Below are 57671 nucleotides of genomic sequence, written 5' to 3' on the forward strand. Positions count from 1 at the left end.
TCGACGGAAACCAACCTCAGTCGGCACCTCAAACCCAAGTCCGTTCCTGTTCCCCTCATCGCTGAAGGGACATATTCAGAGCATGTTCTTAAGATACGTGGACGAGGCTGATTGCCTTTTTTGCGATCCAGATCGCAATGTCGGCACCGCCGCCCGCGTATCCCTTCTCGAATTCCGTTCACTTGTTCAAGAGCCTGGCGCCGCTCGCGGCGCCGGACGACCAGACCGGCATCTGCCGGCGCTTCGTCGTCGTTTCATCGTGCGGCGTTCACCGCGTCGATGGCCAAACATCTAATCGCTCATCGCATCGTCGTCAAGTATCTTTTTTCGTCTTCGTTCATTTTTTCAAATCAACGTCGGCGCCACAGATACCAACCAAGCCATCATGGGACTATTCGAAACAATTCAATAAACTAAAGGCGGCCCATTTTGGCCACCTTCAGATCATTGCATTCGCAACGAAGCCCATCTTACTGGCCGATGCAGCGTTAGATGTTTTCACTTTTCAGAGAACCATGTCGCCTTTACTGGCGACGCCCAACCCGCCGTTCGATTGCTGGGCAACCGTCCCTGGGGTCAGGGCGGCGGGTTATAGGGGAAGGTCCGGGGGCTGTAAAGCGCTTTCTTCACCCTTTTCGCTCCCCCGCCGCTGAAGGCTGCCTTGAGCGAATTCGGCATGTCGCCGGCTTGAATTATCTGCGCGACCGCCAGGGGCGGAGACTGGTGGCGCGTCTCACGCGCTCTGCTTCTTGGCGCCGAAGGTCGGGTTTTCCGACAGGTCACCCTCATGCGGCACCACGTCCAGGATTTCATAGCCCTGGGCGGCGGGGAAACGCAGCTGCGCCTTGCGCCGAGCCCGCGTGAGGTCGCTGGCGAAGAAGAAGAAGTAGCGCCCCTCCTCCCACAGCTTCACCACCCGGGTGGGCTCCATGGGCAGGCCCTCGTTGCGGCGGATCAGGACGATCCAGCCGGTTTCCTGCAGGCCGCGCCGCTCATCCGTCACCAGGATGCGGCGGTCCACCGACTCCAGGCTGTTGACTTGGTCGGTCAGCCCTTTCACATGGCTGGTCAATTCGGCCGATTCCACGTCATCGGCGGCACTGGTCAGGCGCTGGGACAGGCTCTCCCGCGCCAGGGTCCGCACCTGCTGGCTCAGCACGAAGCGCCGGCGCTGCAGATCCTTGATGTTGCGACGCGTGCGCTTGATCTGGCGCTGCGCCTTCTGGAAGGCGGGCTTCACGCCGATCAGCACGATCATCACGCCCAGGACGATGCCGAACCAATTCACGGCGCCGCCTCCAGCGTCATGGTGGCCGGGTCGGTCAGCGCCACGTCGGTGGGCAGGGACTGGGCATGGGTGATCTTGAAGCCCAAGGTCCGGGGAAAGGCGCGCTCAAACTCCGCCCGCGCCTCTTCCATATTGGTGGCCCAGACATGGACCGGCACCGGCCGCGCCCAGCTGCTGTCGAAAAAGGCGTGCCGTTCCCCCCGTTTGACCTGGTGGGAGACGGAACTGTTCATGACCAGGAATTCGAAGGGGCGGTTGGGCAGCAGCTCATGCCCCAGGATGCGCACGAAACGGTGAGGCGACGCCTCCAGCTCCCGCACCTTTTTCTTGAGCTGGGCCTCCTGGCGCTGGGTGGAAAACAGGACGGTGGCGGCTCCGGCCGCCGTGGACTTGCGCGCCTCCACCCGGTCCGACAGCCCGCTGGCGATACGGGCGTAGCGGGCCAGGCGTTGGCGCAGGCCGCTGACGTCGGCCGTATGCTCCAGCACCATGCTATAGACATGGGCGACCAGGGACACGACCACGCTTATTCCGGCGGTGGCCAGAAAAACGAAAAGCCCGAACTCCAATATGGCGATAACGCCCTCGCCCACCCCAACGCCCCCTGGCGATGTTCTCAATCCCCAATACTGTAAATTATCCGGCAGCGGCGGCAAGCGATTATTTAAACCGGCCACTATAGTTAATGGCCGGTTCACGCGACTACATGAACAACGCTTCCTTTTCCAATCCCTTGTATAGTCCGGCCACCTGGGCACCATAGCCGTTGAATATCTGCGTAGGCACCGACTCGTTGCTGCCCAGCAAACGCTCATGCGCCTGGGACCAGCGGGGGTGGGGCACGGCCGGATTGACGTTGGCCCAGAAGCCGTATTCGTCAGCATTCAGCAGGGCCCAAAAGGTCTTGGGCTTCTTGTCGGTGAAGCTGATCCGCACGATGGACTTCACCGACTTGAAGCCATACTTCCACGGCAGGGTGAGGCGCAGCGGCGCGCCGTTCTGGCCCTGCAAGGGCTTCCCATAGAGGCCGGTGGAGATAAAGGCCAGGTCGTTGGTCGCCTCCGCCATCGTCAGGCCCTCGACATAGGGCCAGGGATAGAAGGGCTGGCGCAGGCCCGGTGCGGCGTAGGTGTCGCGGCCGAAGGTCTGCAGCTCCACATAGGTCGCCGAGGACAGCGGCTTGGCGAAAGCCACCAGCTTGGCCAGCGGGAAGCCCATCCACGGCACCGCCATGGCCCAGGCCTCGACGCAACGGTGCCGGTAAAGGCGCTCCTCCACCGGCATGGCCTTCAGCAAATCGTCGACGCCCAGGGTCAGGGGCTTTTCCACCATGCCGTCGATGCGCAGGGTCCAGGGACGCAGCGGCATCTTCTGCGCCGCCGTCACCACGTCCTTCGACGTGCCGAACTCATAGAAGTTGTTATAGCTGGTGGCGGCGGCCTCCGGCGTCACCGGCCGGTCCAGCGTATAGGCGGGGTTGCGCGCCGGGGCATCCGCCGCCCGGGCGGCGCCCCCCAGGACCAGGCCGCCGGCAATGGCGCCGGCGCCGGCCATGAGCGCGCGGCGGTTGATGTAGACCGATTCCGGCGTCGCCGCCGACTCCGGCAATTCCCAGTCACGCTTGGTCCTGATCAGCATGATGCCGTTCCCTTGTCTCCGTCGCGCTGGGCGAGGTCGCCCAATCCCCACACCCCTTATAAAGAGGGGACGGCCGCGTCCATATCAAGGATCCAGCCGACTATGGTTTCGATAGCCGGTGCAGCATCGGCCCCGGCCCGCGGCCGAATGAGCCCTGGACACGCTTTTCACTCGACAGCCGGGCGGGGCGGGTGTGTCATCATGCCTCGGGAGGAAGCGGGTGCCCGGACTGGTTCCGGCCGCCGTTCCCCGGGCGCCAACAACGTTCCTGTCAGCTGCGTTTCCACCGCCAGCATCTCGTCAGCGTCCCTGCGTACCACGGCGCCCCCGGCCCGGCATGACCGCCCAGCACCAGGCCCCGGACAACGAGATCCGGAGGCTAAGGATGAGCAACGGCACAAGAACGGCGCCGCGGTGCGCGGCCCTGGTGGGCCCCTACCTCAGCGGCAAGACCACCCTGTTGGAAAGCCTGTTGATGGCCACGGGCCAGATCGCCCGCAAGGGCAGCGTGCAGGACGGCACCAGCGCCGGCGACGCCAGTGCCGAGGCCCGGGCGCGCCGCATGAGCACGGAAGTGAGCGTCCACACCTGTGCGTACCTGGGCGACCCCTGGCACATCCTGGACTGTCCGGGTTCCATCGAGCTGGCGGGCGACGCCGCCCGCGCCTTGATGGTGGCCGACGTGGCCGTGGTGGTGTGCGAGCCGGTGCCGGACAAGGCCGCCATGCTGGCCCCCCTGCTGCGCTTCCTGGATGAGAACGCCATCCCCCACCTGCTGTTCGTGAACAAGGTGGACCAGCTGGGCGGCGGCGACGTGCGCGTGGCCGATTTGATGACGGCGCTGGAGGGCGTGTCGCAGCGGCCCCTGGTGCTGCGCCAGGTGCCCATCCGCCAGGGACGGGCCGTCACCGGCTATGTCGACCTGGTGAGCGAGCGCGCCTACCGCTATTGCGCCGGCGCCAAGTCCGAGACGGTGCCCATGCCCGACGCGGTGCTGTCGCGCGAGCGGGCCGCCCGCCAGGATTTGCTGGAGGCCCTGGCCGATTTCGACGACGCCCTGCTGGAGCAGCTGCTGGACGATGTGTCGCCGCCGCCGGCCGACGTCTACCGCCAGCTGAGCCGCGACCTGGCCGACGATCTGATCGTCCCTGTTTTCCTGGGCTCCGCCCAGAACGACCATGGCGTGCGCCGCCTGCTGAAGGCCCTGCGGCATGAGGCGCCGCCGGTGGGCATGACCGCGCGGCGGCTGGGGCTGGAGGGCAACGGGGTGCTGGTGCAGCCTTTCCGCATCCATCATGCCCCGCACAGCGGCCGCCTGGCCTATTGCCGCGTCTGGCAGGGTGAGGTGGCGGACGGCCAAGCCCTGGGCCCCGATCGGGTGGGCGGCATCTTCGCCCTGGGCGGCGGCACCCCCACCAAGATCACCGGCGCCGGACCGGGGGCGGTGGTGGCGCTGGCCAAGCTGGAGCATGCCCAGCCCGGCGCTCTGCTGTCCGCCAAGGGTGAGGCGGGCACGCCCCCGTCCTGGCCGGCGACGACGGAACCGGTGCACGCCCTGGCCGTGCGGACCGAACAGCGGGCCGATGAGGTCAAGCTGACCGGTGCCCTGGCCAAGCTGCTGGACGAGGATCCGGATTTGCGCCTGGCGATGCAGGATGGGGAGATGGTGCTGTCCGGCCAGGGCACGGTGCATCTGGGCATCGCGCTGGACCGCCTGCGCGGCCGCTTCGGCCTGGGCGTCACCGGCCGGCCGCCGGCCGTGCCCTATCGCGAAAGCATCCGGCGCATGGTGGCGGAGCATGCCCGCTTCAAACGCCAGTCCGGCGGCCATGGCCAGTTCGCCGACGTGCACCTGACGGTGACGCCGCTGAGCCGCGGCGAAGGTTTCCGCTTCGAGGACAAGGTGGTGGGCGGCGCCATCCCCCGGTCCTTCATCCCGGCGGTGGAGGATGGCGCGCGCGAGGCCCTGGCCTGCGGCCCCCTGGGCTTCCCCGTGGTGGACGTGTCGGTCACCCTGACCGGCGGCCAGTTCCATGCCGTGGACAGCAGCGAGCAGGCCTTCCGCACCGCCGGCCGCATGGCCGTGCAGGAGGCTCTGACCAAGGCCGAACCGGTGTTGCTGGAACCCGTGCTGCTGGTCACGGTGGTCACGCCCACCGAATTCACGGCCAAGGCGCAGCGGCTGCTGAGCGGCCGGCGCGGGCAGATCCTGGGTTTCGACGTGCGGCCGGGCTGGTCCGGCTGGGACCAGGTGACGGCTTATGTTCCCCAGGCGGACATGGGCGACTTTATCGTCGACCTGCGGTCCCTGACCCTGGGCCTGGGCGGCTATACCGCCCGCTTCGACCACCTGACGGAACTGATGGGACGCCTGGCGGACCGCGTGGTGGAAGGGCACCAGGCCGGATATGCCGCGCAATGAAGAAAGAAAGGCGCTATGGTTAGCGATCGATAACTTGAAACGACAGGGAGGGGCCGGTGGCGGACACATTGTTCGAGCGCCAGATGGCCATGTACACGACCTACCATCGCGACAGCCGCAACAAGGCCACCCACGCGGTGGGCATCCCGGTGATCGTCTTCTCCGTGGTTCTGGCTTGTAGCCTGGTGCGCCTGGGGGAGGTGGCGGGCGTTGGGACGGTGACCTTAGGCCTCGCCCTGTCGGTTGTGGTCTGGGCCCTATGGATTGCCTTGAACCGCCCCGTGGGCCTGGCGCTGGGCCTGCTGGTGGTGCCGTCGGTGCTGCTGTCGGCCTGGCTGGTGGAACGGCTGTCCGTCGGCGCGGTGCAAGGTCTGGCCGGCGGCCTGTTCGTCGGCGGCTGGGCGCTGCAGCTGCTGGGCCATGTCTATGAGGGCCGAAAGCCGGCCTTGGTGGACAATCTGTTCCAAGCCCTCATCGGCCCCATGTTCGTGGCGACGGAGGCCCTGGTCGCCCTGGGCCTGGCCCCCGCCGGCCTGCATGAGCGCATCGAGCAGCAGGCGGCGCTTCGTTGAAGGTGCCCGCAAGCGCCGGGCGTGGTCGCGTCCCATGAAAAAGAACGAAAGGCGGCCCCGCGAGGACCGCCTTTCTCATAAGTACCTTTGATCGGCCGCTCAGCCTTCCAGCATGGCGCGCAGCATCCAGGCGGTCTTCTCATGCACCTGCAGGCGCTGGGTCAGCAGGTCGCAGGTCGGTTCGTCACTGGCGCCCTCCGCCACCGGGAAGATGGAGCGGGCGGTGCGGGCCACCGCCTCCTGGCCCTCGACCAGCTGCTGGATCATCTCTTCCGCCTTGGGCACGCCCCGCTCTTCCCGGATGACGGTCAGCTCGGCGAACTGGGCATAGGAACCCGGGGCCGGAAAGCCCAGGGCGCGGATGCGTTCCGCGATGTCATCCACCGCCACCGACAGCTCGGTGTACTGGGTCATGAACATGGTGTGCAGGGTGTTGAACATCGGCCCGGTAACGTTCCAATGGAAGTTATGGGTCTTCAGGTACAGCGTGTAGGTATCGGCCAGCAGGCGGCTGAGCCCCTCGGCGATGGCCTTGCGGTCCTGCTCGGAGATGCCGATGTCGATAGCCATTCTTGTTTCCTTCCGTTCTCTGGTCTGCCGGTCAAGGTAACCCCTTGGACAGTGGCCGGCAAGAGAATTTAGAATTATTCTAAATTCTGCCGCCGCACCGTTCCCCCTCCCCGCTTCGTCTCCCGGGGTACCGGAATGCCGAGGCGGTTTGTCACCCCCGATGGACTTTTCCGGCGCCTGTGCTTAGGGAAAATGTCCACGGATCGGCGCGCGGATTGTGGCACACTTGCGCGTCGAAAAAACAACCTGCCTTCGAGGGGCGCTTTATGGGTTTCGCCGGCGGCACCGATCACGGTCGCGCGATGATGAAGACCGGCCGGGGGGCCGGCACCGCCCTGGGTTCCTGCCTTGCGGCCTGTCTGGCCCTGGCCCCCGTGGTCCGCGCGGCGGCCGCCGACCTGACGGTCATGGTGGTCGACGGCGCCGGCCATCCCGTCGCCGACGCGGTGGTCACCGCCACGCCGGACGGCGCCGCCCTGCCACCCGCCACCCCGCCGTCACCGCTGATCGTGGACCAGATCGACGAGGCCTTCGTCCCCTATGTCATGGTGGTGCCCAAGGGCGGCACGGTCACCTTCCGCAACAGCGACCTGACCCGCCACCACGTCTACTCCTATTCCGAAGCCGCGAAGTTCGAGTTCGTGCTGTCGCCCGGGCAGATCGGTCAGCGCAAGTTCGACCAGGCCGGCATCGTGGCCCTGGGCTGCAACATCCATGACCATATGATCGCCCACCTGTATGTGACGGCCGCCCCCTTCGCCGCCGTCACGGGCAAGGACGGCAAGGCCGTGCTGGGCGGGCTGCCCGCCGCGGGCGTCACCGTGGCCGCCTGGCAGCCGCGCCTGAAGCCCGGCGGCACGCCGCCGCAGCAGACCGTTGCCGCTTCGGCGCTGGGCACCCCGGTCACCCTGACCCTGCCCGCCCTGCTGCCCGACACCCGGCAGGGCATCGACCCTGAACGCGGCGGTTACTAAGAAACGACAGGACGCGCCCCCGTGGCTCTCGGCTTTAGAAATCGACTGGTGTTGTTCCTGGTCGCCAGCCTGGCCGTTGTGCAGCTGGGCACCATGGTCATCCTGTACGGCGTGGCGCGCTCGGCCCTGATCGACACCGGCAAGCAGCAGCTGGTGACCAGCGCCCAGTCCTTCTCGCGTCATCTGGACACTTTGGCCGGCCATCTGGCGGAAGACGCCAAGATCATGTCGCTGGACTACGCCCTGCGCCAATCCATCGCCGTGCACGACAGCGGGACGGCCATCAGCGCGTTGCGCAACTTCGGCCGGCGCGTGGGCGCCAGCCGCATGCTGCTGATCGACCTGGACGGCACCATCGCCGCCGACACCGCCCGCCCGCGGGAACTGACCGGCCTGGGCCGTTTTGCCTTCCCCGACCTGCTGCCGCTGGCGGGCGAGTCCGGCCGGGCGGCGGCGTCCGGCGTCGTGGACGGCGTGCCCTACCGCCTGGTGGTGGTGCCGGTGCTGCTGCCGGACCCCATCGCCTGGATCTGCATCATGGTACGGGTGGACGACCGCTTCGCGGAGGAGCTGCGCGCCCTGTCCCCCCTGCGCAAGGACATCGCCCTGGCCGGCCAGACGGCGCCCGAGGCGCCCTGGTCCGTGGTTGCAGCCGCCGGCGACCCCATGGATCCGCTGGCGGGAATCGCCGCGCCCGGCCAGATGGCCGCCGCCGAGCCGCAGCTGCTGACCAAGCACGGCGCCGAATACCTGGTGCTGACCACGCCCATCCCCACCGCACCGGGCAGCCTGCCCATGATGGCCGTGCTGCAATACCCGCTGGACGAGGCGCTGGCCCCCTATCGCAAGATCATGCTGTACATGGGCGCGCTGATGGCCGGCGGCCTGGTGGCGGCGCTGATCGGCATCGGCCTGATCGCGCGCGGCGTCACCCGCCCGGTGACGGCCCTGGCCGCCGTGGCGCGGCGCATCGCCGATGGCGACTACACCCCCCTGCCGCCCATGCGCACCAGCGACGAGATCGGGCAGCTGACCACAGCCCTGGACGACATGGCCCAGGCCATCGCCGACCGTGAGGAGCACATCCGCCACCAGTCGCTGCATGACGCCGTCACCGGCCTGCCCAACCGCCTGAATTTGGAAGAGCAGGTGGACCAGGCCATCGACCAGGGCCACGGCGTGGCCCTGCTGCTGGTGGGATTGGACCGCCTGCGCGAGGTGACCAACACCCTGGGCCACGACCTGGCGGACCGCGTCGCCCGTGACGCCGGCGACCGCCTGGCCCGCGCCCTGGCCGCCAACGGCGCCGGCGACGCGGTGATCGCCCGGGTGTCGGAACACGGCTTCGCCATCCTGCTGGTGGATCGCGACGCCGCCGCGGCCCAGGCGCTGGCCCCCGCCCTGGTGGCCGCTTTCGACACGCCCTATGCCGAGGCGCCCTATGGCGAGGCGGAGGTGACCGTGGACCTGGCGGCCGGCGTGGGCATCGCCGTCTACCCCGACCCTACCCCCGGCGCACCGCCATCAGACACCGCCAGCATCCTGTTGCGCCACGCCGACGTGGCGGTGCTGAACGCCCGCGCGGCCGAGCCTTATGTCCGCCTCTACGACCATGCCGCTGATCCGCATCGGCCGGAACGGCTGTCGCTGATGGGCGATTTGAAGATCGCCATCGAACAGGACGCCCTGGAGCTGGCCTATCAGCCCAAGCTGGAGCCGCGGACCGGCCGCGTGGTGGGGGCGGAGGCGCTGGTGCGCTGGACCCATCCCCGCCGCGGCTTCGTCCCGCCCGACAGCTTCATCCCCCTGGCGGAAGAGACGGGCGCCATCCGCCACCTGACCCGCTGGGGCCTGCGCCGCGCCCTGCGCCAGTCCGCCGCCTGGGCGGCGGCGGGCCACGATCTGCGCATGTCCGTCAACCTGTCGGTCCGCGACCTGGGTGACGCCAGCCTGCCGGACCGCATCGACGCCCTGCTGGCGGAGACCGGCCTGAAGGCGGACCGCCTGATGCTGGAGATCACCGAAAGCGCCATCATGGGCGAGCCGGAGGCGGCCATCGTGCTGCTGCGCCGCCTGGCCGACCGGGGGGTGGAGCTGTCCATCGACGATTTCGGCGTGGGCCAATCCTCCTTCGCCTACCTGCGCCGCCTGCCGGTGCGGGAGATCAAGATCGACCGCTCCTTCGTCAAGGCGCTGGATGAGACGGCACAGGACCAGGCCATCGTCCATTCCATCATCAAGCTGGGCCACAGCCTGGGCTACAAAGTGACGGCGGAGGGTGTGGAGAACGGCGCCAGCCTGAACCTGCTGGCGGAGATGGGGTGCGACCTGGCCCAGGGCTATTACATCGCCCGCCCCCTCATGCCCGGCGCCTTCGCCGACTTCCTGGCCAGCCACGCCGCCGGCGGGATCCCCTGGCAGGCCACCCTGCGGGAGGCGCACGGATGAGCCACCGCGTCGGCATGCGGCCTTTCCTTTTGGCCGCCGGCGCGATGCTGCTGGCCGGCGGTTCCGCCTTGGCGCCCCCCGCCCGGGCGGCGGACGGCTTTCCGGATATCGAGTTCCACGGCCTGCTGGATGCGCGGGTGGTGCGGACCCCCGACGACCGCAGCACCTTCGACGGGGGCCTGGGCAAGCTGCGCACCGGGGGCAACCCCGGGGCACGCACCACCACGCTGGAAGAGGCGTCGCTGACGGCGACCGCCCACCTGATCCCTGGCCTGGACGTCTACACCCATGTGCGGGCGGAGGGGGAACAGCGCACGGCGGTGGACATCATCGAGGCCTATGTCCGTTGGCGCCCGGCCCCCACCGGACCCCTGTCCTGGCAGGTGAAGGCCGGCGCCTTCTTCCCGCCCATCTCCCTGGAAAACGACGGCATCGCATGGACCAGCCGCTACACCCTGACGCCCAGCGCCATCAACAGCTGGGTGGGGGAGGAGCTGCGCACCGAAGGGTCGGAGATCACGCTCACCTGGCGGCCGGACGGACCGGGCGGCAGCCGCTTCGACCTGATCGGCGCCGTCTTCGCCGGCAATGACGGCACGGGCGAGATGCTGGACTATCGCGGCTGGGCCCTGATCGAGCGGCCGGCCGGCCTGCTGGACAAGTTGCGCCTGCCGGACGAGGTGCCCAAGCACCAGCACCGCAGCCCGCCCGCCAGCTTCCAGCCCTTCGCGGAGATCGACCACCAGCCGGGCTTTTATGTCGGCGGGCGTTGGACGGACCCGCTGGGGGGCGAGCTGTCCTACCTGCATTGGGACAACCGGGGCGACCCCAGCGTCACCAACGGCAAGGGCTACGCCTGGGACACCGACTTCGACAGCGTCGGCTACAGGATCACACCGGCACAGGGCCTGACCCTGCTGGCCCAGGCCATGCGCGGCGGCACCAGCATCTACCCCACCGCCGCCAGCGAGAGCGACGGCCGCTTCCAGGCGCTGTACCTGCTGGCCAGCCAGGAATGGGGCCGCTTCCGCCTGAGCGGGCGTTTCGACGCCTTTGGCACGCACGAGGATACGCCCGTCACCACCCGCCCCCATTTCGATGAGCACGGCAAGGCCTACACCGCCGCCGTGTCCTACCGCCCGCTGGCCTGGATGCGCTGGACCTTGGAATGGGTGCACGTCGACAGCCGGCGGCAGCAGCGCCTGAACGTCGACCTGCCCATCGAGGCGCACGAAAACCAGGCGCAGCTGGGCGTCCGGCTGTTCTTCTGAGGCTTGCCAGTCCATCCATAGCGTCCGCCCATTTAGTTGACTTAGTCAATTATCTGGATGACGATAGCAATGATCCTTGACGGAGAAAGCCATGGACCTGGATGATGGCGTAGCCGCGAAGGTGGCGGCGGTGCGACGGTTCAGCCGTATCTACACCCGGCGTATCGGCGTGCTGCAGGATGGGCTGCTGGGGACGGACCTGTCGTTGGCGGAAGGGCGGCTTCTGTTCGAGCTGGCGCAACGGCCGGATACGGCGGCCAAGTCGCTCGCGGCGGACTTGGGGTTGGATGCCGGCTACCTCAGCCGTCTGCTGCGCGGCTTCGAACGGCGCGGCTTGATCGAACGGCGGCCCGACCCGGCCGATGGCCGCCAGTCCCTGCTGATCCTGACCGCAGCCGGCCGCGACCTCTACACCGTGATCGACGACCGCTCGCGGGCGGAAGTGGCGGCCCTGCTGCACCAGTTGCCGCCCGATGGCCAGAACCGTCTGGTCCAAGCGCTGGACCAGGCCGGCGCCTTGCTGGGCGACCACCGGCCCGGCCCCACCCACGTCCTGCGGCCCCATCGGCCGGGCGACATGGGCTGGATCATCCACCGCCAAGCCCTGCTGTATGCCGGGGAATATGGCTGGGATGAGCGGTTCGAGGGCCTGGTCGCCAGCATCTGCGCCCAGTTCATCGAAAATTTCGACCACCGGCGGGAGCGCTGCTGGGTGGCGGAGCGCAATGGCGCCATCGTCGGCTCCATCTTTCTGGTGCGCGACCGCGATGAGGTGGCGAAGCTGCGCCTGCTGTATGTCGAACCGGCGGCGCGTGGCCTGGGCCTGGGGCGCCACCTGGTGGCGGAGTGCCTGGCCTTCGCCACGGCGGCCGGCTATCGCCGCATCAGCCTATGGACCAACAGCGTCCTGCACAGCGCCCGCCGCATTTATGAACAGGCGGGCTTCCGGCTGGTGCGGGAGGAACCCCACCAGTCCTTCGGCAAGGCGCTGGTGGGCCAGTATTGGGAGCGCGCGCTTTAGGAGGCACCGAAAGCCGGCTCGGCCAAGCGCAGGGCGTGGACACGCACGTCGGTCGGCCAGTCCTGGCTGTGCGCCTCCAACCCCGGGCGATCGCCAGCGAACAGGGCGCGCGCCGCCTCCTCGAAGCCGGTTCGATCACCGGCCATGGTGGACATGAAGCGGTAGGCGGCCTCCTGCGCCTGGCGCACACGGTCGGCGCCTTCGTTGGCATGGCGGGCCGCGTCCACCAGTTTGCGCAGGGCGACGGAGGCCCCGCCCGGCTGGCTGTTCAGCCATTCCCAATGGCGGGGCAGCAGGGTGACCTCACGCGCCACCACGCCCAGCTTGGGCCGGCCCGGTCTAGCGGGTGCCGGCGTCAGGTCGGCGGGGAACACCGGCGCCAGGCGGCCGCGCACCGCCTCCACGGGCCCGCGCAGATCCACGTCCACCGCCCGGCCCGTCGCCTCGTTGAAGATGAAGATCAGGCCGTCGTCGCCCGCGTCCTGCGCCGCCCTGGCCGCCAGCGCCGCCTCCACCAGCGTGCCGGTGGCAAGAAAGCGGGTGCCCGCGAAAGCGGTGCAGCGCATGTCCGGATCCAGGCCCATCACGTCCTCCATTCCCATGAACGACGCGATACCTAGACCCGAAGAACATGAAAGTCAATAATACCCGGGTAAAATTAGTTAGGGACCTTTACGCCGCCGTCCGCCAGGCTTGCTGCCGGCCGGACGACCGGCGGGGATGGGCGCCTTGATGTTGGACCTCTCACCCACAGTGCCCGCGCGCCCTTTTTCTCCCATTGCGCTGGCGCGCAGCGGCGTCGCCCCCGGGTCCAGGCCCAGGTCGATGGCCTCCAGCCGGCGGATCTCGTCGCGGATGCGGGCGGCTTCCTCGAACTCCAGGTCGGCGGCGGCGGTGCGCATCTTTTTTTCCAGGTCGGCGATGGCGGCCTTGAGATTGTGGCCCACCAGGCTGCCCTCTTCGGCGAAGCCGGTGTTCACGTTCACCCGGTCGCCACGCTCGTAGACCGAGTTCAGCACGTCGGCGATCTGCTTCTTCACCGATTCCGGGGTGATGCCGTGGGCCTCGTTATAGGCCCGCTGCTTTTCCCGCCGGCGGCTGGTTTCCTCCAGCGCCGCGGCCATGCTGGCCGTGGTCTTGTCGGCGTACAGGATGGCGCGGCCATCGACGTTGCGCGCCGCGCGGCCGATGGTCTGGATCAGCGAGGTGCGGGAGCGCAGATAACCTTCCTTGTCCGCGTCCAGGATGGCGACCAGGCCGCACTCGGGAATGTCCAGGCCTTCGCGCAGCAGGTTGATGCCGATCAGCACGTCGAAGGCGCCCAGACGCAGGTCGCGGATGATCTCGATACGCTCCAACGTTTCGACGTCGGAATGAATGTAGCGGACCTTGATGCCGGCCTCGTGCATATAGTCGGTCAGGGCCTCCGCCATCTTCTTGGTCAGGGTGGTGACCAGGACGCGCTGGCCCTTGGCGATGCACTCGCGGCACTCCGCCATCACGTCGTCCACCTGGGTCTCGGTGGGGCGGATGATGACCTCGGGGTCGATCAGGCCGGTGGGGCGCACCACCTGTTCCACGAAGACACCGCCCGTCCGCTCCATCTCCCACGGGCCGGGGGTGGCGGAAACGAAGACGGACTGGGGCCGCATGGCGTCCCATTCCTCGAACTTCAGGGGGCGGTTGTCGATGCAGGCCGGCAGGCGGAAGCCGTAGTCCGACAGGGTCGACTTGCGCATGTAGTCGCCCTTATACATGCCGCCCACCTGGGGCACCATGACGTGGCTCTCATCCACGATCAGCAGGGCGTCCGGCGGCAGATATTCGAACAGGGTGGGTGGCGGCTCGCCCGGTGCCCGCCCCGACAGGTAGCGGGAATAGTTCTCGATGCCGGCGCAGGAGCCGGTGGCCACCATCATCTCGATGTCGAAGGTCGTGCGCTGCTCCAGCCGCTGGGCCTCCAGCAGCTTGCCCTGCGCCGAGAACTCCTCCAGCCGCAGCTTCAGGTCGCGCTTCATCTGCTCCACCGCCTGTAGCAGGGTGGGCTTGGGCGTGACGTAGTGGCTGTTGGCGTAGATGCGCACCTCTTTCAGGCTGGCGATCTTCTCGCCCGTCAGGGGATCGATCTCCTGGATGGCCTCCAGCTCATCCCCGAACAGGGAAAAGCGCCAGGCGCGATCCTCCATATGGGCGGGGAACAGCTCTATGGTGTCGCCCCGCACGCGGAAGGAACCGCGGCCGAAACCGACGTCGTTGCGCCGGTATTGCAGCTCCACCAGCCGCTGCAGGAAATGGGTGCGGTTCAGCACATGCCCCACCTTCACCGGCAGGGTCATTTCCGAGTAGGTCTCGACCGAGCCGATACCGTAGATGCACGACACCGAGGCCACGATGATGCAGTCGCGCCGCTCCAGCAGCGACCGCGTGGCGGCGTGGCGCATGCGGTCGATCTGCTCGTTGATCGAGCTTTCCTTCTCGATATAGGTGTCGGTGCGGGGAACGTAGGCCTCGGGCTGGTAATAGTCGTAATAGCTGACGAAGTACTCCACCGCGTTGTCGGGGAAGAAGCTCTTCATCTCGCCATACAACTGGGCCGCCAGTGTCTTGTTGGGCGCCAGGATCAGGGTGGGGCGCTGCAGCCGTTCGATGACGTGCGCCATGGTGAAGGTCTTGCCGGAACCGGTCACGCCCAGCAGCACCTGGTCGCGCTCCCCCGCGTGGATCCCCTCCAGCAATTCCTTGATGGCCTGCGGCTGGTCGCCGGCCGGCTGGAATTCAGACTGGATGCGCAAGGGGACACCGTCCATGGCCGGCGGCAGGGCGCTTCCCCGCGGCATGGTCATGGGCAACGGCAGGTTGGGTTCAATCGTATGGGCATCGTGCGGCATGGCCTCAAGGTAGGCTGCGCCGCGCCACTTTTCCAGGCCGCTTGGCGGCTTTTGCGGGGGGCAGCCCTTTCGCGCCCCCTTCCTCGTCGCGCCCGGCGTTGCTGGCGTTGGCCCCGCTGCGGGCCAGCGCCTTGGACAGGGGCTCCCACGCCGCGGCCATGGCCTCGCTTTCCATCCCATCCTCGCGCGCCATGGACTTCAGCGTGGCCAGGAAGTCACCGGCCAGGCAGGCGGTGCTGGGCACGCCGCTGGTGAATTCGGTCCCGTCGGGGAACACCACCAGCACGCGCAGACGCACCATGGGAAAGCGCGCCTTCATGATGTGGATCAGCGGCTGGACCTGAACCACGGGGTTCACGAAGAAGCCGACCCGGCCGTTGGCCGCCAGGTAGCGCCACTGCCCCGCCTTGGTCTGGGCGCTGATGCGGCCGCCCATGTCGGCCGGTGCGCTCATCACCATCAGCACGCTGGCCGGCAGGCGGATCAGGTGGTCGATGCGCAGCGCCTTGCCCTGCTTGTCCCGGATGTAGATGCCATGCACCACGGAATAGCCGGCGTCGTCCAGCGCCAGCTTGCGGCGGTAGGCCTCGGCGTTGTAGCGCCGGCGCGACAGCGTGCGGGTCTTGGGCCGCAGGGCCCACATCACCACCAGCATGAGCACGATGATGACGAGCGCCACCGTGCCGATGGTGACCATCTGGCTGACGCCCATGAGCTGGGGGGCCTGATCGCTGATATCTTGCGCCATGCCGGTTGATTACCCCATCCGCGCCCAACCTGTCATCCCGGGCGCTCGGCCAGCCGCGCATCTTAATGTCGCGGGTCCCCCGGCGGGGCAGGCGCGGCATGCGCGGGCTGCGGTTGTGCCCATTTTTTGCCGGGCGTAAGGTCCGCCGCGGATTTTCCTTTCCCAACAAGGGTAGCCGTCATGTCGATCGTTGCCGAGCGTCTCGCCCGGATTAAACCGTCCCAGACCATCGCCGTCACCGCCAAGGCCCGCGCGCTGAAGGCCGCCGGCCGCGACATCATCGGCCTGGGCGCCGGCGAACCGGATTTCGACACGCCCGACAACATCAAGCAGGCCGCCATCCGCGCCATTCAGCAGGGGCAGACCAAGTACACCGACGTCGATGGCACGCCGGAGCTGAAGCGCGCCGTCTGCCTGAAGTTCAAGCGCGAGAACGGCCTGGAGTACAAGCCGGAGCAGGTGAGCGTCGGTACCGGCGGCAAGCAGGTGATCTTCAACGCCATGATGGCCACCCTGTCGCCCGGCGACGAGGTCATCATCCCCGCCCCCTACTGGGTCAGCTACCCGGACATCGTGCTGATGGCCGAAGGGACGCCGGTGTTCGTGGAGTGCGGCGCGGAGAGCGGCTTCAAGATGCGGGCCGACCAGCTGGAGCGCGCCATCACCCCGCGCACCAAGTGGGTCATGCTGAACAGCCCGTCCAACCCGTCGGGTGCCGCCTACACCCATGACGAGATGAAGGCCCTGACCGACGTGCTGGTGCGCCACCCGCACGTCTGGGTGTTCACCGACGACATGTATGAGCACCTGGTCTACGACGGCTTCACCTTCGTGACCCCGGCCCAGGTGGAACCGGCCCTGTACGACCGCACCCTGACGGTCAACGGCGTGTCCAAGGCCTATGCCATGACCGGCTGGCGCATCGGCTACGGCGCCGGCCCCGTCCAGCTGATCAAGGCCATGGCCAACGTGCAGAGCCAGTCCACCAGCAACCCGTCGTCCATCAGCCAGGCGGCGGCGGTGGAGGCTCTGGTCGGCCCGCAGGACTTCATCAAGGAACGCGCCGAGGTCTTCCGCCAGCGCCGCGACCTGGTGGTGTCGATGCTGAACCAGGCCACCGGCATCCACTGCCCCCGGCCCGAGGGCGCCTTCTACGTCTATCCGTCCTGCGCCGGCACCCTGGGCAAGACCACGCCCGGCGGCGCCGTGCTGAAGACGGACGAGGACTTCGTGACCTACCTGCTGGAATCGGAAGGGGTGGCGGTGGTCCAGGGCAGCGCCTTCGGCCTGGCCCCGCACTTCCGCATCAGCTACGCGACCTCGACCGAGGCGCTGGAGGAAGCCTGCCGCCGCATCCAGCGCGCGACCGCCGCCCTGCGCTGAGCATCGGCTTCATAGCGAACGGCAACGGCCGCTCCAGCGATGGGGCGGCCGTTTCTATTTCCGCCGGGCCCGGCGGGCAGGCCCGGCCGGAGCGCCGACCTACTTAGGATTCCAACGCGGGCTATCCGGCGATTCCGCCGGGGTGCGCAGGGGCTGGGCCAGGACGACCACCCAGATGTAGGCGTCGTTGGGGCCGTTGGGCGCGGGGTTGGCCACGCGGGCCACTCCCACGTCGGTCATGCCCGGAGTGGCCAGGGCGCCAACGGTGGAGCCGGTGTCCTGCCAGATGGCCAGCGGCTGGCCAGGGTCGCCCGACGCCCGCGCCTCCAGCGCGATATCCTGCATGGGGACGTAGAGCGAATGGATCAGGCCCTGGCGCAGGTCCGGCGTCTGCGTCCCGCTGGCCAGCGCCATGGCCCGGGCGGCGGCTGCGTCATCCAGCACCGGCTGGCGGCTGAGCGCCGGCAGCCCGGCTTGGATGCGCGTCTTCTGTAGGAAGTCGACCAGCGTCTCCGCCGCCTGTCGGTCAGCGGCGTTCATCGTGACGGGCGTGCCGGCAGGCACGGCCGCCACCGCCTGGTTGAACAGGACATCCACCGCACCACCCGACGCCAGCAGGGCGGTCGTGAGCATCAGGGTCTTCAGGACGCGCATGGGGTACTCCATTCTTATTTATCGTGTTGGGCTGCCCACCATCGGCGGGAATACCAGCCATCGCCGATCGCGATTTAAACCCAGCTTAAGATGTGAGTGTGGCGGAAAATCGACCATGGGTGGCAAGGCATACTTGCGTATGAGCTTGGTCCGCCTTGGTGATTCTTTCCCGGCGTTCAAGCCCGCCCCAGGGAATCCGTCGGAAACGGCGTGCGCGCCGAGTTTTACACAACGGCCGGACGCGGCCGGAGCCCAACCCTGTCAATCCCTTTTTTGCCTATAATGAACTATTTGTTAGATATTGACAGATCATGTTTCCATAAAAATCAATTAGTTAGCGTTTTGTGCCTATTTTCTAGGCAAAATCCTGAAAGCCTTGCGGCGCCTGCGTCGGCACACGCTATCAAAGGCTTTTCCGCAAACTTATCCACAGCTTCCGTGGACTAAGGCGGTGTTTTCCCCACCCCCCTCGAAAAGGGGATGATTCGTTCTCCCTTACCCCGGAAGCCATAGGGGGGACCGGACGTTTTCCAGTCGGGCCGCCGCACAACCGGGGGAGCGCGAACGCGACGCGATGGCCATTGACCCGAGGCTGCCAATGGGCAGAGTGTCCGCCCCATGGCCATGACCGACACCACCACCGACACACCCATTGAAACGCCCGAGGCCGCACCACCCGAGGCCGCCCCAAAGGTGCGCCGCCGCACGGTGGCCGACCTGAACCGGGGCGTGGAGACCATCAAGGCCTACCTGCGCACCCTGCCCGTGACGCCCGGCGTCTACCGCATGATGAACGAGGGCGGCGACGTCCTGTATGTGGGCAAGGCGCGCAACCTGAAGCGCCGGGTGGCCAACTACACCGTGCCGGCCAAGCTGCCGGTGCGGCTGCAGCGCATGGTGGCCGAGACGGTGACCATGGAGTTCGTCACGACCCATACCGAGGTCGAGGCGCTGCTGCTGGAATCCAACCTGATCAAGCGTCTGATGCCGCGGTACAACGTGCTGCTGCGCGACGACAAGACCTTCCCCCACATCATGATCACCCGGGATCATGACTACCCGGCCCTGATCAAGCACCGGGGCGCGCGGGACCGGGCCGGCGACTATTTCGGGCCCTTCGCCTCGGCCGGGGCGGTCAACCGCACCATCACCGCCCTGCAGCGCGCCTTCCTGCTGCGCAACTGCACCGACAGCGTCTTTTCCACCCGCACCCGCCCCTGCCTGCAGTTCCAGATCAAGCGCTGCACCGCGCCCTGCGTCGGTCGCGTCAACCGCGCCCAGTATGGCGAGCAGGTGGACGAGGCGGCGGCCTTCCTGGCGGGCAAGAGCCGGGACATCCAGACCCGCATGGCCACCGCCATGCTGGAGGCGTCCGAGGCGCTGGACTTCGAGACCGCCGCCAAGATGCGCGACCGCATCCGGGCGCTGACCGCCATCCAGGCCCATCAGGACATCAATGTCGAGGGCATGGAGGACGCGGACATCATCGCCGCCTACCAGGACGGCGGCAGCACCTGCATCCAGGTGTTCTTCTTCCGCGGCGGGCGCAACAACGGCAACCGCGCCTATTTCCCCAGCCATGACAAGAACCAGGGCACGGCGGAGGTGCTGTCCGCCTTCATCGCCCAATTTTACGACAACCGCGCCGCCCCCGGCCTGGTGCTGATCAGCGAGGACGCGGAGGAGCAGGAGCTGCTGGCCGAGGCCCTGACCTTGCGCGCTGGCCGTAAGGTGGAACTGGCCGTGCCCAAGCGCGGCGACAAGAAGCGGCTGATGGACCACGCCCTGACCAACGCGCGCGAGGCCCACGGCCGCCGCCTGTCGGAAACGGGCAGCCAGGCCAAGCTGTTGGCCGGCGTGGCCGAGCTGTTCGGGCTGGAGGCGCCGCCCACCCGCATCGAGATTTACGACAACAGCCACATCCAGGGCGCCCACCCCATCGGCGGCATGGTGGTGGCGGGGCCCGACGGCTTCATCAAGAACGCCTACCGCAAGTTCAACATCCGCGACCCCAAGGCCGCGGGTGACGACTTCGCCATGATGCGCGAGGTGCTGACCCGCCGCTTCGAGCGCGCGCTGAAGGAGGATCCGGAGCGCACGGGCGACACCTGGCCCGACCTGCTGCTGATCGATGGCGGCGAGGGCCAGCTGGGCGTGGTGGTGGAGGTGCTGGCCGAGCTGGGCCTGTCCGACATCGCCCTGGTGGGCATCGCCAAGGGCCCCGACCGCGACGCGGGGCGCGAGCGTTTCTTCATGCCGGGCCGGGCGCCCTTCGGCATGGACCCGCGCGACCCTGTGCTCTATTTCCTGCAGCGCCTGCGCGACGAGGCCCACCGCTGGGCCATCGGCAGCCATCGCCAGCGCCGGGAAAAGGCCATCAGCGCCAGCCCGCTGGATGAGGTGGCGGGTATCGGCCCGAAGCGCAAGAAGGCCCTGCTGCTGCATTTCGGCTCCGCCCAGGCCGTTTCGCGCGCAGGACTGGCTGACTTGCGCGCGGTGGACGGGATATCGGACGCCGTGGCCAAAATCATCTATGACCACTTCCATCCGGACGGCTAAACTCCACCTTCAAGAGACCGCCGCCCCGCCGTGCCGCCTGAAATCGCCGGACCGCTTCATGCTGACCAGCCTGCCCAACCTGTTGACCCTGTCGCGGATCGCGCTGATTCCCGTCATCCTGGCCCTGCTGTGGTTCCCGGCGACGTGGACGGCGTGGACCGCCGCCGGGCTGTTCGCCCTGGCCGGTATCACCGACTATTTCGACGGCTACCTGGCGCGGGCGTGGCACGAGGAATCCATCATCGGCCGCTTTCTGGACCCCATCGCCGACAAGCTGCTGGTGGCGGCGGTGCTGTTCCTGCTGGTGGCTGACCACAAGATCGCCGGCCATGCCGTGCTGCCCGCCGTCATCATCCTGCTGCGCGAGGTGATGGTGTCGGGCCTGCGGGAATTCCTGGCCGGCCTGCGCGTGGGCGTCCCCGTCTCGCGCCTGGCCAAGTGGAAGACCGCCATCCAGCTGATGGCCATCGGCTGGCTGATCGTGGGCGACCACGGGCCGGACTGGCTGTATGTCCGCCCCATCGGGGAGATCGGCCTGTGGGCCGCCGCCGTGCTGACCCTGATCACCGGCTGGGACTACCTGCGCGCCGGCCTGCGCCACATGCTGGCCCCCGCCGGCGCCTCCGTCCAGGTGGAGCCGGCGGCCAAGGCACCGGCCGCCGCCCCTGTGCGCACGGGGGCCTGACCGTCATGCGCATCCTCTATTTCGCCTGGCTGCGCGCCAAGATCGGCACTGCGGAGGAAGAGGTGGCGCCGCCCGCCGGCGTGGCCACCACCGGCGACCTGATCACCTGGCTGCAGTCGCGCGGCCCCCACTATGCCGACGCCCTGGCCAACCGCGCGGTGGTCAAGGTAGCGGTGAACCAGGACTATGTCGGCATGGACCATCCCCTGGCGCCGGGGGATGAGGTCGCCCTGTTCCCCCCCGTGACCGGGGGCTGACATGGCCATACGCGTCCAGGCGGAGGACTTCGACGTGGGCGCGGAACTGGCGGCCCTGAGCGGCGGCAACCCGTCCATCGGCGGCGTGGCCAGCTTCGTCGGCCTGGTCCGCGATATGTCCAAAGGGGATGGGGGTGGCGACAGCATCAGCGCCATGACCCTGGAGCACTATCCCGGCATGACGGAGCGGCAGCTGGCGGCGATCGAGGCGGAGGCGCGGGCCCGTTGGCCGCTGGACGGCGTGCTGATCATCCACCGCCATGGCCGCCTGCTGCCCGGCGACCGCATCGTGCTGGCCGCCTGCGCCAGCGCCCACCGCGCCGCCGCGTTCGAGGCCTGCTGGTTCCTGATGGACTGGCTGAAGACCAAGGCCCCCTTCTGGAAACAGGAGGAGACGCCGGCCGGCGCCCGCTGGGTGGCGGCCAAGGAGGAGGACGACCAGGCGGCGGAGCGTTGGTACAAACGCACGCCGTGATGGCGGTCTCAGGGTCCCAAGCACTTGGAAAACCCTAAAAAATACGGGGAAATTTTTAGGTAACGAGTCAACCGAGTCGTTTGCATCCGGTTCACATTCCGAATCTAATACCTCTTGCCTAGTCTCTGACTCGTTAACTAAACCTTTGGCCAAGACTTTGCTTTTAGTGCGGACCACGCTCACGGCCCAGGACAAAGGTACGGGAATCCTGTAAAGTGGGGGATCAGCTTTAGAGACCCCATGCCCGAACTATTCAAGATGCCGGCCAACCTTCTGGCCCAAGATCAACGTAACGCCACCGTCCTGCTGGTCGATGGCAACCAGGGATTGCTGATCTCCCTGGTGGATTTGTTGCGCCAAGGTGGATTCCGTTTCGTGCACTGCCGGCAAGACCTCATGGAGCTGCCGCAGTACTGCCGTGACCTGTCGCCCGACGTGCTGGTGCTGAACCAGCCGGGCGACAGCCCCGCCGCCGTCAATGCCCTGATGACCGCCCTGGGCACGCTGGCCCGGATGCCGGCGGGGGAGCGTCCCACCCTGCTGCTGCGCACCGGCGTGCTGGACGCCGCCGCGCGCGAGGAAGCGCGCCGGCGGGGCGTCAGCGATTTCATCGCCCACAATTGCGACCCGATGGAGGTGGTGACCCGCGTGGCCGGCGCCGCCCACCTGCAGTTCCTGAGCCGGCAGGTGGCACAGCAGCAGCGGCAGGTGGACATCCAGGTCAAGGACCGAACCGCCCGCCTGCTGGAGTCGCTGGAAACGATGCAGGAGCGGGAGCGGACCCTGCTGGCGGCGCTTGAACAGACCCGTACGGAGATCCGCCAGAAGGCGGAGTTCCTGGCCCATGCCACGCATGAACTGCGCACGCCCCTGAACGCCATCCTGGGCTTCGCCGACCTGCTGCGGCGGGAGTTCCATGGACCGCTGGGCGACGCCCGTTACCTGGAATATGCCGAGGATGTGCACGCCGCGGCCAGCCACATGGCCGCCGTCGTCGATGACACGCTGGACCTCAGCCGCGCCGAGTCGGGCCAGGTGACCCTGGACATCCGCGACATCGACATCGGCCGCGCCGTGCAGGACAGCACCCGCATGCTGCGCACCCTGGCGGCCGATTGCGGCGTGGACCTGACGGTGAAGGTGCCGGAGCAGCCGCTGCGCCTGCGCACCGACCCGGAAAAGGTGCGCCAAATCATCCTGAACCTGGGCTCCAACGCCCTGAAGTTCACGCCGCGCGGCGGCCGGGTGACGGTGGAGGTGCAGGCCGACGACAAGGGCGGCGCGCTGATCCTGATCGTGCGTGATACCGGCGTGGGCATGGCCCCGCATGAACTGCCCATCGCCCTGAAGCCCTTCGGCCAGGTGCGGGGCGCCCAGCAGCCGGGCGTGCGCGGCACCGGCCTGGGCCTGCCCCTGACCAAACGCTTCGTGGAGATGCTGGGCGGCAGCCTGGACATCGCCAGCGTTCCCGGCCGGGGCACCGTCGTCACCGTGCGGCTGCCAGCGCCGGAAAACGATACCGGCAGCGCCCGCGCCACGGCCTGAGGCCGGGACCGGCCCTTCAGCGCATCTGCACCAGAAACGCCTGAAGAATGGCGGTGAGGTCCGCGACGTCCTTTTCCCCCAATTCCACCGGATCGCCGTGCGTATCCCGCGTCTTGAGCCGAGGGGCTTCGGCATCTGCCGACAGCCATAGCGTCAAATAATCCGCGACGGTGTGGACCGGATGGGGTTCAGCCAACGTACCGCTCCCTCTCAATAGCTCGGCGCGAACTACCCCTTTACGTTTAGGGAAACTTGACCGGCACCATTTCCACCGGTGAAAAAGGAAAAGCCCGCGGGAGGTGCGTCCTTCCTCCCGCGGGCTTTACGCTTCCGGCGGACCTGAACCCGGCCGGATGCGATCCCAGTGGTAGCCAGCCCGTCAGGGCCGGGTATCGGCGGCGGGGGCGCGTCCCCCGCCGCCAGTTCCTTCAAGCCTCAGCGCACGCCGGACCGGCGCAGGCTGTCCGGCGAGAAGTCGGCCGCCGTCAGGTTGACGTTGAAGTTGTAGGGCTTCTCCTGATTGGTGAAGCCGCTGGCGGTGTAACGGCCCGACTGCAGGTCGTACACGGCGAACAGGCCCGCCCAGAAGGTCTGGACATCGTAGAAGTTGATGCCGTGGGCCTCGGTCACGCGCCACAGCTGATCGCGGCTGTCGTACTGGTCGGCGACCAGGATGCCCCAGCTGTCCTCGTCCACGTAGAAGGTGCGGCGGGGATAGATGTGGCTGGTGCCGGACTTCAGCTTGCCCTCGACCACCCACACCCGGTGCAGCTCATAGCGGGCGTAGTCCTGGTTGATGTGCTTGGCCTTGATCAGCTGGTCGTAGGTCAGCTTGTCGCTCTGCAGCTGATAGGCGTTGTAAGGGACGTACATCTCCTTCTTGCCCACCAGCTTCCACTCGTACCGGTCGGGGGAGCCGTTGAAGACGTCCAGCTGGTCCGAGGTGCGCAGGCCGTCGGAGGCCGTGCCCGGATTGTCGTAGGCGACGTTGGGCGCGCGGCGCACGCGGCGCTGGCCGGGGTTGTAGGTCCAGGCGTTACGCGGTTCCTTCACCTGGTCCATGGTCTCATGCACCAGCAGGATTTCGCCCGCCAGGCGGGCCGGCGCCGTCACCTCCTGCTGGAAGTACAGCGAGGTCTGGCCCTCAGGACCGGTGTCGGAGTACAGGAACTTCGACTTCTCGTTGATGTTGATCATCGTGTACGAGCCGTCGGCCTGCGGGTTGGCGGCGCCGTAGGTGCGCTCCAGCTGCTTGCCCTTCCAGCGCAGGATGTGGTTCCACACCACCTCCACGCCCGTCTTGGGAATCGGGAAGGGCACGCCCACCTTGGCGCCCTCGACCCCGTTGCCGTCATCCACCAGCTTGGCGCGGGTGGCGTTGGCCAGCGTCTCGTCATAGACGCTCTTGGGCAGCGAGGCGCTGCGGTGCGTGGGATAGACGTTCATCTTGTAGTCGGGATACTGCTTCAGCAGGGCCTTCAGGCCTTCCGGCAGCTTGTCCGCGTACTGGGCCATGTTCTGGCCGGTGATGGTGAACAACGGCTTGTCGCTGGCGTAGGGATCGACGTAGACGCCGCCAGCCTTGTACCCCGCCGGCGGGGCGGTGATGCCGCCCGTCCATTCCGGGATGGTGCCGTCCTTGTTGCCCGCCTTTTCGGCGCCGTTCGGCGTCAGGGTCTTGCCCAGATCAGCCGCGGACTGCGCCATGGCGACGCCCGCCATGCCCCCCAGAAAGACGGCGAAGGCGCCGCCGACCAACGCGGTGTTGCTCCACTTCATCCTTTTTCCTCCCTTATGCGGCCGGCTGTCCGCCGACGCGCGCGTCTCATTAGCCGAGTGGGTCTTGGTTCAAACGCACATTCCCAAACGCCCAATTCAAGGATCCCCCCACCTCTTGGACAATTGTCCCGGGATTGGCGTTTGATCCTCTCATTTCAATAGTTTGGTCGATGCCGGGACAACGCGCAATGGCTGTCGAACCGGCATCGACGGAGAAAAAGCGGGTGTGGGCCTCAGAACAGGTCGGCTTCCAGGTCCATGACGGTCTTGGCCCCCGACATCAGGGCCTTGAAGCGGAAATCCACCTCCGGCAGCAGGCGCTGGACGAAGAAGCGGGCGGTCTTGATCTTGGCCTCATAGAAGCCGGACTTGCCGTTACCGCCTTCGGCCAGCTTGGCGTTCGCCACCTTCACCATGCGCAGCCACATCCAGCCCAGGGCCACCAGGCCGAAGATGCGCAGGTAGTCGGTGGAGGCCGCACCCGCCTCGTCCGGGTTCTTCATCCCCCTCTGGGCGACGATGGCGGTGGCTTGCTGCAGCTTGCCGAAGGCCTTGGCCAGCGGGCCGGCGAATTCCAGCAGGTCGGTGTCTTCCATCGCCGACTCCAGCTCACCCGCCAGCGGGTGGAAGAAGCGGCGCAGCAGGCGGCCCATGTCCTGGCCCAGCTTGCGGCCCACCAGGTCCAGGGCCTGGATGCCGTTGGCGCCCTCGTAGATCATGGCGATGCGGGCATCGCGCACGAACTGCTCCATGCCCCATTCGCGGATGTAGCCGTGGCCACCGTACATCTGCTGGGCCATGGTGGCGCACTCATAGCCCATGTCGGTAAAGTAAGCCTTCACCACCGGTGTCAGCAGGGCCACGAACTCGTCCGCCTCGGCCCGGGCCTTGGGGTCCGGGTTGTGGTCGGCCTGGTCCAGCTGGATGCCCACCCAGTAGCCCAGGGCGCGGGCGCCCTCGGTGAAGGCCTTGATGGTCATCAGGTTCTTGCGCACGTCCGGATGGACGATCAGCGGGTCGGCCGCCTTCTCCGGCTCCTTGGCGCCGGTCAGGGCGCGGCCCTGCAGGCGTTCCTTGGTGTAGGTCAGCGCGTTCTGATAGGCGACCGTGGCGATGCCCAGGCCCTGCATGCCGACACCCAGGCGGGCGGCGTTCATCATCGTGAACATGGCACGCATGCCCTTGTGCGGCTCACCCACCAGCCAGCCCTTGGCATCGTCGAAGTTCATGACGCAGGTGGCGTTGGCCATGATGCCCATCTTGTGCTCGATGGAGCCGCACATGACGCCGTTGCGCGGACCGGGCTGGTTGTCCTCGGTCGGCAGGAACTTGGGCACCAGGAACAGGCTGATGCCCTTCACGCCCGGGGGCGCGTCCGGCAGCTTGGCCAGCACCAGGTGGATGATGTTGCTGGTCAGGTCATGCTCGCCTGCGGAAATGAAGATCTTGGTGCCGGTGATGCTGTAGCTGCCGTCGTCGTTGGGGACGGCCTTGGTCTTGATCAGGCCCAGGTCGGTGCCGCAGTGCGGCTCCGTCAGGCACATGGTGCCGGACCACTCGCCCGTGGTCATCTTGGGCAGGTAGGTGTCCTTCAGCTGATCGTCGGCGTGGGTGTGGATGGCGTTCCACGCCCCCTGGGTCAGGCCCGGGTACATGGCGAAGGCCATGTTGGCGGAGATCAGCAGCTCTTCCAGCACGAAGGTGATGGCGTGGGGCAGGCCCTGGCCACCGTACTTCGGGTCCATGGACAGGCCCTGCCAGCCGCCGTCGACGTAGGCCTGGTAGGCTTCCTTGAAGCCCTTGGGCGTACGCACCACGCCGTTCTCGTAGTGGCAGCCCTCCTCATGGCCGGGGCGGTTCAGGGGCTGCAACTCGTTCTCGCAGAGCTTGGCCGCCTCTTCCAGGATGCTGGAGACGAGGTCGCGGGTGGCGTCCTCGAAGCCCGGCAGCTTGGTCAGGTTGTCGGCCTGCAGCAGGTCGTTCAGGACGAAATCGATGTCTTCGAGCGGCGCCTTGTAGGTCGGCATCGGAGAATTCCTTAAGCGTTGGAAGACGCCGGGGCGGTTCCCCGCCCCGGCCCCCAAAGACAGGGCGTCAGTTGCGCAGCGGCTTGCCGGTGGACAGCATGTGGTCGATGCGGTCGATGGTGCCGGGCGTGCGCACCAGGCGCATGAAGGCCTCGCGCTCCAGGTCCAGCAGGTCGTCCTCGGTCAGCACCGTGGTGATGTCGGTGTCGCCACCGCTCAGCACCCAGGCCAGTTCCCCGGACACCACCACGTCGTGGTCGGTCGCCTTGCCCTGGCCGTGGAAACCTTCCACCGCCATTTCCAGCGCCGTGCGGGCGCCGGGACCAGGCAGGCGGATCTCCAGCGGTTCCGGCGCCTTGTAGTCCTTGGCCAGTTCCAGGGCCTTGGCCTTGGCGTCGGCCAGCAGCCGGTCGCGGTTCATGGTGATGCCGTCGGTCGGGCGCAGGATCAGCATCTCCTTCGCCTCGAACGCCGACTTCGCCACCTTGGCCGTGCTGATGTACTCGAAGGCCTTGGCGATGGGGGGCATGGGACCACCCGGGCGCTTCTTGTTGTAGGTGTGGCGGAACAGCATTTCCTTGCAGCCGCCCCAGCCGGGGACCAGGCCCACGCCCACCTCGACCAGGCCGATGTAGCTTTCGGCGTGCGCCTGCACCGCGTCGCAGTGCAGCAGGATCTCGCAGCCGCCGCCCAGCGCCATGCCCGAGGGCGCGCCCACCACCGGGAAGGGCGCGTACTTCAGCGCCTTGTAGGTCTGCTGGCCCTCGGCCGTCGCCTGCTCGATCTGCGGCCACAGGGCGATGTTCAGCGCGAACAGGGCCAGGCCCAGGTTGGCGCCGACGGAGAAGTTGTCGCCCTCGTTATGGATGACCAGCGCCTTGTAGGGCCCGGAGGAGCCGTCGCCGATGATGTCGATGGCCTTGCGGTACAGCGCCATCACCTGGTCATCCAGGGCGTTCATCTTGCCGGTGAATTCCAGGCACAGCACGCCGTCGCCGATATCCCACAGGGCCGCCGACGCCGTCTTGGCCACGGGCTTGGACGCCCGCTTGATGTCGGACAGCAGCAGCACGCCCTCGCCCCGCTCCACCACGGCGTACTCGCCCTGGGTGGTCAGGTAGTGCAGGCGGCCGTCCTCGACCTTGTAGAAGGGGCGGCCGGCGGCCAGCGTCACCAGGGCCGGCACCGGCAGGCCGGCCTCGGTCAGCTTCTCCGCGAACCAGGCCGTGCCCAGGGCGTCGATCATCTCGAACGGGCCCTGCTTCCAGTTGTAGCCCAGGCGCATCGCGGCATCGACGTCCAGGATGGTGTCGGCGATCTCCGGCACCAGGCTGGCGGCGTAGGCCAGCGCCTGGCTCAGCACCTTCCAGGCGTACTGGCCGCCCTTGTCGCTGTGGGTCACCAGGCCCTTCAGGCTGCGTTCCTTGGCCGACGCCAGCTCGGCCTTCACGGTCGGGCGGTAGACGCCGGTCTTGAGATCAATGGTCTCGCGGATGCGCTTGCCGTCCGGCGTCTTGATCTGGCGGTAGAAGCCGCCCTTGCCCTTACGGCCGGTGTAGCCCTCGGCGATCATCTTCGCCTGCAGCGGATTCTCGCGATAGACGCGGCGGTAATCGTCCTGCGCCGGCAGGGTGGACAGGAGGCTTTTGGCGATGTGCGGCCCCAGGTCGATGCCGACCAGGTCCAGCAGGCCGAAGGTGCCGGTCTTGGGCAGGCCCATGGGCTTGCCGGTGATGAGGTCGGTCTCCTCCACCGTCAGGCCCAGATCCTCGGCGGCGTTCACCGCCGCCTGGAACCAGTAGGTGCCGATGCGGTTGGCGATGAAGCCGGGGGTGTCCTTGCAGTGCACGACGCCCTTGCCCAGGCGCACGTCGCACACCTGGCGGATGGTGTCGATCGCATCCTTGCGCGTCTTCGGCCCGGCCACGATCTCCAGCAGCCGCATGTAGCGCGGCGGGTTGAAGAAGTGGGTGATCATGAAGTCGGCGGCGAACTGGTCGCTGGCGCCTTCCAGCAGGATCTCCAGCGGGATGGTGGAGGTGTTGGAGCTGACGACCGAGCCCGGCTTGCGCACCGCGTCCAGGCGGCGGTACAGGGCGTGCTTGATGTCCTTGTTCTCGATCACCGCCTCGATGATCCAGTCGACGTCCTTCAGCTTCTCCAGGTCGTCTTCCGTATTGCCAGGGGTCACCAGGCGGGCGGCGTCCTTGTGCATGAAGGCTGCGGGCTCGCCCTTCAGCAGCTTTTCGACCGCCCCCTTGGCGACGACGCTGCGGTCACCGCCGCTGTCCTTCACGGCCTGGGGAACGATGTCCAGCAGGAAGACGGGAATGCCCGCGTTGGCGATGTGGGCGGCGATGCCGCTGCCCATCACCCCGGCGCCGATGACGGCGGCGCTTTTGATTTCCATGGGGTCTCTCCTCAACCGGGGGCCGATCAGACCGCTTCCAGGACGGTGGCGATGCCCTGACCACCGCCGATGCACTGCGTGGCCAGCGCGAACTGCTTGCCTTCGCGCTTCAGCAGGCTGGCGGCCTTGCCGGTGATGCGGGCGCCGGTGGCACCCAGCGGGTGGCCCAGGGCGATGGCGCCGCCGTCCAGGTTCACCTTGGCGGGGTCGAAGCCCAGTTCGCGCGCCACGGTCATGGACTGCACGGCGAAGGCCTCGTTGCTCTCGACGATGTCGATGTCCTTCACCGTCAGGCCGGCGCGCTCCAGCGCCTTGCGCGAGGCCGGCACCGGGCCGTAGCCCATGATGGTGGCGTCGCAGCCGGACACGGCGACCGAGCGGATGCGGGCCAGGATGGGCAGGCCGTGGGCCTTGGCGTATTCCTCGCTGGTCACCAGCGTGGCGGAGGCGCCGTCGGTCAGCGGGCTGGAGGTGCCGGCGGTGACGGTGCCCTCCTGGTCGAAGGCCAGCTTCAGGCCGGCCAGGGTCTCGGTGGTGGTCTCCGGACGGATGCAGCCGTCCTTGTCCACCAGCTTGCCCTTCACGTCGATGCCGACGATCTCATCGGCCAGGCGGCCGGCGGCCTGCGCGGCGGCGGCCTTCTGGTGCGAGGTGACGGCGTAGGCCTCCTGGTCGGCGCGGCTGAAGCCGAACTTCTTGGCCAGGTTCTCGGCCGTGATGCCCATGGCCATGTAGGCGCCCGGGTTGGCGGCATGCAGGGCCGCGTTGGGCATGGGGTTGAAGCCCCCCATGGGGATGCGGGTCATGCTCTCGACACCGGCGGCGATAAAGGCCTTGCCGGCACCCAGGGCGATGGCGCCCGCCGCCATGTGGATGGACTGCATGGAGGAGCCGCAGAAGCGGTTGACCGTGGTGCCCGCCACACTCTGGGGCAGGCCGGCGATCATGCCGATCAGCTTGGCGACGTTGAAGCCCTGCTCCCCTTCCGGGAAGGCGCAGCCGACGATCAGATCTTCCAGATCGGCGGTGTTCACGCCCGTGCGCTCGACCAGCGCCTTGATCACCGTCGCGGCCAGATCGTCGGGACGGACCTTCACCAGATCGCCCTTGTTGGCCAGCGTGAACGGGGACCGGGCGTAACCGGCGATAACGGCTTTAGTCATTGGTGTATTCCTCGCCTTGGCAAACGGGGCGGCGCCTCATTTGGCGGGCGCCGGATGGGGGATGACGCGGGAAAGGCCGGACCGGGATGCGTCCCCGGCACGGCGGAAAAGATGGTGCAGGCCGGGCGCCGTCAGGCGTCCAGCGCGCCCTTGCGGGCCAGATGATCGACCACCAGCCCCTCGATCTCCTTCAGGTCGACCAGGGTCTGCTGCACGTCGCGCAGCTGCTGTTCCAGGGTGGCGATACGGTCGCGGGCGCTGCTCAGCAGAAAGCGCATCTGCGGCACCTGGGCGTCGCCCACCTCATAGAGGTCAAGGAAGTCCTTGATGCCGGCGATGGTGAAGCCCAGGCGCTTGCCGCGCATGATCAGCTTCAGGCGCGCCCAGTCGCGGTGGGTATAGACCCGCTGCTGCCCCTCGCGGCGCGGGGTCAGCAGGCCTTCGTCCTCGTAATAGCGGATGGTGCGGGGCGTCAGCTCGAACGCCTCGGCCAGTTGACTGATGGTGTAGGTCTCTTCCACCGCCGTCACGGGCGCTCCGTCGGGCATGGGTCCTCTCCCTGGGCTGGCCGAACCCCTCTCTTTCAGCGGAGGGTCGGCGCCTTACGTTTACGTAAACGTAAAGTGAGAGGCGGCCGATGTCAATCGCCTGAATCAACTTTCAACTTCACCCGTTCGGGTTAACCATTGATTTGAAAAATCGTGCCCTCAAGCGCCGGGCGCCTCCCCTTCAATCAAAGCGCCCCTAGGCCGCGACCGCGGCCGCCGGAGCGAGCACCGAAGGGCGCAGCGAGGATAAGGCAAGGCCGCGGATGCGGCCGCCCGCCGCGTGAGGGAACTCAAATAAAGAAATGTATCTGCGTCCGGTCGTAACCGGTGCCCAGCAGCATGGGCTGGCCCTGGGCCACGGGAAAATCGTGGCCGAAGAAGTAGACGGCCTGCTTCCAGTGGTTGGTGCGGGCGGCGGAGCGGGAGCTGTAGACCACCTCTTCATCCATGTGCAGGTCGAACCAGAAGGCGACCCCCTGGACCAGGCCCGGCTTGGTCGCCTGGATGGTCAGGCTTTTCAGGTCGCTGTCCGGCATGCTGACGCGGAAGTCGAAGAACCAGGCCGGAAACGGATCGGACAGCATCTGGTGGGTGTCGGTGGCCAGGTCGATCTGCTGATAGCCCGGGGCGCGGAACTGGTCGAACCGGCTCATGTCGAAACCGCTGACACTGCGAATCGGGCTGACGTTGCGCAGGTCGTCGGCCTGGATCAGCTGGGCCCAGACGGTGGCGGCGGCGGGGATGACGCGGGCGCCGGGGCGGGCCAGGTTGCGGCGGGCGTGGTCCAGGATGGCCAGCATGTCGGGCGCCAGCATGCCGACGTTGACGATGTCGGACACCAGCACGTCGGCCGGACGCGGCAGATCCACGCCCAGCTTCAGATCCTGCGGCTTCTTCGACACGATGGTGATGCGGTCGGCGTAGCCGTTCAGGGCCACGGTCTCGCGCGCCACGGTGGCCAGGGCCGCCAGGGGTTCGGAGGCGATCACGCGGGCGGCACCGGCGCGGGCGGCCATCATGCTGACCAGGGCTGAACCGGCGCCCAGTTCCAGCACCAGATCGCCCGGTCGGATGGCGCGCAGCAGCGCCGCCTCATAGGCGTCGTTGCGCTCGTGATCATTCAGCCGGGGGATGTGCCAGGCCGGCACCTGGGTGCTGCGCAGCAGCTGCAGGGCGTACTGCACCGCCTGGTTTTCCGGCAGGCGGGTCTGCACCCCGGTCAGCAGGGCGACGGCGTCCTCCGTGCGGTCCTGGCCCTGGAACACCTGGGCCAGGCAGATCGCGGCCTCGTACCGGCTGCTGTCGGCGGCCAGCACCTGGGCGAACAGGCCACCGGCTTCCTCCAGCCGGCCGGTGTAGAGCAGCAGGGTGCCGAGGTTGTATAGGGCGTCGAGGTTGTCGGGCAGCAGGCCCAGGGAGTGGCGCAGGCAGAACTCCGCCTCCTCCAGGTTGCCCAGCTCCCGCAGGGTGTTGCCCAGGTTGTTGTGCGCCTCGGCATAACGGGGGTTGATCTCCACCGCCTCGCGGAAGCGGGCCTCCGCCTCGGCCAGGCGGCCCAGGGCGCGCAGGGCGTTGCCCAGGTTGTTCTGGCTGATGGCGTCGTCGGGGTTGAGGGTGACGGCCGTGCGGAAGCAGGCCTCCGCCATCTCGAACTGGCGGCAGCCATAGAGCAGGACGCCACGGCTGTTGTGGTACTGGAAGTTCTCGCCATCCAGCGCGATGGCCCGTTCGAACAGGTCGTTGGCCTCGATCGGCCGGTTGGCCTTCAGCGCGATGACGCCCAGGAGATGGGTGGCCTCGGCATGGACGGGCTCCGTCGCCAGCGCGGTGCGGCAGCTCATCTCCGCTTCCGCCAGGAAGCCGGCCATCAAGTGCTGGCGGGAAAGGTCCACACAATCCTGGACGAAGGACATCCACTCCTCCTCGGGGGCTAGGTCGCGTCTTTGCGCGAAGAGGAGAGCAAGGGGTATGCCACTTGGGGCTGCCCCTGAAAGGCTTGGATTCCCTACACGATTGCAAGAAATTGGCGGCCCGGCGGTGGCACGGAACCGCCGCCGGGCAAAGCTTGCCGGGTAGGTTTAGACCGACAGCGCCAGCACTTCGTCGGCGGTGGGCATGGCATCGCCCGCCCCTACCCGCGTCACGGCGATGCTGGCCGCGACGTTGGCGTGGCGCATGGCCTGGGGCAGCGCGTCGCCCTGGGCCAGCCGGGCGGCCAGGGAGCCCACGAAGCAATCGCCGGCGCCGGTGGTGTCCACCGCCTTGACCTTGCGGCCGGGCACGATGACCTGGTCATCCGCCGTGACCGCCAGGGCGCCGCGCACACCCAGGGTGGCCACCACGGTCTGGCCCGGGCGCCGCATCAGGCGGCGGGCGGCCGCGGCGACGGCGTCCTCCGCCGCGTCGCCCGGCACCTCGACACCGGCGAAGTGGCCAAGCTCCGTCTCGTTCACCACCAGGATGTCGACGTCGGCCCACAGGCTGTCGGGCGCGTCATCCAGGGCCGGGGCGGCGTTCAGCACGGTGAGGCCGCCGGCGGCGCGGCCCCGGCGGAAGAAGGCGGCGATGGTGGCCCGGGGAATTTCGAACTGGCTGACCAGGATGTCGCCCGGCTCAATGGTGACGGCCTCCAGATCGGCCGGCGACACCTCGCCATTGGCGGCGGGGATGACGACGATGCTGTTCTCGGCGCTGGCGTCCACCATGACGATGGCGGTGCCGGTGGCGGTGTCGGTCCGGGCGATGCCCCTGGTGCCCACGCCGTTGGCCTTGAAAAAGGCCAGCGCCTGGTCGCCGAAGGCGTCGCGGCCCACACGGCCGATGAATTCCACCGCCACGCCCTGGCGGGCGGCGGCGACGGCCTGGTTAAGGCCCTTGCCGCCCCGGCCGAAGGCCACGGTCTCACCGCTGACCGTCTCCCCCGGGCGCGGCGCCCGCCGCATGGTGGTGAGGACATCGGTGTTGATGCTGCCGGCGACGACGACTTTGGGCATGGGAACCTTCGAGCGATACGGATGGGTCAAAAGAAAACGGCGGCGATGCCTGGGCACCGCCGCCGTGGATATTAGGCGCAAGCTGGTGCCGGCGTCAGGAGGCCTTCTTCTGGGCCTCCAGCTCATCCAGCAGAGCCTTGCGCGACAGCTTGCCGATCATGGTCTTCGGCAGCTCGGTACGGAATTCCACCTGCTTGGGCAGCTCGATGGCCGACAGCTTGTCGCGCAGGAAGTCGCACAGCTCCGCCTGCGTCAGGGTGTGGCCCTCGGTCAGCTTGATGTAGGCCTTCACCGTCTGGCCGCGATAGGGATCGGGCACGCCCAGCACGATGCATTCGTTCACCGCCGGGTGCAGGTAGATCGCCTCTTCCACGTTGCGGGGATAGACGTTGTAGCCGCCGGCCAGGATCATGTCCTTGATGCGGTCGACGATGTAGATGTAGCCGTCCTCATCCATATAGCCGACGTCGCCGGTGTGCAGGCGGCCGTTGCGCAGGGTCAGTGCCGTCTCATCCGGGCGCTTCCAGTAGCCCTTCATGACCTGCGGGCCGCTGATGCAGACCTCACCCCGCTGGCCCTGGGCCACCGGGGTCTTGCCGTCCTCCACATCGATGATCTCGATGACGGTGCCGGGCACGGGCAGGCCGATGGAGCCCACCTTGACCTTGCCGCCCATCGGGCCGTCGATGGGGTTGACGGTGGCGACGGGCGACGACTCGGACAGGCCGTAGCCCTCCACCAGCTTGCAGCCGGTGTGGCCCTCGAAAGTCTGGCAGACATCCAGCGGCAGCGGCGCGCCGCCGGAGATGCTGAAGGCCAGCGAGGACAGGTCGTACTTGGCCCGGTCCTTGTAATTGTTGATGGCGGTGTAGATGGTGGGCACCGCCGGGAACTGGGTCGGTTTCTTCTTGTCGATGGTGTCCAGCACCTGCTCGATCTCGAACCGGGGCAGCAGGATCATCTCCGCGCCCAGGTAGATGGACAGGTTCATGACGCCCGTCATGGCGAAGACATGGAACAGGGGCAGCACGCCCAGCATGCGCTCCTGCCCCGGCCGGCCCTGGTAGAACCACAGCGCCGACTGCACCGTGTTGGCGGTGAGGTTGGCGTGGGTCAGCATGGCGCCCTTGGGCACGCCCGTGGTGCCGCCGGTGTACTGCAGCACGGCCACGTCCTCGACCGCGTTGATGGTCACGGGGGCGTAGCGCCCGTCGTTGGCCGTCAGGGCGCGGAAGCTGAGGTTATGGCCGTCGGCCGGCGGGTGGGCGATGTCCTTCCGCTTCACCAGCGGGTACAGCAGGCTTTTCGGGAAGGGCAGGATGTCGGCCATGCGACCGGTGACGATGGTCTTGAGGCAAGTCTGGCCCAGCATCAGGACCAGCTTGTCGTAGCACTGCGGCACGTCGACCGTGATCATGATCTCCACCTCGGAGTCATTGATCTGCTTGACGAGTTCGCGCTCCGCATACAGCGGGTTGAAGTTCACCACCGTGGCGCCGGTCTTCAGGATGCCGTAGTAGCAGAAGACGGAATAGGGGGTGTTGGGCAGGAACAGGCCCACGTTGCTGCCCCGGCCCACACCCAGCGCCTGCAGCCCCTTCGCCACCCGGTCCACCATGTCGGCGCCCTGGCGATAGCTGTAGCGTTTTCCCAGGAAATCGATGAAGGGCCGGTCGGCGAAGCGCGCGGCGGAGCTGTCGAACAGGTCCGTCAGGGGCTTCACCGGTATGGGCGCGTTCCAGTCCACGCCCGTCGGATAGCTATGTTCCCAAATGTGCGCCGCACTCACGGCCGGGTCGGCCATCATACGTTTTCTCCCCAGGGGCGGCCCTCCACTCAGGTATGGGGGTGCCACCGCTCCAATTCGTGATTTGAAGCTCAGGGTGCCGACCTGGCGACGAGGGACGCATACCCGGCGGTCGTATCGGCAACCGATATGCCGGGGCATCCATCCCCGGTCTAGGGCGGTAACGTGCCTGCATCGCGGACGCTACTCAAGCGTTTCATGCAGCGGGCAGGTGCCGCGGCCCGTCCGCGGGCCCGGCAACCGGCAACCCCAAGTTGCCGCCGGGGGTTGGGCACCGCCGTGAAACCAGCCCCGGCCGGGTGCCCAAGCCCTGTGGATGAAAGGAACGAAGCCCCTGCCGCAGCGCAACATTTCCCCACACATTACAGTAGCGGTCCCCAGGAGTTTATGTTTACCATTAAGACGGGTTAAGCTGCCGCATTGAAGAAAACCAGGGACAGTTCCGGACGCTCCGGACGCACCCGGAACGGCGGTTGTTGGGAGGTGAGATCATCGGGCCGGCGCCCGTTCGGGCGAACCCGGCGCAATCGGGAAGGTACTGCCTCGTGCCACGCTTCGGATCGTATGACGCCTTCAGCCAGGAGGAGGGTCTCCCGGCCAAGGCCCAGGTTAAATGGTTCAATACCTCGAAGGGATTCGGCTTCGTCGCCCTGGAGGATGGAACGCCTGACGCCTTCCTGCACATCTCGGTGATCAGCCGCGCCGGCCTGGCCGACATCACCGAGGGGACGGAACTGCTGTGCACCATCGGCGCGGGTCCCAAGGGCCCCCAGGTGCTGCGCATCGTGGAGGTGACGGGCACCGCGGCACCGCCGGAGCGTAGCGGCGGCCCCGCCCCCCGCACCCGCGACCGCGTGCCCACCGGGTCGGAGATCGAGATCGACGGCACCGTCAAATGGTTCAAGGCCGACAAGGGATTCGGCTTCGTCCTGGCCGACGACGGCGGCAAGGACGTCTTCGTGCACAAGAGCGTCCTGCGCCGCTGTGGCATGGACCACCTGGACGAAGGCCAGCGGGTGCAGATGCGCATCGCCGACGCGCCCAAGGGCCGTGAAGCGGTCTGGGTGGCCCTGGCCTGAGGCCCGTCCCTCCCCCGCCCCGAAAAGATCACAGCCCCGGAAGCCATCGCCTCCGGGGCTGTTTCTTTACCGCAATCGCCTATGGGCCCGGCTACGGCAGGATACTAATACTACCGGCGGTGCCGATGGCCTGGTGGTTGGGGGAGGTCCATTCCTCCACCTGCGACGGCGCCAGGGAGTAGGTGCCGGGCAGAACGGCCCGCACCAGGTAGACCAGGCGGAATTCGCGGCGGTCGCCGGCCAAGTCCACGGCGGCGACGTAGCGGTCCTCCCGCGCCTCCACATGGGTGGCGTCGCTGAGGTCGCCCACGGCGCCCGCCAGCTCAGGCGGCAGGCCGCCCCGGGCAATGCGCACCGTCTCGATGGCGAGGCCGGCGGCCACCGGGTCGCTGACCAGCACCTGGGTGGGCGCCGTGCCCTCCACCTTGCCGGACAACACCACGGCCAGCAGGTCGTTCTGGTGGACGCGCGCCAAGTCCACCGGGCGTCCCTTCAGGTCCAGCAGGCGTCGTTCAATGGTATAGCCCTGGCCGTTCCCGGCGGGGGCCGCCGCGGCCGAGGCTTCCGCCAGGGGAATGCCGGCAACGGCAACCGTGCGTTGTATCGGCGCCTGGCCACCATTGTGGACGGCCAGGGGGCGGCCGCCGATCTCCAGCCGGCGGACCAGCGGCCGGGTCTCGGCCGGCGCCTGGCCGGCCACGCCCAGCGTCATGGAACCGGAGCGCTGCATCAGCCCACGGCTGGCCACCAGCAGCCAGGCGCGTTCCTGGCTGCTGATCAGCGCCGGCTCACGCAGCAGACCCTGCACTTCCTTGGCCTGGGCGGTCACGCGGTCCAGCGGGGCGTTACCCTCCGCCAGCAGCGCCAGGCTGGCCGCCCGATCCCGCAGGTCGGAACCGAAGTCGCGCATGCCCGGCAGGGTGATGCGTAGGCCATCGACGCGATTGTAAGCGTCCTGGGCCTGGGGCAGACCCACGGCGGCCAGGGCGGCCGCGACATGGGCGCGGGCCAGGCGGGTGGGCAGCTTATCCCAGAACGTTTCGTAGAAATAACGGACCGGCGTGGCGTCCACCGCCTTGGCCTTGGCAACCACGGCCAGACCATAGGCGCGGGCCGGCAGGTCCGCCGGCTCCACCCAGCTGTTGCCGATGCTGCGCACCAGCCAGTCCAGGCCCTTGCGGTAGGGCGCGTCCGGCACGGCATGGCCGGCGTCGCGCGCCCGGGTCAGAAAGTCCATGACATAGGCGGACAGCCAGGGCTCCGCCGGGCCGTCGGCCGACCACAGGGCGAAACCGCCGTCGGCCCGTTCCAGGGTCAGCAGCTTGTCGATGGCGCGGTCGATGCGTTCCCGCAGGGTGGTGTCGGTGTAGAGCCCCAACGCCTTGCCGGCATCGCCTAGATAGAGCAACGGCAGGGCCCGGCTGGCGATCTGTTCCGACGAGCCGTAGGGGTTGCGATCCAGGGTCATCAACAGGCCCGGCACGTCCAGCTCCGGCAGGGGGCTGAGCGCCAGGCCCGACACCGCGGTTTCGGGGCGCAGACCCTGGGCCGACTCGGCCGAAACCTGGACGGTCGTGGCGGGGCGGATATCCACCGTCTGGTGCCGGGTGACCACGGGCAGGTTACCCCGCACCGGGACGGCGAACTCGCGGGTCAGCACCACGCCCTCCGGCCCCTTGACCGTCATCAGCAGGCGCCCGGAACCCACGGCCACCCCCTTCACCACGCGGTTCAGGGTGACCTTGCCGCCCTTGGCCAGGCCGTGGAAGACGACGACGATCTCGCGCGGTTCCGGCCGCACCACGTCCTTGCCCTTGCGCTTCTTGGCGCCCACGCCACGGTTGGCGGTATCGACGGGGAAGGACAGCGGGCCCTCGGCCTGCAGGGTGACGGTGTAGCTGCCGCGCGTGCCGCTGACATTGTTCAAGGTCAGGGCCAGGCGGGCCGTGTCGTCCGGCGCCAGGAAGCGGGGCAGCGCCATGTCGGCCTGCACCGGGTCGCGCACCGACAGCACCCGATCGGCGTGGCCCACCGCGCCGGCGGACCAGACGGTGGCCATCAGGCGCAGACGGCCCTGAAAGTCCGGCAGGGCCAGCGGCACCTGCACCTTGCCGTCATTGCCCACGGGCAGAATGCCGGAATAGAGCGCCACCACCGGGGCGCCGCGCGGCGGCACGGCGTCGGAGGTGGGGGCCGGCGCCGGCGGCGCGGCCCCGGCGGCACCATGGGGCGCCGTCAGGCGGCCATAGACGTCATGGATGTCCACGCCCAGCTGGCGCTGGCCGAAGAACCAGGCCTCCGGGTCGGGCGTCTTGTAGCCCGTGAGGTCCAGCACGCCCTGGTCGACGGCGGCCAGCACCAGGTGCACGCCCTGGCCCGCCGCCACGCCCGGTACCTGGATGGGAATATGCACGGTCTGGCGCGGCTTGGCCTCCGTGGGGCCGTCCACCTTGGGCGTCAGCGTATGGCCGGCCATGGCCACCGGCAGATAGTCCACACCGACGGCGCGGCGCGGCAGCGAGCGGCGGCCGGCCTCCACCGGGGCGAAGGCGTTGGCGATGACGTAGGCGCCGCCACCGATGTCGGCATCGACGGGGATTTCCACCAGGGCGCCCTCGGCCCCGATCTCACGGGTCAGGGTCTGGCGCACGGCGCGGTCGGCCAGGGTGATCAGCACGGTGCTGCGGTAGGGCGGGCGCACGAAGACGGCGGCCTTGCCTCCCGGCGCCAGCGGGCCACCGCCCACGGCACCCTTCACGGTCACCTCCACCGCGTCCGGCGTCTCACCCAACCGGGCGCTGACCCAGGAACCGGCGGCGAAGCGTACGCTGCCCGCCACGCCGGTGGCCGGATCATACACCTCCAGCCGGTAGCGGCCGGAGGACACGGGCACCTCGACACCCGCCGGCGCCTTGGCGCTGGCCGCCAGCGTGCCGCCCGTCACCTTCTGGTCGTGCACCTGGGGCTTGTAGTCCCAGCTGCCGTTGGCCTCGAACCAGACGTAATCCAGGCGTTCCTCATAGAGGTCGTAAGACAGCTGGCCCTTGTCCAAGGGCTTGCCGTCCGGCGACACGGCGATGACGTCGAAGGCGGCGGTCGCCCCCTCCGGCACGGCGTCGTCGTTGAAACGGGGACGGATGCCGATGGTGTAGGGGTGGCGTTCCACCGGCACCACCAGGTCGTGACCCGTGGTGCCGCCGCCCACGTCGAACAGGGCCGCGTGCACCACAGCCTCCAGCGGGCGGGAGCCGTCCAGCTTGCCCTTCAGCGACACGGCCACGCTGGCCACGCCATTGGCATCGGTGGCGAAGCCGGGCAGCGTCTCCTGCCGCGGGACCGCATCCTCCTGCGCCAGGCCGTAGCGATAGCCCTGGAATTGCGGGCCTTTGAGCTCGGGGAAGGGATCCGCCGCCGGACGCAGGGTCACCGACAGGGTGCCGGCCAGGTTGGCCGCCGGGGCGCCGCTGGGCGTACGGCCGGTGATGTCCAGCGTCAGCGCACCGTCCGGCCCCACACGGGACTGGTCGGCGGTCAGGTCCAGGTTCACGCGCGGCGGCACGAAGTCGGCCACCTGGAAGCGCAAGGTGCCCACGGCCGGGCCGTCGGGATCGGCGTGGGCGGTCACGGTCCAGGTGCCGGTGGCGGCGTTGCCCGGCAGGTCCACGGTGGCGGCGTAACCACCCGTGCCCCGGTCGGCCAGGGTGAAGCGCTCGATCTCCAGCCCGTCGGGCCGCTGCACCTTCAGGGTCAGCGGACGGCCCGCCACCGCCAGGCCGGCGGCATCACGCAGCAGGGTGGTGACGTGCACCACCTCGCCCGGGCGGTAGATGCCGCGCTCGGCGAAGACGTAGGCGTCCAGCGCCCCGGGGGAGGGCCGGCCGGCGGCACCGCGCGCAGCCAAGTCCAGGCCGGGCGCCGACAGGTCCAGGAAGCTGAAGTCGCCGTCCTTGGTGCTGGCGAACAGGGCCTGACCCTTGGCCGCACCGGATGCCGGGTCGAAGCGGGCGGCGCCGTCGGCGCCGGTCAGCACCTTGCCCAGTTCCTTGTTGTCGCGGGCGGCCACGCGCACCTCCACCCCCGCCAGCGGTGTCGCCGTGCGCAGGGAATGGACGTAGACCAGCAGGCCGTTGCTGCCCGACAGGGTGGTCAGGCCCAGGTCGGAGACGATGAACCACTGGGTGGCGCGGCCTTCCCAGCCGGCGGTCTTGGCGCCGGCATCCTCGGCCACCGCCACGTAGACGCCCGGCTTCAACTGGCCCAGGACGGCATCGATGGGGAAAGGCGTCACCTGCGCCTGGTTGCGCTTGGCACCCACGGCCATCTCACCGCGCCACACCAGCTCCCCGTTCTTTTCCACCAGGGAGCCGACGTCCAGGTCATTCAGCGTCTGGTTCAGGCGGCCGTAATAAATCTGCTCCACCAAGGAACGGTCCTTGATGTGCAGCACCTGCAGGCGGGCACGATCCACGTTGATGGTACGCAGGGGCAGGCCATCGCGGCCGATGCGCGGCAGGATGTAGCCGCCGCTGCGGAAGGACAGCACCGGCCGGCGATTCAGCACCTCGATCTCACGCGACTGCGGGGCGGACAGGGTCTCGGCCCCGCCAGCGGCGGGCAGGCCGGCCTTCAGGGTCACGGTGTAGTGGTGGCCATGCTCCAGCTTCTGGACGCATAGGGTGCGATCGCGCACCACCACCGGCTTCTGTATGGGCGTGCCGGGCTCGGCCGCGGCGGCAGACTGAGTCTTGGCCAGGATCTCGACCTTGCCGGCGTAGGGGTCCTGCAGGCCGGCGCGCGCCTTGGCCAGGGGCCGGTTGAAGGTGAAGCAGGCCTCGGGATCGTCCCGCTCGGCGTTCACCTCCAGCCCGGTCAGGCCGAAGGGGCCCGTATCGGCCGGCGCCTGAGTCGCCCCAGCGGGGGGCGTACCAGGGGGCGTGCCAAGGCCGGGCTTCGCCGGCTGGGCCGGGGCGGTCGGCGGGGGCGCCGGCGCGCGCTCTTGGGGGGAAGCTGTGGCGGCGGCGGGCAGGAAGACAGCCAAAGCGAGGGCCGCGGCGAAGCTACGCACCATGGGCAGCGGGGCCTCCACCCCGATAGATAATAACGGCAAGAAACCAGGAGGACCGGGGCCCGTATAGATGGGCGTCCGGCCAGTCAGGGCGCCAGAGGACGATGTTTTGGACGGTATTGCAACAGGCGCGTTGTCGGTACGGCCCGCCATTCGACCTTGCCCCGATAGGCCAAAGGCCATAGCGAGCGGTGAAACGGGGCGAAACGGCGATAGGGCACCCCCATACCGCCTTTCACCCCCGGCTTATTCCCTCGGTCGAAACGCCGGGCCGGCCTTTCCTCTTGTCCTCTTGCCCGGCGCGGGCCGGCGGCTTAACGCTGGACTTCCCTTCCCCAGATCGCCGGGGCCGTCGTCCATGGCCGTTTTCAATCCGCTGCAGCCCTTCCGCCACCACCCCAGCCTATACATCGGCCTGGCGTTCAGCGTCGCCGTCGGCCTGGCCGCGTCGCGCGCGACGGCGCCCGTCAGCGCCGTGCTGATCGGCTGGTGCGCCGGCATCATCCTCTATATCGCCCTGGTGCTGATCCATTTCGGCCGCGCCAACCTGGACAGCATCCGCGCCCGCGCGCGGGAGCTGGAATCGGGCAAGTGGGTGATCCTGCTGGTCACCAGCACGGCGGCGCTGGCGTCCCTGGCCGCCATCGTCATGGAGGTGGCGGACGCCAAGGGCACGGCCCATGTGGCCGGCAGCGCCGCCCTGGGCGCCACCACCGTCTTCTGCTCGTGGAGCTTCGTCCACGTCATCTTCGCCCAGCACTACGCCCATTCCTATTGGCTGGAGGGCAAGGGCATCGACTTCCCCGGCTGCAAGCAGCCCGATTATTGGGAATTCCTGTACTTCGCCTTCACCATCGGCATGACGGCGCAGGTGTCGGACGTGACGACGCAAGGGCCGGCCATCCGCCGCTCCGTGCTGGCCCACAGCCTGCTGTCCTTCATCTTCAACACCGCCATCCTGGCCCTGGGCATCAACCTGGGGGCGGGCCTGCTGGGCAACTGACCAAAAGCAAGCGGGCGGACCCCCAAAGACCCGCCCGCATACCGCTTGACCGTCCGGCGCTTACTCGGCGCTCTTCACCACCGGATGCAGGGGGACGGCCTGGGCGGGCCCTTCCTTCGGGGTGATGAAGCGGCCGAACTTGGGCGTCAGCCACTTGTTGACATCATCCACGATGGTGAACACCGCCGGCACGAACACCAGGGACAACAGGGTCGAGGTGATCAGCCCGCCGATCACGGCCGTCGCCATCGGCTGCTGGAAGGAGCTGTCGTTGCCCACGCCGATGGCGATGGGAACCATGCCCGCCACCATGGCGATGGTGGTCATGATGATGGGGCGGGCACGCTTGGCGCCGGCGTCCAGCAGGGCCTCGCGCCGGCTCATGCCCCGGTCGCGCATCGAGACGATGGCGTATTCCACCAGCAGGATGGAGTTCTTCGTCACGATGCCCATCAGCATCAGGATGCCGATGAGGGCCGGCAGGGACAGCGACATGTGGCCGATCAGCAGGGCCGCGAAGGCGCCGCCGAAGCTGAGCGGCAGGGCGGTCATGATGGTCAGCGGCTGGAAGAAGTTGCGGAACAGCAGGACCAGCACCGCCAGGATCAGCAGGAAGGCGGTGGCCAGCGCGATGGCGAAGCCGATCATCATGTTCTGCATCTCCTGCGTCTGCCCATAGGCGGGCTTGGAGATGCCGGGCGGCATGTGGGCCATGGAGGGAAGCTCATTGATCTTCTTCATGGCCTCGCCCACCTCGATGCCGCGCAGGTCGGCCTCGACCGCGATCTTGCGGGCCCGGTCGAAGCGTTCGATCTCCACGGCACCGGCGCCCATGCCGATGCTGGCGACGGCGCGCAGCGGCAGCAGGTCACCGGCGGAGGTGCGGACGCGCAGGTTCTCCACCACGTCCATGTCGGCGCGGTACTTGGGATCGATCTGCACCCGGATGGGGACCTGACGATCCCCCAGGTTGAACTTGGCCACGCTGGTGTCCAGGTCGCCCAGGGTGGCGATCTTTGCCACCTGGCCGATGGCGGCCACGGACACCCCCTGCTCCGCCGCGCGGTCGAAGAAGGGACGGATCTGGATTTCAGGACGCAGCAGGGCCGCGGTGGAGGTGACGTTGGCCAGGAAGGGCTGCTGCCGCATCTCGTCCAGCACCTGGTTGGAGAAGCGTTCCAACGCCGGGCCGTCGTTGCTGGTCAGCAGGACGCTGATGTCCTTGGCGCCCCAGCCGATGGACGAGTTGAAGCCAATGTGGGCGCCCGGCACGCGGTTCAGTTCCGGCGTCACGGCTGCCTCGAAGTCCTGCTTGCTCATGCGCTCGGACTTGGGCTTCAGGATGGCGGTGACGGCACCGTTGCGCAGCTGGTTGTTGCGGCCGGCACGGGTCCAGACGTGCAGCACCTCGGGCCGCTTGGCCAGGATGTTGCCCACCATCTGGGTGGTGGCGTCCGTCTCGGCCAGGGTGGCGCCCGGGGGCAGGATGACCTGCACCGTGGACAGGCCGTTGTCGCTGGGCGGCACGAAGCCGGAGGGCAGCATGGCGGCCATGAACAGCGACACCGCGAAGATGCCGATGCCAGCCAGCACGGTCAGCCAGCGGTGGTTCATGCTCCACCCCAGCAGCCGGCTGTACTGCCGCATCCACCGGCCGCCCTCGTTATGATGGTCGGGCTGCGCCGGCTTCAGCATGTAGGCGGCCATCAATGGCGTGATCAGACGGGCCACCAGCAGCGAGAACAGCACGGCCACGGCCACGGTCACGCCGAAGGACTTGAAGTACTGGCCGACGATGCCGGACATGAAGGACACGGGCAGGAACACGACGACGATGGTCATGGTGGTGGCGACCACCGCCAGGCCGATCTCGTCCGCCGCCTCCAACGCCGCCTGGAAGGGGCGTTTGCCCATGCGGATGTGTCGGACGATGTTCTCGATCTCCACGATCGCATCATCGACCAGGATGCCGACCACCAGCGACAGGGCCAGCAGGGTGATGCCGTTCAGCGAGAACCCGAACCACTTCATGGCCAGGAAGGTCGGGATCGTCGATAGCGGCATGGCCACGGCCGAGATGAAGGTGGCGCGGCCGTCACGCAGGAACCACCACACCACCAGCACCGCCAGGAAGGAGCCCAGGACCAGGGCCTCCACCGAACCGGCGAAGCTCTGCTTGGTGTACTTGACGTTGTCGAAGATCAGGTTGAAGTGGACGTCGGGATACTGCTTGCTGAGCCGGTCGATTTCCTCGTCCACGCCCTTGGCGATGGTCACTTCCGAGGAATGGGGGGCGCGGCGGATGCTGAAGCCCACCGTGGGCTGGCCATCGTAACGGGAGATATAGCGCATCTCCGACGTGCCGTCGGTCACGGTGCCCAGGTCGCTCAGGCGGACCTTGGCGGCGGAACCGGCGAAGGTCCCGAAGTAGACCGGAATGGTGATCTCGGTGTTGGCCAGATCCTCCACCGTCCGGGCGGAGCCCAGGGTGCGGATGGACTGTTCCTTGGTGCCGACGGCACCGCGACCACCCGGCAGGTCGACGTTCAGCGCCCGCAGCTGGGAATTGACCTCGTCCGCCGTGATGCCCCGCGCCATCAGGCGGTTGGGATCCAGGTTGATGCGGATTTCGCGGTCCAGGCCGCCGAATCGGTCCGTCGCGCCCACGCCGGAGACATGGGTGATGGCGCGGCTGATGTCATTGTCGATCAGCCATGACAGCTCTTCCACCGACCGGGTGTCGGAGGAGACGGCGTAGGTCAGGATTTCGTCGCCCGTGACGTCCTGGCGTTCCACCTGCGGCTCATAGATGTCGGACGGCAGGTTGGCGCGGATGCGGGCCACGGCGTTGCGCACGTCGTTCACGGCGCGATCGGTGTCATAGCCGATCTTGAATTCCAGCACCGTGTTGGACAGGCCGTCGGTGATGTCGGACGACACGTGGTCCAGGCCCACGATGTTGGACACCGCATCCTCGACCAGCTTGGTCACCTGGACTTCCATTTCCGACGGCGCGGCACCCGGACGGCTGACCGTCACGGTGACCACGGGGAAATCGAGATCCGGGCTGCCGGTCACGTCCAGACTGAAATAGGCGACGATGCCGGCGATGATCAGGACGATGAACAGGACGATGGGCGGGATGGGATGGCGGATGGCGACCGCGGAGATATTGCCGCTGCTCATGATGGGGCCCCCTTTTCCCGGTTTACTGCTGTACCGGCAGCGGCTTGACCGCGCCTTCCACAGCCTTGTCGACCACGGTGACCACGTCGCCGTCCTTGAGGTAGCCGGCCCCCGACAGCACCACCTTCTCGCCCGCCTTCACGCCGGACACGATGGCGATGTTGCCGTCCTGCCGGGCGCCGGTGGTGACGCTGCGGGCGGTGACCTTGTTTTCCTGGTCCACCACGAACACGACCGGCCGCACCTCGCGGTAGACGATGGCGGCTTCCGGCACCACCAGGCCGTCGGCCTGGCCCACGGCCACGCGGCCGGTGACGAACATGCCGGGGCGCAGGTCGGGATTGCGCTCCAGATCGATGCGCAGGCGGCCCAGGCGGGTCTTGTTGTCCACCGTCGGCTCCACCACGCGGATGGTGCCGGTGTAGTGGTGGGCCATGTTGTCGCCGTCGACGGTGACGTTCACCGTCTGGCCGGCCTTGGCCACCATCATGTCGTTCTCGGGCACCTCGGCCACCAGCTCCACGCGGTTCTCGCGGATCATGCGGAACAGTTCGGTCCCGCCGGCGGACAGCACGGCGCCGATGCGGGCGGTGCGGGCGGTGATGGTGCCGTCGGCGGGTGCGCGCACCTCGGACTGCTTCAGCCGGGCGATCGACAGGTCGCGGTTGGCTTCGGCCACGCCGACGCGGGCGCGCATGCTGACGGCCAGGGCCCGGCGGTTGTCCAGGTCACGCGCGCTCATGGCGCCGGTGCGCACCAGGTCCTGGGCGCGGGCGTAGTTGGCGTCGGCCTCGACCACGTTGCCCTTGGCCTCGGTCAGCAACGCCTCCTTCTCGGCCAGGTCGGCGCGCAGCACGCTGTCGTTGAAGCGGGCCAGCAGCTGGCCCTTCTTCACGGTGTCGCCGATGTCGACCAGGACCTCGGCCAAGGCCAGGCCCGACGTTTCCGTGCCGATCGGCAGGTCATCGAAGGCGGCCAGCGAACCGGTGACCAGCAGGGTGCGGGTGACGGGGGCCACGACGACCGGCGCAACCGTCACCGGCAGGGCGGACACCTTGGCGGGGGCGGCGGCCGGGGCCGCCGGCTTGGCGCCCGAGCGCATGAGGACGGCGGCGGCGATGGCGCCCAAGACGACGACACCCCCGGCCAGCAACCACCAGCGGTAGCGCTTGAGCCCCGACCGGCCCCGCAGGCGGCCAGGGGCCCCCGCCGGTGCATAAGCGCCCAGGTCGGTCCGGTCGGCCGGAAGTTCAGCGGAATGGATGGTCATCGTCTTTAGCCTTTTGTCCAGCCGGCACCCAAACCGCTGCCGCGTTGGGATGTCGGGATTGGCGGTGGCACGGACGATGGAAGCAAGGGCTCGTGCGGGCACGGACCAGCGCTTTTGGGGAAACCCAAAAGGGGCGTGCCTGCCAGCGAACCCACGGCCCCCGCGACCGTGGTGGCGGACAACGCCTGATTTACAGCGGAAGATCTGACCAAAAGCCTAATCTCCGCAGGTCCGCCTGTTTCGAGGCTGAACCTACAGAGGGTTGTGTTACGGGAAAAGCCGCTCTTTGTATCGTTTTGTAACGGAGCTTTACGCGCCCTTCCGAAGGGCCCCGGCCGCTACCTCCAGGGAAGTAGGCTTTCCCCCTCGCCCCCCTTTATTTTGTATGCGACCCTGGGTCCAGAGGCCAACCGCTTGACATGGGGGGTCGATCGGCCATCTACAACGGGTGTGTATCGGATAGGCTCAGACCCGTACCGAGGCCTCCCGCGTTCCAACGAATTCGGGGTGCCCATCCCTACGTAGGGGATGAAAACGGTCATGGGAATGTGGACCTTTACCGGCGTATACCGGGTTCCCCCAGGCGGGCGGCTTCTCGCCCCCGGGGCTCAGGGGTGGGACGTTGATGCTCAGCGGTTCGTTGATCGCCGAACGGATGGAGGCGGAGGGGCCCGGCCAGCAGCCGGGCAGCCCGCATCACGGCCTGGCCGGCGCCCAGACGCTGGCGGCGCTGTTCCTGGCGCGCGTCGCCGCCACGCCGGGCCTGCCGGCGGTGGAAACCGGCGATGGCTTCATGCTGACCTGGGGCGACATGGGCGAACGGGCCCGCCGTGTGGCCGCCACCCTGGCCGCCCGGGGCGTGGGCCCCGGCGCCCGAATCATGCTGCGCGGCCGTGGCACTGCGGAATTATACGCCTGCCTGTTCGGCATCCTGTTGCGCCGCGCCGCCTATATTCCCATCGACGCCAGCTGGCCCGCCGCCCGGGTGGCCAGCATCGCGGAACAATCCGATAGTGTGCTGATGGTCGACGCCGCCGGCGACTTCGCCGTGCCCGGCGTCGCCTCGGTGGCGCCGGAAGACCTGATCGGCACCGCCCTGCTGGACGACCCCATCGTCTCGGCCCATGGCTTGCCGGACGCGGTGTTGCCGGCCACGCCGGCCGACACCTGCTATCTCATCTTCACCTCCGGCACGACCGGCCTGCCCAAGGGTGTCGTGCTGTCGCACGGCGCCGTCATGACCTATGTGCGCGGCGCCTCGCAAGTCTACCAGCTGGCCGAGACGGACCGGGTGTGGCAGGGCTTCTCGCTGGCCTTCGACGCTTCGGTCGAGGAGGTGTGGCTGGCCGTGGCCGCGGGCGCCTGCCTGCTGCCAGCCTCCGGCCTGGTGATGCGCGACCCGCAGCTGTTGGCCAGCGAGTTGCGCTGCCGTCGCGCCACCTTCTTCTCCACCGTCCCCACCCTGTTGGGCCTGATCGACGAGGATCTGCCCGATGTCCGCCTGCTGGTGGTGGGGGGCGAGACCTGTTCCGCCGCCCTGGTCGACCGTTGGGCGCCGGGCCGGCGCATGCTGAACACCTACGGGCCCACCGAGGCCTCGGTGGTGGCGACGGCCGACGAGGCCCGGGCCGGCCAGCCGGTAACCATCGGCCGGGGACTGCCGGGCTACCGCGTGCTGGTGCTGGGGCCGGACGGGCTGCCGGTGCCGGTGGGCGAAACGGGGGAAATCCACATTGGCGGCCCCGCCCTGGCCGACGGCTACCTGAACCGGCCGGAGGAAACGGCCAAGCGCTTCAAGGTGGACGCCGCCGGACAGCGGCTCTACGCCACCGGCGACCTGGGCCGCCCCCTGATCGACGGCCGCGTCGACTTCCTGGGCCGGGTGGACAACCAGGTGAAGCTGCGCGGCTTCCGCATCGAGCTGGGCGAGATCGAGGCCATCGCCGCCGGCTGCCCCGGCGTGCAGCTGGCGGCCGCCGCCGTGCGCCCGGTGGCCGGCGTCGACAGCATCGTCATCTGGTACGTCGGCACGGCCGACCGCAACACCATCGCCGCCCACGTCGCCGCCTCCGTCCCCGCCTACATGCGCCCCAGCTTCCTGGTGAAGGTGCCGGCCATGACCCGCACCGTGGGCGGCAAGATCGACCGGCGCGAGCTACCGGAACCTACGCCCCGCGACGTGCCGGAGGACATTGGCGATCCGCCTCAGGGCGAGGCGGAGGAAGAGGTGGCCGACGCCTTCGCCCAGGCGCTGGGCCGGCCCATCCGCGCCCGCGACGCCGACTTCTTCATGGATTTGGGCGGCCATTCGCTGGCCGCCGCCTCGGCCATCTCCCGCCTGCGCCAGCGCTACCCCGGCGCCACCGTTCGCGCCCTGTACCTGAACCCCACCGTGCGGAGCCTGGCCCAGGTCCTGGCGGCGCCGCCGACGCCCAAGGTCACCAGCGAGACACGTCGCGCCAGCACCCGCCGCCACCTGGCCTTCGGCCTGGCCCAGGCGTTGACCCTGCCCCTGGTGACGGCGCTGGGCGGCCTGCCCATGCTGGTCATGCTGGGTGTGCTGGTCCACCACGGCATGACCGGGCGGCTGAGTCCGCTGTCCTTCGTCATCATGGCCGGGCTGTCCATCGCCGCCCTGCCGGTATCCTTCGCCCTGTCCATCGCCGCCAAATGGCTGTTGCTGGGCCGCGTGCGCCCGGGACGCCACCGCCTGTGGGGCCTGTGGCACTGGCGCTGGTGGACGGTCAGCCATATCGAAGCCGCCCTGCCCATGTCCTGGATCGCCGGCACGCCGCTGATGCGGCTATACGCCCGCGCCATGGGCGGGCGTATCGGCCATGGCAGCTTCCTGGGATGCCACGGCGGCATGCTGTGGGATCTGATCACCATCGGCGATCACGCCACGGTGGGCGAGGACACGCTGCTGCTGACCCACCATGTGCGCGCCGGCCATATCGAGATCGGCACCGTGGCCATCGGCTCGAACGCCACCGTGGGCGCCGCGTCCATCGTCGGCCTGGGCAGCGCGCTGGAGGCCGGGGCCGGCCTGGATGCTCGCAGTTGCCTGATCGACGGGGCCGTGGTGCCGGCGGACGCCGTGTGGGCGGGCTCCCCCGCCGGGCCGTCGTCGCGGCCGGACTGGATGGTGGGCCGGGCGGACGGGCCCTTGCGCCCCCGCGCCGGCCGCTACCTGCTGGGCTTGGCCGGGCTCAGCCTGGTGCGCTTCCTGACCCTGCTGCCCCTGGCCGTCGCCTTCGCCCTGGTACTGGGCACCGAGCTGCCCATCGCCCGCATGGGGCCGCTGCTGGTGCTGGCCGGTGTGGTCGGCGGGGCGGTGTGCATGCCCTGGACCGCCCTGGTGCTGCTGGGCGCCCGCCGCTTGGTTCCGCCTGTCGTGGGGCGCGCCAGCGTACGCCTGGACAGCATGGTGGAATGCCACCGCTGGTTCGCCGACCGCGTGCACCGCATGGCGGTGGAGCAGCTGTATACCGTCTACGGCAGCCTGTTTTCCGCCACCTGGCTGCGCCTGCTGGGCGCCAAGATCGGTCATGCCTGCGAGGTGTCGACCGTCGCCCACGTGGTGCCGGAACAGCTGGAGGTGGGCGACCGCGCCTTCCTGGCCGACGCGTCGCTGGTGGGCAGCCCCGCCATCCACGGCGGCCTAGTGCGCTTCGCGCCCACCCGGGTGGGCCATGACACCTTCGTTGGCAACTCCGCCTTCCTGCCGGCCGGCGCCGATCTGCCGGACAATTGCCTGGTGGGCGTGCTGTCCACCGCCCCCTCGGACGCCGACCGCCAGACGGACTGGCTGGGCCTGCCGCCGGTTCGCCTGCCTCGGCGCCAGAAGGTGGAGGGCATTTCGGAGGCCTACACCGTCGCCCCCACGTCGCGCCTGATCGCCACCCGCGCCGTCATCGAGGCGCTGCGCATCCTGGTGCAGGGCGCCATCACCGGTACCGCCACCGTGGGCGCCCTGTGGCTGGCGGCCCATGCCCTGGCCGTCTCCAGCCTGTGGCTGGCCCTGCTATGGCTGGGCCTGGGCCCGCTGGTCATCTGCGTCAGCGCCGCCCTGCTGCTGGCCTGCGTGAAATGGGGGGTGATCGGCCGCTTCCGCCCCGGCATCCACCCGCTGTGGAGCACGGCCGTCTGGCGCATCGAGTTCGTTACCTCGCTGTACGACGCCCTCGCGGGCTGGGTCCTGGGCCCCTTCCTGGGCACGCCTTTCCTGCCGCTGTACATGCGCCTATTGGGCGCGACGGTGGGCCGCCGCGTCTATCTGGAAACGGCCTACCTGTGCGAGTTGGACATGATCCACATTGGCGACGATGCCGCCATGGGCCCGGGCGTCACCCTGCAGACCCACCTGTTCGAGGACCGGGTCATGAAGCTGGGCCCGGTGACCATCCAGGCCGGCGCCCACGTCGGCGCCGGGTCCGTGGTGCTGTACGATTCCGTGCTGGGGCGGGGTTCCGAGCTGGGCCCCCTGTCCCTGGCCATGAAGGGCGAACACCTGCCGGCCGGCAGCCGGTTCATCGGCTGCCCGGCGCAGCCTGTTTGAGGTCCTCTGATGACACAAAAAAGGGCGTCCTGCCTGAGGCGCCCTTTGTCGTTTCGGTCGCGTACCGGTTAGAGGGGAATACCCTCGATGCCCTCCTGCACCGACTTGAACTGGCCCGTGGCCTGGTTCAGCAGCAGCAGGTCGGCGTCGGCCACGTCGAACAGGCAGCCGTGCAGGCGCAGGCCGCCGGCCTCCACCGCCGCCTTGATCCAGGGGAAGGTCAGCAGGTTGGCGATGGTCAGGCGGATGACCTCGCGCTCGGCATCGGCCACGTCGTTCGCCTTGCCGCGCACGCTCTTGGCGATGGACATCCAGTGGCCGATGAAGTCGCCGTCGGCCTCACCCTCCGCCATCAGGGCCTTAACGCCGCCGCAGTGGGTGTGGCCCATGACGATGATGTCGCCCACGCGCAGCTGGCGCACGGCGAATTCCAGCGCGGCGCTGGTGCCGTGGAAATCGCTGTTGGGCTGGTAGGGCGGGATCAGGTTGGCTACGTTGCGGATGATGAACAGGTCGCCAGGCCCCGCCGAAAAGATCATCTGCGGGTCCACCCGGCTGTCACAGCAGGCGACCACGGCCGCGCGCGGGTTCTGCCCCACCTCGGCCAGCCATTGGAAGCGGCGGGCATATTCGGGAAGGGCGCTGGCGCGGAAATTCAGAAATCCCTCGATGAGCTTCCGCATAAAAGGTGTCTCCCGAAGTCATTGCGGGCCCGAAGTCATTGCTGGCCCGACATCGTTGCCGGAACATCGGAGCCGCCCCGATTGGTGGCCGTCGGCCATTGGTCTACTGGCTGATGGCGGCAAAATCCAGTCCCGTCGGCGGGATGGGCCCTCGCGCCCGCGGCGACCGGCCCGCTCCACCACCTGGTTAACCCGATCGGCGGCACCCACATAAAGAGATGGCCCGGCGCAAGGAAAGCCCGCAAGCTGGTCCGCCAGGAAAAGTTGCAACCCCTGAACCCGACCGCATGAACCATCGCCAAATCCTGGATGCGGCCCTGCGCAGCCAGCCCGCCCCCCGCAGCCGCTACCTGAACCTGGTCGCCGACCGGGTGGAGCGCGACGGCCGCTTCGCCGACCGCACCCACCTCCTGTACCCTGTGCTGGCGCGCGCCGCCGGGACGGTGGAACCCATGCTGGAACCCGTGGAATTCGTCGACCTGCTGGCCGAGTTCCTGGCCCACCATGGGGCGGCCATCGGTGCCGCGCTGTACGACCGCGCCTATCTCAAGGATCCGGACCGGGCGTTGGCCGGCCCCGCCAGCCTGCTGTCGGGCTGGATATCCGCCCGGATCCTGGATGGCCTGCAGTCCGGCCGCTATCGCCCGCCGACCGACCGCACCTATCGCTTCCATTCCGACAGCGGCGACATGGACGGCGCGCTACGGGGCTTCCCCTTCCATGAAGAGGATGCCGCCGCCGACTGAGGCCGGCGGCCAATCGCCGCAACCTGCGGCTTTCAGGGAACCGACTGGCCGGCGCCGCGGTTTCGACGTCACGGGTGGTTCCGTCCCGGTGGCTTTGCCCCGGTGGTTCCGTTCCGTTGGGGCCATATGGTCCGGGACAGCGCCGCCGGTCGCCGTCATCATGAGGCCCGCCACACCTCCCGGGATGCCCATGCCTGACCACTCCCTGCCCCTGCCCTTCGACCCCGCCACCGCCGGCGATCGCGCCGCCGCCCTGCGCCGCTGGCGGCGCATCGCCGGCCTCTACCTCGCCACCGTCGCCTGTCTGTGGCTGGCGGCACGGCTGGTGCCGCGCCTGCTGCCCGACTATATCGGCTGGCCTTGGCCCGGGTTCTGGAGTCTTCTGCGCGCCGTGGGGGAGGCGGGACTGGTGGGTGGGTTGGCCGACTGGTTCGCCGTCACGGCTCTGTTCCGCCATCCGCTGGGCGTCCCGGTGCCGCACACCGCCCTGGTGCCGCAGAACCGCGACCGCATCGCCGACGGCATCGCGACCTATATCGACAGCGAATTCCTCGCCCCCGACCGGCTGCGCGGCCAGGTGCAGCGCCTGAACGCCGCCGACCAGCTGGCCCGCGCCCTGGCCGATCCCGCCAACCGCGCCCAGCTGGCGGACCTGGCGCTGGCCTCCCTTCCGCGGCTGCTGTCGCGCGGACGGGAGGCGGCCTTGCGCGAGGCGCTGGCGCGGGCGGCGATGGAGGGCCTGCGCGCCATGGACATGCGGCCCATGGTCGCCCGCCTGCTACGCGACGCCATCAACAGCCCCCTGTTCGAAGCCCTGATCCAGGAGGTGTCGGATTACGGCGTGGTGCTGATCCACGGCAGCCGCCCACACATCCGCGACGCGGTCGCCACCCGGTCGAAATGGTGGATGCCGCGTACCCTGGACCGCAGCCTGGCCGACCAGGTGACGGATGCCCTGGCCGGTCACCTGTTCGACCTGCGCAGCCCCTACAGCGAGGCCGGTCACGCCCTGCGGCAATGGCTGGCGGAAATCCCCGACCGCATCCTGGACGGCGACCCGCTGGGCGACCGGCTGGCGTCGGTGCTGCGCAACGCGGTGGACATCAAAACCTTGCGGCTGCTGCTGCACCACCTCATCGGCCGGTTGAAGTCGGCGGCGCTGGAGGACGCGGCCAAGCCGGACGGCGTGCTGCGCGACGCGCTGGACGCCATGTTGTTGTCGCTGGCGCAGGAGTTGGAGCAACCGGCCACCCGCGCCCGGCTGGACGCGGCGGTGGAGGGGGCCTTCCTGGCCGCCATCCCGGGCTGGCGCGTGTCGATCCGCAGCTTCATCACCGACACGCTGAAGGCGCAGGACGCCGCCGATTTCGCCCGCCGGCTGGAAGAGGGCGTGGGCAAGGATCTGCAGTTCATCCGCATCAACGGCACGGTGCTGGGCGCCCTGATCGGCGCCGCCCTGTACCTGCTGGACCTTACTTTCGGCTAAGCCATCCCAGTCGCCCCTGGCCCTTTTGCGCCGCCCCGCTTTTGACAGAAGACGGGTGTAGGGGTTGACGAGCACCCGTTCCATCCCGCAGGGTCGCCCCGCCAGGGATTAACCCTATCCTTCCGTGGCAGCGGTGTCCCCATCGGGGGGGAATCGCGGCGGCGGGGAGACGGTTGCCCGAAGTCGACCTTGGCCCCTTCGACGCGACGCCGGACCGGGCCATCACATGATTGCCATCGACGAGGACCGAATGCGCGCCAAATTCTATCCCCTCATGCTGGGTGCCCTGCTGGCTGCCGGCATCGGGTCCGCCCAGGCCAAGGACAAGGACAAGGCCGACGCCACGCCGCCGGAAAAGCAGATCAGCAAGGAGCTGACCCCGTCGCTGCAGGCCGCCCAGAAGGCGCTGGACGAGAAGAACTACCAGGCCATCATCGACGCCACCGCGCAGGCCGAGGCCGCCAAGGCTGACCGTACGCCGTACGAGAACTTCTTCATCGCCGAGATGCGCGTGCAGGCCTACCTGGGCCTGAACGACACGCCGCACCTGATCGACGCGCTGGAGGCCGAACTGGCCACCAACCAGCTGCCCGAAGCGGACGCCGCCAAGCGCGAGCGCACCCTGTCGCAGCTGTATTACCAGAACAAGGACTACGCCAAGTTCCTGGCGAAGTCGGACGCCGTTATCCAGAAGGGCGGCGCCACGCCGGAGATGTACACCCTGCGCTGCCAGGCATCCTGGTCGCTGAAGGACTGGGCCGCGACCGACACGAACTGCAAGCAGGCCATCGACGCCGATGAGAAGGCCGGCAAGCCGGCGCAGGAGCAGGTTTACCAGATGCTGGTGGACAGCGCCGCGCAGCGTAAGGACTACAGCAGCTACGTCGACTACATCGCCATCCTGCTGCAGCACTACCAGAAGCCGGACTACTGGGCCGACTACCTGGCTTTCCTGCCGCGCAAGCCCGGCTTTTCTTCCGATCGCCTGGCCCTGGACCTGTACCGCCTGAGCGCGCGCGTCGGCGCCATCAAGGGCGCTAACGAGTATCTGGAGTACGCCGACCTCGCCACCCACGCCACCCTGCCGGGCGAAGCCAAGGCGGTCCTGGAAAAGGGGCAGAGCCAGCTGGCCGGCAACCCGACCGCCAAGCAGATGCTGGCCGAGGCGACGAAGGCCGCCGCCGAGGACCAGAAGGGCATCGACAAGCAGGTTGCTGAAGTCTCCAAGGCCCCCACGGGCCTGCCGCTGGAGAAGCTGGGCGAGGCCTATGCCAGCTACGGCAACTACACCAAGGCCATTGAGCTGATCCAGAAGGGCATCGACAAGGGCGGCCTGAAGAACCCCAACGACGCCAAGCTGCACCTGGCCGTCGCCTATTTGAACGCCGGCCAGAAGGACCAGGCGCAGAAGGCCTTCCAGGAACTGACCAGCGCGCCGGAGGGTGTCGGCGAACTGGCCAAGGCCTGGCTGCTGTACCTGAACCAGCCGGCTTGATGCCGTCTCCCAAGCGCCCCTGACCACGCGTCTCATGCCGACAGCCAGCGACCGCTGGCCCCGCAGCGAGCACCGGAGGGCGGAGCGAGGATAGCCAAGGCCGCGGATGCGGCCGCCCGGCGCCTGAGGGAACCGCGTCAACGACGCAATAAAGTGAGGAACGGGGTCGGCCCAGCGCCGGCCCCGTTGCTTTTTGGCGGGAAAGCCCCGGATTCTGGCCTGGTCCGTCCGGCTGGCCTCGACGGGGCCGGGGGCGCCCGCTAAACTCCCGGCCCATCCAGTCCGGCGCCCGCTTGAAGGGGCTCACGAAAGCGGCCGGCGCCTACACGACGACGTCGATACGACGCAGATGGGGATTCCTCACATATGACGGATTTCATCCGATGACCCGGTTCGCGCGCAGCTCGATTAGGGAACTGACCCTGCGCGGCATCATCCTGGGTGCCTTGATCACCGTGGTGTTCACCGCCGCCAACGTCTACCTGGGCCTGAAGGTGGGCCTGACCTTCGCCTCCTCCATCCCGGCGGCGGTCATCTCCATGGCGGTGCTGCGCCTGGCCAAGGACAGCACCATCCAGGAAAACAACTTCGTGCAGACGCTGGCCTCATCCGCCGGCACCCTGTCTTCCGTCATCTTCGTGCTGCCCGGCCTGGTCATCGTCGGTTACTGGACCGGCTTCCCCTTCTGGCAGTCCGCCGGCATCTGCGCCGTAGGCGGCATCCTGGGCGTCATGTACACCGTGCCCCTGCGCCGGGCCATGGTGGTACAGGGCAACCTGCCCTACCCCGAGGGCGTGGCCGCGGCCGAGGTGCTGAAGGTCGGGTCCCCCGACACGGCCGGCGAGGCCGGCGCGGACGAGGCCGCCAAGGGTGCGGGCCTGCGCGACGTGATCGCCGGCACCCTCGTTTCCATCGGGTTCTTCCTGATGACGGCGATGCGCTTCTTCACCGAGCAGTTCCAGGGCTTCCTGCGCA

General features: G+C 68.3%; 41 protein-coding genes (1 of these 41 running past the window's edge). 20 read left to right on the forward strand and 21 right to left on the reverse strand.

The features are described from left to right. The coding region (locus FBZ88_RS30600; RefSeq protein ID WP_211102775.1) for a hypothetical protein at positions 1 to 295 on the forward strand (295 nt) is incomplete at its 5' end. Positions 296 to 733: 438 nt separating this feature from the next. Here FBZ88_RS30600 and FBZ88_RS22770 read toward each other — a convergent pair. The 3 genes from FBZ88_RS22770 to msrP form a co-directional block, all read right to left on the reverse strand. Then, positions 734 to 1288: a hypothetical protein gene (locus tag FBZ88_RS22770; protein WP_145619393.1), complete on the reverse strand. Its 555-nt coding sequence runs from the start codon at positions 1286 to 1288 to the stop codon at positions 734 to 736. Next, positions 1285 to 1812: a hypothetical protein gene (locus FBZ88_RS22775; RefSeq protein ID WP_246138813.1), complete on the reverse strand. Its 528-nt coding sequence runs from the start codon at positions 1810 to 1812 to the stop codon at positions 1285 to 1287. Before FBZ88_RS22775 ends, FBZ88_RS22770 begins: the two co-directional genes overlap by 4 nt. 178 nt (positions 1813 to 1990) lie before the next feature. Beyond that, positions 1991 to 2926, reverse strand: a complete 936-nt coding sequence (gene msrP, locus FBZ88_RS22780; RefSeq protein WP_145619395.1) for a protein-methionine-sulfoxide reductase catalytic subunit MsrP — start codon at positions 2924 to 2926, stop codon at positions 1991 to 1993. 385 nt (positions 2927 to 3311) lie between these two features. On the opposite strand from msrP, the gene FBZ88_RS22785 reads away from it, so the two are divergent. Together FBZ88_RS22785 and FBZ88_RS22790 are read left to right on the forward strand one after the other, a co-directional pair. Next, complete coding sequence (locus tag FBZ88_RS22785; protein WP_145619396.1) at positions 3312 to 5348, forward strand: elongation factor G; 2037 nt, start codon at positions 3312 to 3314, stop codon at positions 5346 to 5348. A gap of 56 nt (positions 5349 to 5404) precedes the next feature. Beyond that, entirely contained in the window at positions 5405 to 5920 is a 516-nt protein-coding gene (locus FBZ88_RS22790; protein ID WP_145619397.1) for an Mpo1 family 2-hydroxy fatty acid dioxygenase, read from the forward strand. Positions 5921 to 6019: 99 nt separating this feature from the next. Here the strand turns inward: FBZ88_RS22790 and FBZ88_RS22795 are convergent, their stop codons facing one another. Continuing rightward, on the reverse strand, positions 6020 to 6490 hold the full coding sequence (locus FBZ88_RS22795) for a Dps family protein (RefSeq protein ID WP_088870829.1): 471 nt from the start codon (positions 6488 to 6490) through the stop codon (positions 6020 to 6022). A 266-nt stretch (positions 6491 to 6756) separates the two neighbouring features. On the opposite strand from FBZ88_RS22795, the gene FBZ88_RS22800 reads away from it, so the two are divergent. From FBZ88_RS22800 to FBZ88_RS22815, 4 genes are all read left to right on the forward strand, one after another. Next, the gene (locus FBZ88_RS22800) at positions 6757 to 7464 is read left to right on the forward strand and encodes a cupredoxin domain-containing protein (RefSeq protein ID WP_145619398.1); all 708 of its coding nucleotides are present in this window, start codon (positions 6757 to 6759) and stop codon (positions 7462 to 7464) included. Between the two features lie 48 nt (positions 7465 to 7512). Continuing rightward, positions 7513 to 9912: a putative bifunctional diguanylate cyclase/phosphodiesterase gene (locus tag FBZ88_RS22805; protein ID WP_145619399.1), complete on the forward strand. Its 2400-nt coding sequence runs from the start codon at positions 7513 to 7515 to the stop codon at positions 9910 to 9912. Then, the gene (locus tag FBZ88_RS22810) at positions 9909 to 11183 is read left to right on the forward strand and encodes a hypothetical protein (RefSeq protein ID WP_145619400.1); all 1275 of its coding nucleotides are present in this window, start codon (positions 9909 to 9911) and stop codon (positions 11181 to 11183) included. Before FBZ88_RS22805 ends, FBZ88_RS22810 begins: the two co-directional genes overlap by 4 nt. A gap of 91 nt (positions 11184 to 11274) precedes the next feature. Next, on the forward strand, positions 11275 to 12204 hold the full coding sequence (locus tag FBZ88_RS22815) for a bifunctional helix-turn-helix transcriptional regulator/GNAT family N-acetyltransferase (protein ID WP_145619401.1): 930 nt from the start codon (positions 11275 to 11277) through the stop codon (positions 12202 to 12204). On the opposite strand, the gene FBZ88_RS22820 is transcribed toward FBZ88_RS22815, so the two are convergent. From FBZ88_RS22820 to FBZ88_RS22830, 3 genes are all read right to left on the reverse strand, one after another. Next, entirely contained in the window at positions 12201 to 12788 is a 588-nt protein-coding gene (locus FBZ88_RS22820) for a DUF2239 family protein (protein WP_088872436.1), read from the reverse strand. The genes FBZ88_RS22815 and FBZ88_RS22820 overlap by 4 nt on opposite strands. A 78-nt stretch (positions 12789 to 12866) precedes the next feature. After that, on the reverse strand, positions 12867 to 15047 hold the full coding sequence (gene uvrB / locus FBZ88_RS22825) for an excinuclease ABC subunit UvrB (protein WP_411861177.1): 2181 nt from the start codon (positions 15045 to 15047) through the stop codon (positions 12867 to 12869). 49 nt (positions 15048 to 15096) lie between these two features. Next, positions 15097 to 15840, reverse strand: a complete 744-nt coding sequence (locus FBZ88_RS22830; protein ID WP_145619403.1) for an NERD domain-containing protein — start codon at positions 15838 to 15840, stop codon at positions 15097 to 15099. Positions 15841 to 16020: 180 nt separating this feature from the next. Between FBZ88_RS22830 and FBZ88_RS22835 the strand changes: the two genes are divergently transcribed. Further along, positions 16021 to 17223 (forward strand): pyridoxal phosphate-dependent aminotransferase, encoded by a 1203-nt coding sequence (locus tag FBZ88_RS22835; protein ID WP_145619404.1) that lies wholly within the window; start codon positions 16021 to 16023, stop codon positions 17221 to 17223. A gap of 99 nt (positions 17224 to 17322) precedes the next feature. Here FBZ88_RS22835 and FBZ88_RS22840 read toward each other — a convergent pair whose 3' ends face one another. Beyond that, complete coding sequence (locus FBZ88_RS22840) at positions 17323 to 17877, reverse strand: hypothetical protein (protein ID WP_145619405.1); 555 nt, start codon at positions 17875 to 17877, stop codon at positions 17323 to 17325. A gap of 624 nt (positions 17878 to 18501) precedes the next feature. Here FBZ88_RS22840 and uvrC point away from each other — a divergent pair. The 5 genes from uvrC (at position 18502) to FBZ88_RS22865 (ending at position 23398) form a co-directional block, all read left to right on the forward strand. Further along, the gene (gene uvrC / locus FBZ88_RS22845) at positions 18502 to 20436 is read left to right on the forward strand and encodes an excinuclease ABC subunit UvrC (protein ID WP_411861178.1); all 1935 of its coding nucleotides are present in this window, start codon (positions 18502 to 18504) and stop codon (positions 20434 to 20436) included. 58 nt (positions 20437 to 20494) lie between these two features. Then, complete coding sequence (pgsA, locus tag FBZ88_RS22850; RefSeq protein WP_145619406.1) at positions 20495 to 21121, forward strand: CDP-diacylglycerol--glycerol-3-phosphate 3-phosphatidyltransferase; 627 nt, start codon at positions 20495 to 20497, stop codon at positions 21119 to 21121. 5 nt (positions 21122 to 21126) lie between these two features. After that, positions 21127 to 21378, forward strand: a complete 252-nt coding sequence (moaD, locus tag FBZ88_RS22855; protein ID WP_145613560.1) for a molybdopterin converting factor subunit 1 — start codon at positions 21127 to 21129, stop codon at positions 21376 to 21378. 1 nt (position 21379) lies between these two features. After that, positions 21380 to 21853: a molybdenum cofactor biosynthesis protein MoaE gene (locus FBZ88_RS22860; protein ID WP_145619407.1), complete on the forward strand. Its 474-nt coding sequence runs from the start codon at positions 21380 to 21382 to the stop codon at positions 21851 to 21853. 240 nt (positions 21854 to 22093) lie between these two features. After that, complete coding sequence (locus tag FBZ88_RS22865; RefSeq protein WP_145619408.1) at positions 22094 to 23398, forward strand: ATP-binding protein; 1305 nt, start codon at positions 22094 to 22096, stop codon at positions 23396 to 23398. A gap of 16 nt (positions 23399 to 23414) precedes the next feature. Here the strand turns inward: FBZ88_RS22865 and FBZ88_RS22870 are convergent, their stop codons facing one another. The 9 genes from FBZ88_RS22870 to FBZ88_RS22910 form a co-directional block, all read right to left on the reverse strand. Further along, on the reverse strand, positions 23415 to 23594 hold the full coding sequence (locus FBZ88_RS22870; protein ID WP_145619409.1) for a hypothetical protein: 180 nt from the start codon (positions 23592 to 23594) through the stop codon (positions 23415 to 23417). A gap of 239 nt (positions 23595 to 23833) precedes the next feature. Continuing rightward, positions 23834 to 25177 (reverse strand): DUF1329 domain-containing protein, encoded by a 1344-nt coding sequence (locus FBZ88_RS22875; RefSeq protein WP_145619410.1) that lies wholly within the window; start codon positions 25175 to 25177, stop codon positions 23834 to 23836. Between the two features lie 233 nt (positions 25178 to 25410). Next, positions 25411 to 27204 (reverse strand): acyl-CoA dehydrogenase C-terminal domain-containing protein, encoded by a 1794-nt coding sequence (locus FBZ88_RS22880; protein WP_145619411.1) that lies wholly within the window; start codon positions 27202 to 27204, stop codon positions 25411 to 25413. 67 nt (positions 27205 to 27271) lie between these two features. Continuing rightward, positions 27272 to 29614 (reverse strand): 3-hydroxyacyl-CoA dehydrogenase/enoyl-CoA hydratase family protein, encoded by a 2343-nt coding sequence (locus FBZ88_RS22885; RefSeq protein WP_145619412.1) that lies wholly within the window; start codon positions 29612 to 29614, stop codon positions 27272 to 27274. 26 nt (positions 29615 to 29640) lie between these two features. Next, positions 29641 to 30777 (reverse strand): thiolase family protein, encoded by a 1137-nt coding sequence (locus FBZ88_RS22890; protein WP_145619413.1) that lies wholly within the window; start codon positions 30775 to 30777, stop codon positions 29641 to 29643. Positions 30778 to 30908: 131 nt separating this feature from the next. Beyond that, entirely contained in the window at positions 30909 to 31325 is a 417-nt protein-coding gene (locus FBZ88_RS22895) for a MerR family transcriptional regulator (protein WP_040847021.1), read from the reverse strand. Between the two features lie 290 nt (positions 31326 to 31615). Continuing rightward, the gene (locus tag FBZ88_RS22900) at positions 31616 to 33238 is read right to left on the reverse strand and encodes a tetratricopeptide repeat protein (RefSeq protein WP_088870811.1); all 1623 of its coding nucleotides are present in this window, start codon (positions 33236 to 33238) and stop codon (positions 31616 to 31618) included. Positions 33239 to 33403: 165 nt separating this feature from the next. Further along, the gene (locus FBZ88_RS22905; RefSeq protein WP_145619414.1) at positions 33404 to 34318 is read right to left on the reverse strand and encodes a ribokinase; all 915 of its coding nucleotides are present in this window, start codon (positions 34316 to 34318) and stop codon (positions 33404 to 33406) included. A gap of 94 nt (positions 34319 to 34412) precedes the next feature. Further along, positions 34413 to 36125 (reverse strand): long-chain-fatty-acid--CoA ligase, encoded by a 1713-nt coding sequence (locus FBZ88_RS22910; RefSeq protein ID WP_145619415.1) that lies wholly within the window; start codon positions 36123 to 36125, stop codon positions 34413 to 34415. Between the two features lie 545 nt (positions 36126 to 36670). Here FBZ88_RS22910 and FBZ88_RS31405 point away from each other — a divergent pair. Further along, positions 36671 to 37204: a cold-shock protein gene (locus FBZ88_RS31405; RefSeq protein ID WP_050898646.1), complete on the forward strand. Its 534-nt coding sequence runs from the start codon at positions 36671 to 36673 to the stop codon at positions 37202 to 37204. Positions 37205 to 37295: 91 nt separating this feature from the next. Here FBZ88_RS31405 and FBZ88_RS22920 read toward each other — a convergent pair whose 3' ends face one another. Continuing rightward, positions 37296 to 42272 carry an alpha-2-macroglobulin family protein gene (locus tag FBZ88_RS22920; protein ID WP_145619416.1) on the reverse strand — a complete coding sequence of 1659 codons (4977 nt, stop codon included), beginning with the start codon at positions 42270 to 42272 and terminating at the stop codon, positions 37296 to 37298. A gap of 355 nt (positions 42273 to 42627) precedes the next feature. On the opposite strand from FBZ88_RS22920, the gene FBZ88_RS22925 reads away from it, so the two are divergent. Beyond that, positions 42628 to 43272, forward strand: a complete 645-nt coding sequence (locus FBZ88_RS22925; RefSeq protein WP_145619417.1) for a DUF1345 domain-containing protein — start codon at positions 42628 to 42630, stop codon at positions 43270 to 43272. A gap of 60 nt (positions 43273 to 43332) precedes the next feature. On the opposite strand, the gene FBZ88_RS22930 is transcribed toward FBZ88_RS22925, so the two are convergent. Together FBZ88_RS22930 and FBZ88_RS22935 are read right to left on the reverse strand one after the other, a co-directional pair. Continuing rightward, entirely contained in the window at positions 43333 to 46458 is a 3126-nt protein-coding gene (locus FBZ88_RS22930; RefSeq protein ID WP_246138815.1) for an efflux RND transporter permease subunit, read from the reverse strand. A gap of 22 nt (positions 46459 to 46480) precedes the next feature. Continuing rightward, positions 46481 to 47728 carry an efflux RND transporter periplasmic adaptor subunit gene (locus FBZ88_RS22935; protein WP_145619418.1) on the reverse strand — a complete coding sequence of 416 codons (1248 nt, stop codon included), beginning with the start codon at positions 47726 to 47728 and terminating at the stop codon, positions 46481 to 46483. Positions 47729 to 48353: 625 nt separating this feature from the next. On the opposite strand from FBZ88_RS22935, the gene FBZ88_RS22940 reads away from it, so the two are divergent. Then, the gene (locus tag FBZ88_RS22940; protein ID WP_145619419.1) at positions 48354 to 52286 is read left to right on the forward strand and encodes a Pls/PosA family non-ribosomal peptide synthetase; all 3933 of its coding nucleotides are present in this window, start codon (positions 48354 to 48356) and stop codon (positions 52284 to 52286) included. 68 nt (positions 52287 to 52354) lie between these two features. Here the strand turns inward: FBZ88_RS22940 and FBZ88_RS22945 are convergent, their stop codons facing one another. Further along, positions 52355 to 52969 carry a carbonic anhydrase gene (locus FBZ88_RS22945; protein ID WP_145613575.1) on the reverse strand — a complete coding sequence of 205 codons (615 nt, stop codon included), beginning with the start codon at positions 52967 to 52969 and terminating at the stop codon, positions 52355 to 52357. A 287-nt stretch (positions 52970 to 53256) separates the two neighbouring features. Between FBZ88_RS22945 and FBZ88_RS30385 the strand changes: the two genes are divergently transcribed. From FBZ88_RS30385 to FBZ88_RS22960, 4 genes are all read left to right on the forward strand, one after another. Continuing rightward, positions 53257 to 53715, forward strand: a complete 459-nt coding sequence (locus FBZ88_RS30385; RefSeq protein WP_186464564.1) for a hypothetical protein — start codon at positions 53257 to 53259, stop codon at positions 53713 to 53715. Positions 53716 to 53905: 190 nt separating this feature from the next. Further along, positions 53906 to 55201, forward strand: coding sequence for a DUF445 domain-containing protein (locus FBZ88_RS22950; RefSeq protein ID WP_186464565.1), 1296 nt, complete (start codon positions 53906 to 53908; stop codon positions 55199 to 55201). A gap of 250 nt (positions 55202 to 55451) precedes the next feature. Beyond that, positions 55452 to 56696 carry a tetratricopeptide repeat protein gene (locus tag FBZ88_RS22955; protein ID WP_145619421.1) on the forward strand — a complete coding sequence of 415 codons (1245 nt, stop codon included), beginning with the start codon at positions 55452 to 55454 and terminating at the stop codon, positions 56694 to 56696. 383 nt (positions 56697 to 57079) lie between these two features. Next, positions 57080 to 57671 carry the start of an OPT family oligopeptide transporter gene (locus tag FBZ88_RS22960; protein ID WP_145619422.1) on the forward strand. It continues 1436 nt past the right edge of the window, so only the first 592 of its 2028 coding nucleotides appear in the window; the start codon lies at positions 57080 to 57082; the stop codon falls past the right edge of the window.

The organism is Nitrospirillum bahiense, from assembly GCF_007828025.1.
Classification (GTDB): Bacteria; Pseudomonadota; Alphaproteobacteria; order Azospirillales; family Azospirillaceae; genus Nitrospirillum; species Nitrospirillum amazonense.

What these genes read in the sequence shown, in the direction of transcription:
- msrP (WP_145619395.1), bottom strand. Translation starts at nt 2,926, where the DNA reads ATGCTGATCAGGACCAAGCGTGACTGGGAATTGCCGGAGTCGGCGGCG.
- FBZ88_RS22785 (WP_145619396.1), top strand. Translation starts at nt 3,312, where the DNA reads ATGAGCAACGGCACAAGAACGGCGCCGCGGTGCGCGGCCCTGGTGGGC.
- FBZ88_RS22795 (WP_088870829.1), bottom strand. Translation starts at nt 6,490, where the DNA reads ATGGCTATCGACATCGGCATCTCCGAGCAGGACCGCAAGGCCATCGCC.
- FBZ88_RS22800 (WP_145619398.1), top strand. Translation starts at nt 6,757, where the DNA reads ATGGGTTTCGCCGGCGGCACCGATCACGGTCGCGCGATGATGAAGACC.
- FBZ88_RS22810 (WP_145619400.1), top strand. Translation starts at nt 9,909, where the DNA reads ATGAGCCACCGCGTCGGCATGCGGCCTTTCCTTTTGGCCGCCGGCGCG.
- FBZ88_RS22815 (WP_145619401.1), top strand. Translation starts at nt 11,275, where the DNA reads ATGGACCTGGATGATGGCGTAGCCGCGAAGGTGGCGGCGGTGCGACGG.
- FBZ88_RS22820 (WP_088872436.1), bottom strand. Translation starts at nt 12,788, where the DNA reads ATGGGCCTGGATCCGGACATGCGCTGCACCGCTTTCGCGGGCACCCGC.
- uvrB (WP_411861177.1), bottom strand. Translation starts at nt 15,047, where the DNA reads ATGACCATGCCGCGGGGAAGCGCCCTGCCGCCGGCCATGGACGGTGTC.
- FBZ88_RS22830 (WP_145619403.1), bottom strand. Translation starts at nt 15,840, where the DNA reads ATGGCGCAAGATATCAGCGATCAGGCCCCCCAGCTCATGGGCGTCAGC.
- FBZ88_RS22835 (WP_145619404.1), top strand. Translation starts at nt 16,021, where the DNA reads ATGTCGATCGTTGCCGAGCGTCTCGCCCGGATTAAACCGTCCCAGACC.
- FBZ88_RS22840 (WP_145619405.1), bottom strand. Translation starts at nt 17,877, where the DNA reads ATGCGCGTCCTGAAGACCCTGATGCTCACGACCGCCCTGCTGGCGTCG.
- uvrC (WP_411861178.1), top strand. Translation starts at nt 18,502, where the DNA reads ATGACCGACACCACCACCGACACACCCATTGAAACGCCCGAGGCCGCA.
- pgsA (WP_145619406.1), top strand. Translation starts at nt 20,495, where the DNA reads ATGCTGACCAGCCTGCCCAACCTGTTGACCCTGTCGCGGATCGCGCTG.
- moaD (WP_145613560.1), top strand. Translation starts at nt 21,127, where the DNA reads ATGCGCATCCTCTATTTCGCCTGGCTGCGCGCCAAGATCGGCACTGCG.
- FBZ88_RS22860 (WP_145619407.1), top strand. Translation starts at nt 21,380, where the DNA reads ATGGCCATACGCGTCCAGGCGGAGGACTTCGACGTGGGCGCGGAACTG.
- FBZ88_RS22865 (WP_145619408.1), top strand. Translation starts at nt 22,094, where the DNA reads ATGCCCGAACTATTCAAGATGCCGGCCAACCTTCTGGCCCAAGATCAA.
- FBZ88_RS22875 (WP_145619410.1), bottom strand. Translation starts at nt 25,177, where the DNA reads ATGAAGTGGAGCAACACCGCGTTGGTCGGCGGCGCCTTCGCCGTCTTT.
- FBZ88_RS22880 (WP_145619411.1), bottom strand. Translation starts at nt 27,204, where the DNA reads ATGCCGACCTACAAGGCGCCGCTCGAAGACATCGATTTCGTCCTGAAC.
- FBZ88_RS22885 (WP_145619412.1), bottom strand. Translation starts at nt 29,614, where the DNA reads ATGGAAATCAAAAGCGCCGCCGTCATCGGCGCCGGGGTGATGGGCAGC.
- FBZ88_RS22890 (WP_145619413.1), bottom strand. Translation starts at nt 30,777, where the DNA reads ATGACTAAAGCCGTTATCGCCGGTTACGCCCGGTCCCCGTTCACGCTG.
- FBZ88_RS22895 (WP_040847021.1), bottom strand. Translation starts at nt 31,325, where the DNA reads ATGCCCGACGGAGCGCCCGTGACGGCGGTGGAAGAGACCTACACCATC.
- FBZ88_RS22900 (WP_088870811.1), bottom strand. Translation starts at nt 33,238, where the DNA reads ATGTCCTTCGTCCAGGATTGTGTGGACCTTTCCCGCCAGCACTTGATG.
- FBZ88_RS22905 (WP_145619414.1), bottom strand. Translation starts at nt 34,318, where the DNA reads ATGCCCAAAGTCGTCGTCGCCGGCAGCATCAACACCGATGTCCTCACC.
- FBZ88_RS22910 (WP_145619415.1), bottom strand. Translation starts at nt 36,125, where the DNA reads ATGATGGCCGACCCGGCCGTGAGTGCGGCGCACATTTGGGAACATAGC.
- FBZ88_RS22920 (WP_145619416.1), bottom strand. Translation starts at nt 42,272, where the DNA reads ATGGTGCGTAGCTTCGCCGCGGCCCTCGCTTTGGCTGTCTTCCTGCCC.
- FBZ88_RS22925 (WP_145619417.1), top strand. Translation starts at nt 42,628, where the DNA reads ATGGCCGTTTTCAATCCGCTGCAGCCCTTCCGCCACCACCCCAGCCTA.
- FBZ88_RS22930 (WP_246138815.1), bottom strand. Translation starts at nt 46,458, where the DNA reads ATGAGCAGCGGCAATATCTCCGCGGTCGCCATCCGCCATCCCATCCCG.
- FBZ88_RS22935 (WP_145619418.1), bottom strand. Translation starts at nt 47,728, where the DNA reads ATGACCATCCATTCCGCTGAACTTCCGGCCGACCGGACCGACCTGGGC.
- FBZ88_RS22940 (WP_145619419.1), top strand. Translation starts at nt 48,354, where the DNA reads ATGCTCAGCGGTTCGTTGATCGCCGAACGGATGGAGGCGGAGGGGCCC.
- FBZ88_RS22945 (WP_145613575.1), bottom strand. Translation starts at nt 52,969, where the DNA reads ATGCGGAAGCTCATCGAGGGATTTCTGAATTTCCGCGCCAGCGCCCTT.
- FBZ88_RS30385 (WP_186464564.1), top strand. Translation starts at nt 53,257, where the DNA reads ATGAACCATCGCCAAATCCTGGATGCGGCCCTGCGCAGCCAGCCCGCC.
- FBZ88_RS22950 (WP_186464565.1), top strand. Translation starts at nt 53,906, where the DNA reads ATGCCTGACCACTCCCTGCCCCTGCCCTTCGACCCCGCCACCGCCGGC.
- FBZ88_RS22955 (WP_145619421.1), top strand. Translation starts at nt 55,452, where the DNA reads ATGCGCGCCAAATTCTATCCCCTCATGCTGGGTGCCCTGCTGGCTGCC.